Here is a 57,671-nt window from a genome sequence, read left to right as displayed (position 1 = left end):
AACTTCGATGAATCGACCAAGCTCTACGCTGTTGTTGTTACCAATGTTGTACACTCGATACGGAGCAGAACTGGATGCAGGGTCAGGATTATTGCTATCCCATTCAGGATTCGGTGCAGCTGTTCTGTCTGTTACGCGAACAACGCCTTCTACGATGTCATCAATGTAGGTGAAGTCACGTTTCATTTTTCCATGGTTGAACACGTTTATGGGCTTTCCTTCAAGGATAGCTTTAGTGAACAAGAAAAGCGCCATATCTGGACGACCCCATGGTCCATATACTGTAAAGAAACGAAGGCCGGTTGTTGGCAATCCGTAAAGATGACTGTAGGTGTGCGCCATAAGCTCGTTTGCTTTTTTACTTGCAGCATAGAGGCTAACCGGATGGTTAACTGCCTTATGGGTATCAAAAGGCATGTTTGTATTCAAACCATATACTGAGCTGGATGATGCATACACAAGATGCTTAACGCCGTTGTGACGACAACCTTCGAGGATGTTCCCGAAGCCAACAAGGTTAGCATCAACGTAAGAATCTGGATTTTCGATTGAGTAACGAACGCCAGCCTGTCCCGCCAAGTTAACAACATGGGTGAACTGTTCAGCAGCGAACATCTCGCGCATTGCTACACGATCTGCAAGATCGAAATTTGCGTGGCGGAAATTCGGATTAGCAATAAGAGGGGCGATACGATCTTTCTTTAACTGAACGCTGTAATAATCGTTCAAGTTATCAAGACCAACAACAGTATGACCTGCAGAAAGAAAACGCTGGGATAATGCAGAGCCGATAAAACCGGCAGCTCCAGTTACAAGAATGTGCATTCAAAGCTCCAAACGGTGCTGTAATGTTTATGTAATCCGAGCTGCCGGTTTGGTAGTCCTTGCGCTCGGAATTATTTATCGTCAGTAGATTCAACGCCTTTTTGTGGCATGAGTTTGGTAATGATGTCTAGTGGTATTGGAATCAGAGTTGCCCCAGCATTGCTAGACATTTCCTGCATGGTTTGCAGATAGCGCAACTGCAACGCCTGAGGATGGCGAGCAATAATTTCTGCGGCTTCGGAAAGCTTTGTTGCTGCCTGGAATTCACCTTCAGCATTAATAACTTTCGCTCTACGCTCACGCTCTGCCTCAGCCTGTTTCGCCATAGCTCGCTGCATTTCCTGCGGCAAATCGATATGTTTCAATTCAACAGAGTTAACTTTAATTCCCCAAGGCGCGGTCTGTTTATCGAGTAAATCCTGAATCTGCATATTCATCTTTTCGCGATGCGCCAAAAGCCCATCAAGCTCAGCACCACCACAAACACTACGCAATGTGGTCTGGGCAAGCTGTGATGTAGCAAAGAGAAAATCTTCAACTTCAATGATGGATTTTGTCGGTTCAACAACTTTAAAATATACTACCGCACTTACCTGAACAGATACGTTATCACGCGTAATAACGTCCTGAGATGGAACATCCAGAGTTAATACACGTAAAGAAACACGAATCATTCGATCAATCACAGGGATGAGAATAATAAGCCCCGGCCCCTTGGAATGAAGAACACGACCAAGACGAAAAACAACTGCCCGTTCGTATTCGTTCAAAACTCGAATCGACAGGACTAAGAAGACCACAATAACACCAATTACCGCTGAAATCGTATACATAATTTCTCCTGTTTTCGTTTAATTTTTCAAATTTATTCGATATCAATGGTCACTGTTAATCCGTCAATGGACTTAACGATCACATGCGAGCCGTTTTCCAATTCAATTCCATCAGGATATTTTTCTTTCTCTATTTGTGCAGACCAGAGAGTTCCGTATATAAAAACTTTCCCTTTTGTACCTTTCCACGAAACTACTTCGGCTTTTTCACCAATCATGGTTGTAACCCCGCTCGCGGGCTTTTTCCTCAAAGCCTTTGCTGCTAAATATGCAGTTCCTCCCATAATTACAGCAAGAGATCCTGTTGTTCCGAGGATAAGTGAGATTGGCAACGCCATATGGCCGCCTTCTTCCGGGAACAGAATCAATGACCCAATCAGGAGCGCTGCTACCCCTCCCATAGATAGCAACCCGTAGCTCGTAACTGTAATTTCTAGAGCAAAGAGAACAATACTGAAGAGGATAAGAAGAAGCCCTGCTATATTTGTTGGAAGAATAGACATGGCGTACAATCCAAGAAGTAAGCAAAATGCGCCGATAATTCCCGGAATCATAGCTCCGGCGTGTGTAAATTCGATAAAGAGACAGGCAACCCCTGCAAGAAGCAGCAGGTACGCAATCTGAGGATCAATGAGCCAAGAGAGCACATTGTATCGAAATGTTGGTTCGTATTCGACTATCTCTAATTGGGCTGGAGAAAAATGCACGGTGCCATCAAGTGATACAATTCCATGCTTGCCAGCTTGTATAAGAAAATCCTGTATGGATGGTGCAACCACTTCCACAACCCTGGCAGTAGCTGCCCGTTCGCTTGTGATTGTCGTACTGCTCCGCACGGCATCTTCGTACCAATTTAAATTTCTGTTTTGTCTTGCAGCTACGGTACGAATAAGACTGACCAGATCATTCACAACTTTTTTACTCATGGTCGAGTCAATATTTTTACCTCCCACATCAACAGGTGACGCAGCCCCCATAGTTGTCTGTGGAGCCATCCCTGCAAACGAAGAAGCGGCAACGATAAAGACACCGGCACTAGCAGCACGGGAACCACGAGGCCCAACCCAAACCAAAACTGGAATGGATGAGTTCAGCATTTCTTTTACAATGTCCCGCATGGAAGACACAAGACCACCCGGAGTATCCAACTGAAGCACGACAAACTGAGCACCTACCGCTTCAGCTTGACGTAAAACGCTTTCAGTTAACTCTACCTGTGCTGGCCCAATTCCACCCTCAATTGAATAATGCAAAACTTTCACAGTAGAATTTTGCTCATTTTGAGAGGTCGCTATGGGCGATTTTTCTTCAGCAGATAGAGTGTTTGTTTGCGAAAAGGCTAAAAAACGCCGCAAACAGGCTAATAATGGCAATAAAACGCAAATGGCTCATTTTGACCTCCTATATAGGAGCTAAAGAGGAATAATTCCTAAGAACTATTTCAATAGTAATTCTATTACGAGATAATACCAGTATGAGAGAAAAATAAATTGTTTTTTATAAATAACAAAAAAGCTTCACGTGAAACACGCCAAAAAAAACTCCCCCTTCTTAAAAAAGAAGAGGGAGTTCATAATACATGACTAAATAATGAATAAGCCGCGATCAGTATTTTCAGTTGAACACTTCACGACATAATCGCAAATAAGAGGAAATTTCCTTCCGAGGAAAAATCCTCACAACTATTTTGTCAATCGGATCGTAGTTCGCAGATATGCAATCACCGGTGCGAGCATGTTTGGGGATCGTACGAGATAATCAACATCCGGCAACGCGATAACTCTGTGTCCGAGAAACTGAGTAAACAGATACGGACGCAGTGTGGAATCCGGCATAAAACTTTTTAGAGCTTTTGATCCGAAGACAACACTATATCGCGGTCGCAAACGTCTAAGCCCTGCAAGAAAAATTTCCGGTGCAGGTGTTAACTCGTCTGCCGCTTCACCACTTGCTGCAACTGGCCAGAACGAACTGGTTCCGCGCGGGAGGTTGAGACTGCTAATAAGCTTTTTCAACACTTCACGGCGTTTCGGATCAGCATGTCCTGAAAGATCATCACCAAGAGCCCAGTATGTCCAAACAACCGGACTTGGAATTTGAACTTTGCTCCAATAATTCTGCCACTGCTGCGGCCATTCTTCCGGCGGTTTATTGGTCGGATGAATAACAAGAGACGGCATAGCGCGCGGTGGCACCGCTGGCGTACGTTGTGCCTGCTGGGCAGGGCGTTGCGGACGCTGCTGTGATGCTTGGGCAGAAGGTGCCGCCTGTGGCTTTTGCTGAGGCTGCTGCACAGTCGGTTGCTGGGGCTGCTGCTGAGGTTGCCTTGGTGCTGGCTGCTGTTGAGTAGTCTGTTGGTATTGCTGTGGTGCCTGCTGCGCAGGCGCAACTGGAGACGAGACAGGTTGTGCAACTGGCGCTGGCTGTGCAGAAGCTGCTACTTGTGCGTCAGTCATTGCCTGCGCAATGGAACCATCCTCATCGAAAAGAAAGCGAAGTCCGGCATTATGCCATGGACGTATTTGTTCGCTAAGAACTACAGTTGAAGCAGCCAATCAAAAACTCTCCATGCAACTTCCGGTTTTGGGGCTACTGGCCAATCTTCCTGCCTGCCGTTTCGATCAACAATGCAGACTTCATTGGTCGCAGATCCGAATCCGGAACCACTTTTAGCAACGTTATTTCCAACAACAATATCAGCGTTTTTTGCAGCAAGTTTCTTCTTCACATTCTCATGAATGTTGTCAGTCTCTGCTGCAAATCCGATAACCCGCTGGTCATCGCGCTTTGCGTTGCCGAGGGTTTTAAGAATATCTACTGTCCGTGTAAAGGAAACAGTGAGATCATCTCCACCCTTTTTAAATTTAGAATCACCAAAAGGTACTGGAGCATAATCTGCAACAGCTGCTGTGAACACGCCAATGCTCATATCTTTCCATAAGGAATCAGCAGCTTGGTACATTTCAGCAGCACTGGTTACGTCATGGCGTGTAATGGCAGACGGCAACTCCGGAGTACCAGCTCCGCATATTGCATGAACATCTGCACCACGCAACCACGCGGCAACAGCGAAAGAAGCACCCATTGTTCCGGATGAAGGATTAGACCAAAAACGCACACCATCCCATTTTTCACGGGTTGGCCCAAGCGTAATCATAACTGTCTGTCCAGCCATATCCTGTGGTGACATGGCGCGAAGTCCATGCAAATAGATATCTTCAACAGGTGCTAAACGTCCCTGTCCTTCTTCCATACACGCGGTACGTCCGCATCCCGGCTCAACAATAACATGTCCGCGGCGGCGCAGTTTTTCTACATTTTCCTGAGCAGCTGCATTGTGCCACATTCGTGGATTCATTGCCGGTGCAATCACCAACTTCTCTGGAAACGCTAATGCCTGACACGAAAGCATATCGTCTGCCAAACCGTTAGCAAGACGCGAAAGGGTTGTGGCAGAGGCAGGAGCGATTACAAAGGCATGACATGCTTCACCCGGCATGAGATGTCCGAAAACATCATCACCCACGGGATACATTTTAGAAAAAACAGGCGAAGCCCCAAGAGCTTCATAGCTAAGGGGCGTAATAAACTGCTGTGCAGAATCTGTAAGAGTAACTCCGACATCTGCACCGCTATCTTTAAACATTCTAAGTAAGTCTAACCCCTTGTATGCAGCGATTGAGCCGCTGATACCAAGATGCATACGCTTACCAAGAAAGCCTGTAAAAGCTGTATGTGGTTTCACTAGCTATCCAATCCTTCTTCTGTCGGCATATTTGATACCGGCGCTACGGAAGTTTGTGGTCTTGGAGTATTCATTGAAGATGATTTAGGCATATCAATAAATGGAAGTGGCTTTTCAGTCATCATAGAATCCTGCTCTGGACGCGGGGAAACCCAAATCTCCAAATCAGTACTAAATGAGCTTGTGTCGGTAATATTCACAATAGCAAAACGGGTTGGTTTGATAAAAAGCAGTAAGGTGCGCGGGGAGGCGAACTGGAAACGCAGTTCCCATCCATCTTGCTGCATAGTCGTGATCATCGCATTTGTAAGCGACATAAAATCGACATTACCGGAAAAAACTAGCACACCAGTTTGTTTGTTACCCATACCATGAACAAACATCTCGGATTCATCAGCTTTCATCTCGGTAGGAACACGAACATCTGGGAAGTTGTAGTACATGAATTTAGATTCAACTGGCGCTGGGGCTCCACCTGTAGGCTGCGCTGATCCGGATTTATTCGCAAGAGAACAACCGGATAGCATCACGCAAAGAGCTACTATGGAAAAAACTAGTCGGGCTCGCATTGGCCGCTCCTTTATGATTGAGTCTTATAGAGTTCAGGTGTAGGCACATGGAGTGCACATCATGTATATAATGTTACGTGGGATATGAATAGCGCAATGCAAGATAAACCGCAATTTTCCACCATCCCTAAATAACAGAGAATGGATTATTAATAATGGAACGCGATAGCCACTGTACCAAAAAAGATTTACAGACAATTCCTGATGATTTCAGGCTTTCAGCATATACGTATGAGCTCCCTGAAGATCAGGTAGCTCAGCATCCGTCCGACAAGCGCGGCAGCTCTCGTTTATTTGTTATCGACAAAGAAAGCGGCGAGAACCATGCAGCAATGTTTTCAGACCTTGGTAAGTATCTACCAAAAAATGCATTACTTGTAGTTAATAACTCAAAAGTACTGCCTGCTCGTCTGTTCGGAAACCGTCCATCCGGCGGTAAAGTAGAATTTCTCATGCTTACCCCGCTCCCGCTGGTTAAACCAGTAGAGCAAGGCGAGTGGAAAAGCGCCACTGTTGAAGGTCTTATGCGTATGTCTAAACGCGTAAAAGTAGGCACCAAAGCAGAATTTGGCGACGATTTGTGGGTTGAAGTCACAGAAACCGCTGAGTTTGGACGTTGCGAAGCAACCATCAACTGGCGTGGTGACCTGAAAGACCATTTCTTACAGCAAGGGCATCTGCCGCTGCCTCCGTACATTAAACGCGAGGACACCACAGCGGATAAAGATCGCTACCAGACAGTTTACGCAGACGATAGCCAGCTTGGTTCCGTTGCTGCGCCAACTGCCGGTCTACACTTTACTGAAGAAATGCGTGACCAGCTTTCACAAAACGGAATTGAATGGGCAGAAGTAACTCTGTACGTAGGGTACGGAACCTTTTCACCAGTGCGTTGTGATGATATTCGTGAACACGAAATGCACAAAGAATTTCTTGAATTGTCAGAAGAAACTGCACAGAAGATTGCCAGGGCAAAAGCAGAAGGTCGTCCAGTTATCGCTGTTGGAACAACCTCTTCCCGTGTATTGGAAGGCGCTTTTAGAGAAGTAGGCAGCATTGCACCGTTCAAAGGGTGGACAAATATCTTTATCTACCCCGGATACAAATTTAATGTTGTGGATCACATGATCACAAACTTCCATTTGCCGGAATCTACGTTGCTTATGATGATTAGCGCATTCGCTTCAAAGCAGCGCGTGCTGGATGGTTACGCCGATGCCATATCACAAGGCTTCCGCGTATTCAGTTACGGGGATTCAATGCTGATTCTCTAAACATTTGAAGATGTTTATAATGGGTATTGTAATACACTCCCACTTTTGACATAATTATCCGCGTTACTCTATAAACAAGCCGTTCGTTGCTAACTAACATACGGCAAAATATTGATCTTACTTATAAAGTCGAGGTGAACACATGGCGCGCGTTGAATTCCGCGAAGAACGGTGTAAGGGCTGCATGCTCTGTTCTACCGTTTGCCCAAAGAAAATTATCTGCCAGTCCTCCCGCTTTAACCAGCAAGGGTATAAAGTGGCTGAGGTAAAAGCAGAAGACATGGAAAACTGTACAGGTTGTACTTCCTGTGCGCTTATTTGCCCTGACCTTGTTATCAAGGTCTATCGCGAAGAGAAAAAGGAGAAGTAGCCATGTCCGATACAAAACGTATTTTCATTAAAGGTAACGAAGCGATGTCCCGCGGCGCACTTGCCGCTGGTTGTACCTGTTACTTCGGCTACCCTATTACTCCACAGAACGATATTCCTGAATTTCTTTCTACCGAAATGGCAACTGTCGACGGTGAATTTGTTCAGGCTGAATCTGAAGTAGCAGCAGCAAACATGCTTCTCGGTGCTGCTGCTGGCGGCGCGCGTGCAATGACCACCTCTTCTTCTCCGGGCGTATCTCTCATGCAGGAAGCTATTTCCTACATGGCAGGCTCTGAGCTTCCAGGTGTTATTGTTAACGTTAACCGTGGTGGTCCGGGTCTTGGAGACATTGGTTCTTCTCAGGGTGACTACTTCCAGTCTACCCGAGGCGGCGGACACGGTGATTACCGTACCCTCGTTCTCGCTCCAGGTACCTGTCAGGAAGGCTACGACATGATGATCGAGGCATTCGACCTTGCATTTAAATACCGTAACCCTGTTCTCGTTCTTGCTGATGCTATTGTTGGCCAGATGAAAGAACCGGTAACCCCTTGGGAACCGAAAGCTGCTGACAACCACGGCGCAGAAGACTGGCGCATTGATGGTGCAAAAGGTCGTAAAAAACGTCTGCTCAAGTCCCTCTTCCTCGAAGATGGTGCACTTGCAGGGCAGAACCGCAACCTTCAGTCTAAGTATGAAGCAATGCAGGTAGAAGCACGCGCAGACGTTTTCGAATGCGACGATGCAGATCTCGTAATTGTAGCATTCGGCTCCATTGGCCGTATTGTTAAATCTACCGTTCGCCGCCTGCGTTCCGAAGGAAAAAAAGTTGGTCTGGTACGTCCTCTGACTCTGTACCCGTTCCCATCTGAAGTACTTCGCGATCTTGCTAAAAAAGGCAAACGCTTCCTTACAATTGAACAGAACTGCGGCCAGATGGTAGACGACGTACGCCTTTCCGTACGTGGTATTGCAGATTCCGAATTCCACGGTCACATGCCAGGCGACCTCCCTGGTTCCGATGACTTCCTCGCACCTATCATCAAGCATTTGGAGGACTAGGGAATGTCTGAAAAACTCGTTTTCGACGCACCTGAAATCATGGTTGACCGCCCTACGCATTACTGCCCGGGTTGTCATCACGGCGTTGCACACCGCCTTGTTGGTGAAGTGCTTACAGAAATGGGCCTTGTAGACGACACCCTTTGTGTTGGCTCCATTGGTTGTTCCGTATTTATCTACAACTACCTTGATGTAGACGCAGTTGAAGCACCACATGGTCGTGCTCCTGCAGTAGCAACCGGCCTTAAACGTGCACATAAAGACAAATTCGTTTTCACCTATCAGGGTGACGGCGACTTGGCTTCTATCGGCCTTGCTGAGATTGTTCATGCTGCTAACCGTGGCGAAAAAATCTCCGTAGTGTTCGTTAACAACACCGTATACGGCATGACTGGTGGCCAGATGGCTCCTACAACTCTTGTAGGCCAGAAAACCACTACTTCTCCTAACGGTCGTTCTGCTGAAGAACACGGCCTTGCTATCCGCATGAGTGAAATCATCGGTGGTCTCGGCGGCACAGCTTACTGCGAACGCGTATCTCTTGACTCTGTTAAGAACATTCGCCGCGCTAAAAAAGCTCTGCGTAAAGCGTTTGAAATGCAGATTAATGGTACAGGTTTCGGTTTTGTAGAAATGCTCTCCGCATGTCCTACTAACTGGAAAATGGACCCAATCGCTGCAAACACTCGCATCACTGAAGAAATGATTCCTTACTTCCCTCTGGGAGTATTCAAGGATGTGACCAAGGACGGGGAGGAATAGCATGTATCAGGACGTTATTATCGCCGGCTTCGGTGGTCAGGGTGTTATGCTCATTGGTAACCTGCTCGCATACGCAGGTATGGAAGCAGGCCAAGAAGTTACTTACATCCCAGTTTACGGTCCGGAAATGCGCGGCGGTACTGCAAACTGCACCGTTGTAATTTCTTCAGAAGACATTGGTTCACCGATTATCCAGAGCCCTAAAGCTCTGATCATCATGAACCAGCCTTCTCTCGACAAATTTCAGCCTAAACTCATCGACGGTGGCATTCAGATTCTGAACTCCTCACTCGTTGATGCAGCTAAAGCTGAAGACCGTGTAACAACCTACACAGTGCCAGCTAACGAAATCGCCGATGGCCTCGGTAACACTCGTATGGCAAACATGGTTGCACTCGGCGCTTACGTGCAGGCAACTGGCTGTGTGCCATTAGAACAGGTTAAAGAATCTCTTAAATCTGTTATTAGCTCCCGCTACGGTCACTTGATCCCTAAAAACGCTGAAGCTCTTCAAGCTGGCGCGGATCACGTAGCAGAGCAGATGAAGTAAGCTACCCTTACTTCTTAGTTTGAAATAATGAAGCCCTCACGCCATTGGTGTGAGGGCTTTTTTGATGGGTAAAGAAGTGACAACTTGCCTCCGGCGGTTGGGCTGAAACTTTTGCAAAAGTTTCCCCCAGACCCCCTTCAAAACTTTTTAGTTGCGAGGTCTTTCTTTGTTTAAGATTCACTCGCGGCTTTTGCATCACTACCTTTCACAAACAGAAAAAGGGTGGAGTTAAAAACTCCACCCTTTTTTTATTCGCTAGAAAAGAGATATACCTAATCGGGGTCAAGGGGACGCGTCCCCTTGTGGGGTGCAGGGGCAACGCCCTGCCCGCCGGAGGCAACAAAGTCTTTATTTAAGGCTTTCTCAACAACGCCACGTAGAAATATTCGCCGTACTCGCTATCGTCTGGAGTGTTCCATTCTTTTTCGAGTGTAGCTTCTGGATGACGTTCAAGGAATGCCTGAACCTGTTTTTCGTTCTCGTCTGGGTTAATTGTACAAGTCATGTACACGAGCAGTCCGCCCTCTTTGAGAACAGAGAATGTGTTCTCCATGATTGCTTTCTGAACATCAACGAGATCTGAAATACCTTCGGTTGTGCGATGGTAACGCACATCTGGACGACGAGAGAGAGTACCGAAGCCGGAACATGGTACGTCTGCAATAATGGTCGCTGGTGGTTCTTCTTCAAACGGAGAACCTTTCTTTGGAGACTCAGCAGCAGACATAAGAAGGGATTCTGGTGGATACATTGCAAGTCGTTCTGCTTCTTCGCGAAAGCCCAAAAGACGTTTACGTGAAGTATCAGAAGCAAAAGTAACGTCCACATCCTGTTCGAGCAACGCGTAGGTTTTACCACCACGTCCGCAACAACAGTCCCAAACTGGTCCATCCCAAGTTTCCGGATGAGCTTCACGCAGAACTTCCTGCGATGCCATGGACTGACGGGAAACAAGGCCGTCGTTGATCATGGTTTTAAGCTCTGCTGGCTGAGCACCTGCTGGATACATTACACCGTAACCGATAGTCTTGGTGCTTTTGCCGTCGTCTGAAAGCTCGTTAACGAGATCCATACCGGCTTCAAATGTCTGGTTAACGCGAATACCGAGCGGTGCATGCTTCTGAGCGTTTGCGAGAAGAATCTGGGTACGTTCTGCCCCGTATGCATCCATCCATGAAGTAACAATCCACTCAGGCATGGAATGCCATGCTGCTAAGAGTGCGTTGTCTGACATGCCTTCTTTACGAAGCGATTCCATGTCGTGGACTTTATCACCCATACGGTCGAGGTTACGCAGTACAGCGTTTGCCAGTTTACCAAGACCTAATGAGAAACGTTTTTTTACGTACCCTACACACCAATCAACGGATGCGTAGACAGGAATACGGTCAAGGTAGAGCATTTCGTACGCTGCAAGCCCCATTACGTTCGCGGCTTTTTTAGGCAGTTTCGAACCATCCTTCAGGAACAATCCCAAAAGAGCTTCAATACGCCCTTTGTAGCGCAAAAATCCATACACCAGCTCTGTACACAGAGCAGAGTCCTGTGCAGTAATCTTCTGGTTGTTGAGCTGGTAATCCAGCGCTGCCTGAACGTCGCGGCCTTTATCTAAAACCTGTGAGATAACTTCAAGCGCAACCGAACGAGCTGGCGGTAATGCTGAATCTTTAAGTCTTACCATATATATTCCTTGAAAATTTCTTTCGTTGTGTCTTTTAACACTTTGTATCAGCGTGACCGAATGCAGCTTCGAAAAGCAACGGCGGCGCTGGATTATTGATGAACATACGCAAAGCGCGTTCCATTGAAAGCTCCGGCACGGTTGTATCAAGACACGGGCCGCACGGACGTTCATTCAATACGCCATACACAGGGAGCGGATATGTATCTTGGATACCGGAAGTAAGATCGCGCTCACATGCCACGGCAATAATAAATTTTGGTCGTTCTTTCACCACAATACGACGGGCGATTGTGCCACCTGTCGCAATGGCAAACTTTACGCCGTAATGATCACGTAATTTGAGCAGCATAGCCACGGGGCAACGCCCGCAGCGCTTACAGTTATCAACATTGTAGGAAAGGCGCAGCGAACAGTCGCTTGCCTGCAAACAATGCGGCGTAAGAATTAAAATATCGTTTGCTTCGAACTTACCGTTCTCGGATCGCACTAATTCATTATTCACACGAATAAACGACTGCCGAACTTTGGACTTTTGTATACCCAGCAAACGGGCAAACATCGTCATTAACGGCAGGAATATTCGAATCGTTAAACCACGCATTTTAGCACTTCCAAGCACGGCTCTGCCTTTAAGAATCTGCAAAACAAGCCCGAGGGTTGCCCAGCTGATGCAAAAAATAGCCGAACCGAAAAGAAGACCAAAAATATACGGTAATGATGGATGAATATTGGAAAAACCAATGAACGGGATAATCCACCCTGCAAGCAAAATTGCACACAGCAAAGCAGAAGTGCCCGTAATCAAGCCAATAAATAGCCTTTTACGAGCTCCGTAATACCGTTCTGGATTATCGAGATCTTTTTTATGAAACAGCATTTTATTCTTTATGTTAACAAAGCCCTTCGCCTGAACAGGTAGCATCATCACACTGAGCAAGATACCCGCAGGCAAATGCTTTGGCGTCCATCACTTTTTTATTCGCAGGGCGCAGTTTACGTACTAAGTACGCACGGTCAGCGGTTGCGATAGCAATAGCGTCATCCTGCAATCCAAGTACTGTTCCCGGCTTAATAACTTCTTCAAGGTCAGGGCCGATTGTACCCGGTTCAATAGCAACACGGACAGACTTCTTACCGGCACGTTCAAGGATAAAATATCCACCCGGCCAAGGAGAAATACCACGTAAATGCGCGTGTAATTCCAAAGCAGATTTACTCCAGTCCAACAGCCCGTCTGCTTTAACTAATTTTGCAGCATGGGTAGAGCGATTATGATCCTGCACTTTCGGGTGCAAATCGCCAACAACGAGCTTTTGCAGTGATTCAACCAATAATTCGCCGCCGAGCACTGCAAGTTCATCATGCAGGGTGCCCGCAGTATCGTCAATGCCAATAGCAAGCGCACGCTGTAACAGAATAGGCCCTGAGTCCAAGCCCTTTTCCATCTGCATAATAGTGATGCCGGTAACAGGGTCACCATTCATAATTGCGCGCTGGATAGGCGCTGCGCCACGATATTTAGGCAACAAAGATGCATGAACATTAATTGCGCCATGCGTTGCAATATCAAGCACACGCTGTGGAAGAATAAGTCCATACGCAGCAACAAGAAGAACATCAGGCTTGAGTGCTTTAAGCTGCTCAACATCCGCATCTTCTTTAAAATTCAACGGCTGATAAATATCGAAGCCTTTTTCAAGGGCGAGCGATTTTACAGCAGAAGGCTTGCACACCTGACCACGTCCACAAGGACGATCCGGCTGTGAATACACGCCTACAACTTCAGCTCCATCCCACTGAGAAACACGGTCAAGAATTGTTGCCGCAAACTCAGGAGTGCCCATGTATACAACGCGAAGTTTACTTACCGCTTCTGCCATTTCTTCACTCTTTTGTCGTACATGGAACGTTTAAGACGGCTGATTTTATCGATAAAGAGCACACCATCAAGATGATCAAGTTCATGCTGCAAACAAATAGCAAGAAGACCATCCGCTTCAATAGTAACGTCATTACCTTCCAAATCCTGCGCTTTAACAACGACAGTCTCGGAACGCTTAAGCTTGGTGCGGTAACCTGGAACTGACAGACAGCCTTCTTCAGAATCACAAGAGCCATCTGCAGAAAGAATAACTGGATTAATAAGTGTCATCAGTTCGTTACGTACTTCAGGGCCGGATACGTCGATAACAACAAGACGATGCAACGCACCAACCTGCGGTGCGGCAAGGCCAACGCCCTCTTCTTCGTACATGGTCTCAACCATGTTCGCAGCAAGCTCTCTAATTTCTTTGGTAACTTCTTCGACAGGCTTGCTTTTTTCTGCAAGGCGGCTGTCCGGGTAATGTAATACTTCGCAAATCATATATATCTCCTCCCAGTCTCTCTTCGACCGGAACGGTTGTATGCTCTGTCTTCAAAAAAGACAATTTTTGATCACACCATTTATTAATATAAGTACGATTGTACTTACTGTGAAGATGTGTGTGTTATGCCTCTGGCGGCTCTCCGAGGGGCAAGGGCTCCGCCCTGCACCCGCAAGGGGGGCGCCCCCTTGACCGCGATAAGGTCTTTTTTCTTCAACATAGATTAATTGTTAGCCAATTAATAAAAACCTCGTCCCCCTTACTATTTTTCAGGAGGGGGAGTGCAGAGGGGGAACCTCGTTTTTTTAAAAAACGGGGTTCCCCCTCTGCCCGCCGGAGGCAAAAAATAAATCTACCTAAATCAATAAATTTATTTCTGTAAATTCTTCAACCTGAACTCCACGACTCGCGGATTCGGGTAGGTATCGCGAATTTCCTGCAACAGAGTTATAGCTTTACGCGGCTTTTCCTGCTGTTCATAGATATCTGCAAGCAACAGCTTAGCGCGCGCCATGAGTGTTACTTCGACGCCCTCATATTGCAACAAATTATTCAAATTCTGTTCTGCTTCAATATAATTACCGAGATAGGCATACGCCTGTGACAGGTCATAAATACAGTATTGTTTGTGCTCAGGGTTATCGTACTCAAGCTCGCGACAATCTTTAAATGCATCCACTGCCAACCCGTAATCACCACGCATAAGATACGCTTTGCCGAGATTCGCATAGGCTGTGGCTTCTTCATCGATTGTAACTTCAGGAGCACTTAATAACTGTGACCAAGCTATTGTTGCTTCAGACCAGAGCCCGCTCTCTATGAACATATTCCCTTTGCTTATGAGAATCTGTCTGTAGCGTGCGGAGTCACCTGAATATTCCAGCAACATTGCATCGAGCAACTCGATGGCTCTGTTTTTATTTCCCCGAACTGTGCCGGTAATTTCTACAAGACGGTTCCAGACCTTCCAGCGTTCTGCACCATCATCGTTATCTCGCAGATAGCGTTGATAAAACCGCTCTGCTTCCGTGTACTCTTTATTAATAAATGCTTTGCGAGCTTTGGAAAGTTCATCCTCAGTCTCCGACTGCATGCAGCCGGAGATGAGGATGATTACCATCACAAGAAGCAAGAGAACGCTTCGGTTCATTCGCTATTCCTGATCGTCCTGCTGTTGTTCAAGAACACGGTCAAACCCTACAACGTGTCCGCCTTTGGCCATGTTAACCAGACGTACACCCTGTGTTGCGCGACCTACAGAACGAATTTCTTTAACTCCCATGCGGATAACTTTGTTATCGGAAGTCAGAAGAATAAGTTCATCTTCAAGGAGTACTGGGATTGCGCCGAGCACTTTACCGGTTTTCGGTGTGACCTTGAAGTTGATAATACCTTTACCGCCACGAGTCTGGATACGGTAAAGATCAATACGGGTACGTTTACCGTAGCCGTTTTCTGCAACAGTCATAATTTCGCAATCAGTATCTTCACGCAGGGTTACACAAGCTACAACCTTGTCTTCGCCTTTGAGAGCAATACCTTTTACGCCGGTTGCGGAACGACCCATTGCACGAACATCGGTGCATGAGAAGCGGATAGCAATACCGGATGCTGTTGTCAGAACAGTCTGACAGCCGTCGTCAACTTCACGAACCATGATCAGTTCGTCATTTTCTTTAAGACCAACAGCAATGATGCCGGTTCGACGGCTTTTCTTGTACAGTTCAGCGCTTGAACGCTTAACCATGCCGTTCTTGGTAGCAAAGAGGAAGAAACGATCCGGCTCAAAGTCACGTACGCACAGAACTGTTGTGATCCACTCACTGTTTTCGAGCGGCAACAGGTTCGCGATATGTACGCCTTTCGCAGTACGGGAACCTTCTGCAACCTGATGCACCTTCATCTGGAACATACGTCCCTTGTTACTGAAGAGAAGCAGATGCTGATGGTTGGAGGTAGTCAGGAAGTCCTGAACAAAGTCTCCGTCACCTGTATGCAGTCCGGCAATACCTTTACCACCACGACGCTGAGCACGGTACACTTCAAGTGTAGTACGCTTAATGTAGCCACGGCGGGAAAGGGTAATTACTACGTCATCGTCAGGAATGAGATCTTCGATTTCAATGCCGTCGAGTTCATCGAACTCAATAGCGGTACGACGAGGTGTAGTATATCTTTCATTAATATATTCAAGTTCTTCACGAATAACGCCACGAAGTACTTCTCTGTTTTCGAGAATAGATGTGAGATATTCGATCACTTTCAAAAGCTCGGTGTATTCTTCAAGAAGTTTTTCGTGCTCAAGGTTGGTCAGACGCTGGAGGCGCATATCGAGAATGGCCTGTGCCTGAACATCTGAAAGTTCAAAACGTTCTTTAAGAGCAAGTTTTGCATCCTGTGCATTGGAAGATGCACGAATAATTTTAACCACTTCATCAATGTTATCGAGAGCAATACGCAAACCTTCGAGAATGTGTGCGCGTGCTTCTGCTTTACGCAGATCGTAACGAGTACGACGAATAATAACTTCGCGGCGGTGATCAAGGAAATGAAGCAGCGCGGTGCGTAAGTTAAGAAGCTGTGGCTTGTTGTTATAAACAGCCAACATGTTGATACCGAAGGAGGTTTCCAACGGAGTAAACTTGTACAGGGAGTTAATAACAATCTCAGGAATAGTGCCGCGCTTCAGGTCGATAACAACGCGAATACCTCTACGGTCAGATTCGTCACGAAGATCTGTAATACCTTCGATTTTGCGATCGTTAACGAGAGAAGCAATTTTTTCTACCAGTGAAGACTTGTTGAGTGCGTAAGGAATCTCTCTGATTACGAGAGACTGAAGTCCTTTTTTGCGATCTTCAATTTCAAGCTTACCGCGAACTTTAACAGTACCGCGACCGGTATTATATGCATCCACAAGACCTTTACCCGCGTAGCAGAAACCGCCGGTCGGGAAGTCAGGACCTTTTACGTGCTCCATAAGCTGGGACACGGTGGTGTCTCGGTCTTCAAGCAAAAGAAAGAGTGCGCCAATCAATTCGCCAAGGTTATGCGGCGGAATGTTGGTAGCCATACCAACCGCAATACCGGAAGTACCGTTAAGCAGTAAGTTAGGCACCTTGGTAGGCAGCACACTTGGTTCGAGAAGAGTGTTATCGTAGTTAGCACGGAACTCGACAGTTTCTTTTTCGATATCGCTAAGGAACTCACCAGCAAGACGGGACATGCGTGATTCAGTGTAACGCATTGCCGCTGCGGCATCGCCGTCGATGGAACCAAAGTTACCCTGGCCGTCAACAAGCGGATCGCGCATTGCGAACGGCTGCGCCATACGTACCAACGCATCGTAAACAGCAGAGTCACCATGCGGGTGATACTTACCAATTACGTCACCGACGATACGGGCTGATTTTTTATGGCCACGGCCGTAAGAGTTGCCCAGCTCATGCTGTGCATACATAATACGTCTGTGTACCGGCTTAAGACCATCTCGGGCATCCGGAATAGCACGGCCGACAATAACACTGAGGGAATACTCAAGATATGCTTTCTTGAGTTCCTCTTCGATAGTAATTTGCGGTTCTAGTGACACGTACCTCTCCTAAATATCCAGTTCCTGCACGTTAAGCGCATTTCGTTCAATGAATTCACGGCGCGGCTCTACTTTGTCACCCATGAGTTTCTCAAAGGTTTCACTTGCTTCTTCCGCATCATCAATTTTGACCTGCAAGAACACGCGGTTTTCCGGGTTCATTGTAGTTTCCCACAACTGATCAGGGTTCATCTCACCAAGACCTTTGTAACGCTGTACGTTCAACCCTTTGCGAGCTTCCAGCATAACGGTATCTACCAGATCGAGTACGTCATCCACTTCGGACACATTGTCTTTACGACGTAAGGTGAAGTTTAGACCACCGCACATACTGCGCAGATCATCAAAGGCAATGTACGGAACCTTGTACATTTTGGAGTTGAAGAACTCTGTACCGATACGGGTACGGTGTCCGTTTAAATCTTCAAAAACGAGGAAGGTGCGAGAATCAATCTCATCTTCTTCTTTCTCGATAGCTACGGAATAACCACGCTCTTCGAGCAGCGCGCCAAGTCCGTTAAGTTTCTCTTCTTCGAAGTTTTCAGGGAAAAGACGTTTATCGTGATCAAGGAAGGCGCGGAAAAGATCATCTTTAACGCCCACATTCTCTACCTCACGCATTTTTCCTTTAATGGAACGCACGGTAGCTAAAAGTCCTTTTAGGTCCTCTCCGGCGAATTCTACGCCATTAGCGCCTACAATAACGAGGTCTTTCACTACGCGTTCAAGAAGGAACGTTGTGAGCTCTTCATCATCTTTAATGAAACGCTCAAAACGCGACGAATGTGCACGGTACAATGGAGGCTGTGCAATATAGAGGTGACCACGGAGAATAAGTTCGCGGTACTGACGGAAGAAGAAAGTGAGCAGCAGCGTACGAATGTGCGCGCCGTCCACGTCCGCATCTGTCATAATAACGATCTTATGATAGCGGAGTTTATCGTAATCAGTATCTTCTTCACCGATACCGGCACCCATTGCGGTAATCATCGCCTTAATCTCTTTGTTCGCGAGCATCTTGTCGAAACGTGTTTTTTCAACGTTCAAGATTTTACCACGAAGAGGCAGAATAGCCTGCGAGTTAGGGTCACGACCCTGTTTCGCAGAACCACCCGCAGAGTCACCTTCCACGATGTAGAGTTCAGACTCTTCCGGCTTTTTAGACTGGCAGTCAGCAAGTTTACCCGGCAGTGAGTTGTCACCGAGAGCACCTTTACGGCGCACAAGATCTTTTGCTTTACGCGCAGCATCACGAGCACGAGCCGCATCAACAGCTTTTTCAATTACTGTACGTGCGTCTTTCGGATTTTCTTCAAAATAGGTCATCAGCTGTTCGTACACGAGGGTAGACACAATACCGGCAACTTCACTGTTACCAAGTTTTGTTTTTGTCTGGCCTTCAAACTGCGGCTGAGGAATTTTTGCGCTGATAACGCCGGTAAGACCTTCACGAACATCATCACCGGAAAGCTTTACTTTGTACTTACGCGGCAAATCTGCTGCCTGAATGTAGGCATTGATTGCGCGGGTAAGTGCTGTTTTAAAGCCCTGAAGGTGAGTACCACCCTCTTTGGTGCGAATGTTGTTACAAAAAGTCAGTAAGTTTTCTTTGTAGCTGGCATTGTACTGCAATGCATATTCAACAAAGATATTCTTATGTGCTCCGGTACCGTTACCGCTACCGTAGATAATAGAATGCATGCCACCTTCGCCGGTGTTCATGTCTTTTACAAACTGTTTAATACCACCCTCTGCTTTAAAAACAGAAGATTCACCGGAACGTTCATCGCTAAATGAAATCTCAAGACCGGAGTTAAGGTATGCGAGTTCTTCAAAACGTTTTTTAAGCGTTTCAAAAATAAACTGGTTCGTTTCAAAAATTTCTTCATCAGGACGGAAGCGGATGGTTGTACCACGGCGTCTTGAAGTACCTATCTCATCAACGCCGGTAACAGGAACACCACGCTCGTAGCGCTGTTTGTAGCGGGAACCATCTCTGTCGATGATGACTTCAAGAGATTCTGACAACGCGTTTACACAAGAAACACCAACGCCGTGCAGGCCGCCGGATACTTTGTAAGCATCGTTATCAAATTTACCGCCTGCGTGCAGAACAGTCATAACAACTTCTACCGCTGGGCGTTTTTCTTTCGGGTGCATATCAACAGGAATACCACGGCCGTTATCTTGAACAGTTACGCTGTTATCAAGATGGATCTTTACTGTGACCTTGTCACAAAATCCTGCCATGGCTTCATCAATGGAGTTATCAACAACTTCATATACGAGATGATGTAAACCGCGAACGTCCGTACTGCCGATATACATCGCAGGACGTTTACGAACCGCGGAAAGTCCCTCAAGAATTTGGATACTGTCCGCAGTATACTGACTCTTATTAGTCATTAAACTTCTTCCTCGCTGTAGTAAGTCTCTTCTACAATCTTCATTGGCATAATAATCACTGTGTATTCAGGATCGTCACTACCGCGTAAACCACATGGGCCTTCTGTACCGGTAAGGATAAAGGTCAACTTTTCGGATTGGTAGTGATTGAGGATTTCGATCAGATTACGTGTCGGGAACGCGATTTTTTCTATGTCACCAGAAACTTCTGCGTCCACGTATTCTTTTGCTATGCCTACTTCCTGTCCCTGAGATGCAAGCTCCACTTCACTGCCGTTAAAGGTGAAGTAGGTGCAGCGATTGTTGTCTGTGTTGAAAATGAGGAGACGATCAAGTGCGTCGATCATAAGCTTACGATCAACAGAAAGCTTGGTCACATCATCACAACCCAGGCGGGATAAGAATGAATTGTAATCAGGATACTGGTAGTAAGACAGAGGAATAGTGAAAACCTCACGCTTATCGCCAGTACGGAAGAAGAGACGTTTATTATCAATATTCAACTCGATTTCGTCGCCACCGAGCCATTTTTTAAGTTCGTTCAGATATTTCTTCTGTAAAAGAATACCGTCTTCTGGAAGCAGTGCGTGTAGTTCATCATTAAGGAAACGCTGCATTGAGAACTGGTGTCCGTTAAGACCGCAGGCTTCAATGTATTGGTCTTCCTTTGGTTTGATGGCAAGACAAGCGATCGCTTCCATGGTGTCTTCATCAGAAATACAAAAAGAAATTTTATCGATTACTTCCTGAAGGAAGTCTCCTGACCAGTAAACTGAATTTGCTTCAGGGAAATCTGAGAAGTTCTGAAACCAAGTCGCTTCGTTTACAGGAAGCTTGTAACGCTTTCTTCCTTGTTCAATAAGAAGGTTCTTGCTGTCTTCTTCAAGACGAAGAGTGATTTCGCCTGTAGGCATTTTCTTAACCAGATCAACAAATGCTCTGCCTTGAACTCCAGCCAGTCCTTCCTCTGTTACCTCTGCTGTATAGTTACCGCTGAATTCAATATTTGAGTCAGTGGAAAAAATCTGCAGTGTACCGCCTTCGGCTCTAAGCCAGATGGAACGTAAGTAGGCTGCTCCCGTCTTGGCAGGAATGATATTCGCAGCTTTCAGGAGACCGTCAATGACGTCTTCTTTAAATACTTTTAAATACATATGATCTCCTTGTAGTTGTTGTAGGGGGTGTCACTATGTTATTAACTGAGATAAATGATTGATTTTGCATAGAGTTTTTATGTCACTTTAATTCACCCGTTAGTAACCGGGTGCGCGTAACTGAAGGAGTGTTTTTTATTTCGTGGCAGTTAAGCACTTTTCCTTCAGCTCGTTTATTAAAAGTTTCGTATCTTTGTTCGTAACTATAAATTTCTTAATTTTATTAACTGCATAGATAACTGTAGAATGGTCTTTTCCGCCGAACATTCTGCCAAGTGCAGGATACGAAGAACCAAGCAGTGTACGGGTCAGGTACATGGCAACTTGTCTTGCGAGTACGATTTTCTGATGTCGTTTTTCACTCAACAAATCTTTCGTCTGTAGCATGTAGTGTTCTGCTACCACCCCTATAATAATGTCAGAGGTAAGCGGATTGGATTTTGTATTATCCGTGTGCTCGATAATCTGATTAAATTCATATTCAGATACTTCAGTGTGCATAAGGTCTTTAAATGCCGCCAATTTAAGCAGCACACCCTGTAACAATCTAAAGTTATCAAAGCGCTGACAGAGTAAAATGATCTGATCATTTGTCAGCTTTATTTGATTATCTTTCAGATGGTTGGTGGCATATTTTATTCTGATGTCCATATCCTGCGGCTTCAGTTGAGCCAGCAGTCCCCACTCCAGACGGGAGCGTAAGGTGGGCAGCAAAAAGTCATGTGCAGTCAATCCATCCGTACAACAGAATACCATCTGCTTATTATTGTCATGGAATGCATCAAAGAGCGCTATCAACTCTTCTTGTAGAATTGGAAACTCTTCCAACCGTTGCAAATCATCCAGCAAGAAAAAATCTTTCTGAACAATATTTTTGCGCATCTCAAATCGGGCGCCGGGGCTGCCGTCCTGATACAACGCAGCAAGATCTTCAACGTTCCCTAAGAACATTGAATTTTCTCCGCGATGTTCGATGATTGAGTGTGCAATAGCACGCAATAGATGGGTTTTTCCGCTTCCGGAAGGGCCTGCAATAACTAACGGATTATATTTTGGGGAAATATCCGCTTTGGCAACTTCCTTAGCACTCGCAACAGGAAACACATTTTTAGCGTTGTGCAAAAACGTATCGAATGTGAACTGATTGTTGAGCATTGTACGGCTAATTACCGGTGCAGTTTGCTCCTGCACAGTTGTACCTGATGGAGGCGCTACTTGTGTCGTTGTAACAGGTGTCGGGTCCGCAAGGGGAGTGTCATACAACACAACCACTTCAGGACTAATGTAATCCCGTACAGCCTGTTCCAGAGCAGCTTTTCCGTGTGTAGTGAACCATGAGCCGAAAAAAGCGTGAGGAAAGGCCACGGATACACTTTTTTCTACATCACCATAGTGTATCGTGAGGGGGTCGAACCAGTTACGCAGATCCTTTTCAGGATACTGTTGTTCGAGGAAATTTCTCAGCCCGTTTTTCAGCAAAATAAATATACTACTTCTGGTTGGTTATTAGCAAAAGTTGCCGTTAAATTTCTTGTATATAAAATCAGGCAACGTAACCTTAGTTATATATCAAAAAACAAAGGGTAAGCCAAGCAATCGCCGTTCTGAGCCTGTTTTTTTCGACAACATGAGCCACGGGCTATCTTCCCTCATTTCAAGGCATTCTGCGGGTGTTATGTTCGAAATAGGTCAGCAGGCTAAAAAAAATCATAAAAAATAATTCTTACGATTATTGTTTGTAGCCTGCTTTGTCGGGGGCTTTTGAGTATTTTATTGCCTCCGGCGGACAGGCGGGCTCACCCCAAGGGCACTTGTTCCCGTACCGCTCGCAGACTCGCGAACGGTTGACTGGCGCCGCCCCCCCTGTACCCCCGCAAGGGGACACTGTCCCCTTTACCCCTTTTACGGGGCTTTTTTTATGGGAGTGATCTCCCTTTTTATTATCGTAGGGGGAATACTTAATTGTTTGGATTTCGTGATGAACCTTCTCTTTAGTTGTTAGGAACAAGTTATGTACAAAGATAAATGTTCGTAAAATGTTGTTTGATTTCTCTTTGAAAAAAGTGAGATACAAAAGTTACGAACATTTTCCACTGATAGGAGTTATGAACACCTTGTAGATAACTTCTCCGTAGTAGCCAATTGAAATATGTTGCAGTACAACTGCGGGATACAAAATTTGAATATTCGAACGTTTTGCGTGAGCACGAATTTTTGTCAGCCCTAAAAGGCTCAAGCGGACAGTGCCCTTGAGGTGAACCCGCCTTACGTCGGAGAGAAGCACGCGTAGCAGACCCTTCAGAGATAATCTATCGTGGCTAATAAAGGATCTACATGGGACAGGTTGAATTTGTTACGGTAACGCCGGAGGAAGCCGGTCAGAAGTTGTTGCAGTTTTTGCAACGCAGAGTTGATAAAAATGTTCCTAAAAGCGCAATGATGCGCTGGATCAGAACCGGACAGGTGCGTGTAAATAAAGGGCGTACGAAGCCTTTTATTCGGTTGGAGCTGGACGATATGGTGCGGATTCCGCCTTATACTATTGATGAGTCAGGGCTCTCTTCTGAACAGAGAAAAGAGGAACAAGGTTCCGCAAAAGAAAATATTGAGCTGACGATTGTCGGTGAAGCTGATGGGTTGCTTGTTTTGCACAAGCCTGCTGGCTTACCGGTTCAACCGGGAACAGGTCATACTGACGCTGTTACGACACGCTTGAAATTAAAATATGCAGATGCACCTTTTTGCCCGACGCCTGCTCATCGATTAGATAAAAACACATCCGGCCTGTTGCTGGTTGCGACTAGCTATACCCGTTTGCAGGAATTGCATGAACTTTTACGCAACGAACATGCGCTGGGTAAGCATTACCTTGCATGGGTTGAAGGTAGATGGGAACATTCCGAAGCTGTGCAACTTCATGATCAACTGAGCAAACAGACGCAGGAAGATGGCAAAGAACGTATCGAGACCGGTGAGGGCAAAGATTCACTTTGTACTGTTACTCCGCTGCTCGTAACGGATAAAAAATCTTTGCTGCAGATATCATTACAAACAGGACGAACGCATCAGATCCGCGTGCAGCTTTCTAGTAGAAATCACCCTATTATCGGGGATGTAAAATATAACGGCTCCCCGAATCCGCAGGGAATGTTTCTTCATGCATGGCGAATTGTTTTGCCTACAGAAAAATTTATCTGTTTGCCAACATGGGAACATCCCTTCGATGTAGGGAACGAACTTATCGATAAAATTTAAATTTACTGACTTGAAAAAATAGCTAAAAAATATTTTTTTTTAGCCATATCTTTTTACAATCCAATTTTTACAAGTAAATTTTTTATATTTAATAAATCTTTTGCACCTCCACTCCTCAAAAGTCCCAAGGTAGTGGTTAATAGCCGCGAAAGAATAATAAAAACGTGCTGAACTCGCGAATAAAAGTTTTAGGAGATTCTTAAGAAGCCCTTTTTCAAAAGGGTTCTTAAGCCGCCGGAGGCAAAAAAACTCCCTAAAAAAACAACGCATCGCATGTTCATAACAGACCAAAAAGGTCGCTATCCATGAAACCGACATTTTCTTTTATCCACGCAGCAGATTTGCATCTGGATGCAGCCTTTAAGGGCGTTGCTCACGTTTCACCACAGGTGGCGAGTGTTCTGCGCTCTGCTACTTTTGAGGCGTTGGAGCGTTTGACGCAGCTTGCGTGCAATGAACGTCCATTCTTTGTTGTACTTGCTGGTGATATTTATAATCAGGAAGACCAGAGTTTGAAGGCACGTTTTGCGTTGCTTGATGCGTGTAAACGTATGCGCGATGCAGGGGTTCGAGTTTTTATTGTTCACGGCAACCATGACCCGCTGCTTGAAACAGAAAAATCTTTCAGCTTTCCGGATAATGTTCATATCTTCGGCACAGAAGCTGTCGAGCAAGTGCGTGTTGAAAATGAACACGGGGAGCTTGTTACGGTCGTGCATGGCATGAGCCATGGAAAACATAACGAACGTAGAAAACTTGCAAGGCTGTATGCGCGTACCGAGGACAATGTTTTTCAGGTAGCAGTGCTGCATTGCACTGTGGATTCTGTCGCAGCTTCTGAACAATATGCTCCGGCGAGTGTGGCAGACTTTGCAAAGTCAGGCATTGAATACTGGGCGCTTGGACATATCCACGAACAACAGATTGTGAGTCGGGAACCGTTTGTTGCCTATTCTGGAAATATTCAGGGGCTGCATATTAATGAGCAAGGTGAGCGTGGCTGTCTGCTAATTGATGTTGCGGATGGTCAAGTTTCTAGCCGACACCATACTCTTGGCAGAATCCAGTGGAAAATTGAATCGGTGGATATTTCTACTGTTGAACAACTTGATGCACTTGAAGAAGTTGTTGAATCTCGTCTTGATGAAATTTCTCAACAATTGTCTGAAGGGTGTAAAGGCGTGATTGTACGCCTGGTACTGGAAGGTCGTAGCGTCCTTGATGGGGAATTACGAAAGAATGGCGCAGTGAAAGAACTTGCAGAGCGCATTCGTGAAGGGCAAATGGAAAATAGCCCGTTTGTCTGGCTGAAAGATATTGAACTGGCGTGTAAGCCGGATGTGGATATTGAAGCTATGCGCAGCCGGCCAGATTTACTTGGTGAGGCGCTGACTGTTGCAGACCAGCTGACGAGTGAAGATGGTGTGGCAGAACTTCGTGATTCAGTAAGTGAATTGTTTGGTTCTCCCACGAGCAAACGCCATTTAACCATTCTTTCTGATGAAGAGCTGATCCAGCTTGCCACAGAAGCACAATATGTATGCCTTGATTTGTTGGAGGCAGAATAATGCGGATTACTGACCTTCATATAAACGGCTTTGGTGTTTTTTCTGAACAGGATCTTTCTGGATTTTCTTCCGGTGTGAACGTTTTTCTTGGAAATAACGAAGCGGGGAAATCCACCTGTTTGTCTTTTTTACGGTACATGCTTTTCGGGCTCCCGCGAAAAGGAAAAAATATTTCGCACCATGAGCCGCTTCGCGGTGGTAATCATGCCGGTGTACTGGGGCTTGATACACAAAAGTTTGGTGCACTCCGCCTTGAACGCTCCTTTAAGCCAAAGCGTGTTGGCATCACTGGTGCTGATGGTAGCCAGATGGATGAGTCTGCCTTGCAGGCATTACTCGGCAATGTTTCGCGTGACTTGTACACAAACGTGTATGGTTTTTCTCTTACAGAACTACAGAGCAAAGATGCGTTAACAGGTGATGCTGTGCGTAATGCTTTGTACGGAACTGTTCATGGTGGTGGCGCTTCGTACACAGATGTTATGAAGCATCTTTCAGCAAAACGAGAGGCATTATTTAAAAAAGGTGGCAAAGTTCTGCCATTGAATAAAAATCTCAAAGAGCTTGAACAGCTTCGCAAAGACATGAATGCCAGTGATGACAGCGTATCAGCGTACTTGGCAGTTTCACAAAAAATTTCTGAACTTGAAGAAGAGCTTGCAGAGCGAACCGTTCTCTTGCGCGAGTTAGGCATTGAAGCCGGAACCGTAAATGTGGATATTCGTCTGTGGAGTATTTTAACCGAATACAAAGAAAAGAAGGCAGCGCTTGAGGCTGTTCAACCGCTTATTGAATTTCCGTCTGAAGGATTATCTCGGTTCGATAGTCGTAATGAAAGTGTGCAAGAAAAGCGGGAGCAATTATCCAAGCTCAAAAGCAGTATTGAAGCGACAAAGCGAGATATTGAAGCACAGCAGGCACAGGTTAATACTGAGCTTGTGGAGCAGCAGGACGTTGTACGTGCATTAAGCGACGAAAAAGCTGTGGTGGCGGGAAAAAAGAGTGAATTGGAACAGCTTGAGCTGGAACAAAAAACTCTCGAACGCGATCTTACAGAAACTTTTGGGCAGCTTGGCAGTGACTGGAATGCTGAACGAGTGGTTGCATTTGATTTGTCAGACAACACACGACGGGAAGTCGCGCAGTTAGAAGAGCAAATAGATTCAGCAAAGCAGGCAGCAAATCTTGCTCAGAACGAAGCATCACGTCTTGCCGGAGTTCTTGACGATGCGCGGCGCAATATTGAGCAGCGCACATATGAATTTGAACAGAATGCCGATGTTATGCGTTTTTCCGCTCTAAAAGATGAGCAAAATTCCGCACCAGTTGATCTACAAAAAAATAAAGAAATGTTACGGACTGTTCGCACCAGATTACCAATGGTTCTTGCTACGGAAACTGGTTCAAACAACTCAGCACTTATGATGGCGACATCCGTAGGTGTTGTAGGTGCGGGTATAGCCGCTCTTCCAAAATTTGTTCCAGCTCCGCCATACACTTTGTATTGTGGGCTTTCAGTTATTGTGTTGGCAATAGCGGGCTTTGTGCTGGTAACTGTGCAGCGGAAAAAGAAACAAGCAGCCAAACAGCAAGATATTTTAGCTGTTATGAATGAAGCTCCATTACTATTTCCACAACCGACTGCAACCGAAGAATGTCTGCTTCAGGCAGAAGATTTATTTGAAGATATGCAGCGTGGCTTAATGGCATGTGATGCGTTGCAGGAAAAGCTGACTCTTGCTCAAAAGCAGCATGATGAAGCGTTGGAACAGTTCGAAAAAGGAAGCCGCATTGATCAAGAGGCTGACGAGGTTCTAACAACAGTCAATGTAAAGGTGGAACAATGGCTTTTACAGCGTGACTTATCGTCAACGTTACGAGTTCAACACATTCCCGAAACCTTACAGCTTATTAAAGACGCCAAATCTAATATTAGTCACCTTTCCGACCTAAAGGCTCGCAAAGCCTCTGTACATGGTGTTCTTGAAGCTTTTTCAAAGCAGCAAGACGCTCTTTGTGCGGCAGCCGGAATTGAGCCGGAATATGCTTTTGATCGCACCATTAAGCGCAGTGCGACGCAAGATAAGTTACTTCGTATTTTAACAGAGTCTCAAGCTGCCCAAACCGCCGGTAAAAGTCTCTCTGAAGCATTGCACAAAGATGTTGAATCCGCAAAAATTCTTCGCGATTCTTTAGTGAAGTTTGAAGAAGAGATTCATGCATTATTTACAGCCGCAAGTGCCACAGACGAAGAATCTTTCAGAACAAAACATGCGCTCTACGTACAACAGCAAGAAATAGTATCTGCATTTAACGCTCTGAAGGCTTCTCTCACAGCTGCCAGTGAAGATGGTGATATCGAACAGCTCACAGCTCGAATAGGTCAGCAGAGCGAACAGGAGCTTGCAGTAAAAGCATCCGAGTTATCCGCAACCATCCTAGAAAAAGAGCAAGAGCAAGAAGAACTGCGGCAGAAGCTTATTCAGTCTAAAGTTGAGCAGGAAAAACTGACTTCAACTGAAGAACAAGCGCGTCAAAGAATTCAAAGTGAAGAGCTTAAAGAAGAAGCAAACGGGTTAGCAAAAGAATGGGCACGATTCCGTATTGCCGAACATCTTTTATCCCGTGCCCGTGAGCGGTTTGAACGTGAACAACAGCCAGAAGTGGTTAAACAGGCCGGAACTTTCTTCAAGACAATTACAAAAGGTGCATACAGTGGTGTATTCAAGCCGCTTGGTGAAGAAAACATTTTTGCACTGGCAGAAGATGGAACACGTCGTGAGCCGGAAGAATTAAGTCGCGGAACCGTGGAGCAGCTTTATTTATCGTTGCGACTTGGGCATATTTTAAGTCATTCAGGGCAAAATGAGCCATTACCCGTCATCATGGATGACATCATGGTAAATTTTGATCCAACAAGAGCCGCAAGCACAGCAGAAACAATTGCTGAATTAGCAGCGCACAATCAGGTATTCCTCTTTACCTGTCATCCGCAAACCGTTGACCTAATGCAAAAGCATTCCGAAAATGTTGGCGTATACACCGTCACAAATGGTTTATTAAATATGATGAATGGGTAAAAATTGTATTGTAATTTAATAGGTTCTATTGGATTTGCATGAATTGAATTGAATTGAATTGAATTGAATTGAGATTGAGATTGAGATTGATCGCGAGCACGGGTCAACTCTTTGTGCTGATTTTCAGGGCTACTTGTGCCAAGCAAGTAGCCCTTTTTTATTCTTCATCCGTGGGAGAAACCGCGCTGAAAATAACCACAAAGAGTTGACCCGAACTTGCTAAAATGGTCGCCAAGCTCGTGGCGAAGGATAAGGCAAGAACTTGCCTGCAATTCGAACGTTGCCTCTTTAAAATAAAAAAATCCTGCCACCAAGATGACAGGATTTATAAAACTCAATAAAGTTCGACCGACAGAACACAAAAATAACAATCAAGCACTCAGCAGCAGTTTAGCAAATCCCAGCAGAACGCAGAATTTCAACGCCATCTTTACCCATAGCTCTGCAAATATGAAAAAACTCAATGATATCAAGTCTTCGCTCTCTGCTCTCGATCTTTGAAACAAAAGACTGAGGCTTGCCTAATTTATTGGCCAGTTGAGATTGAGTTATCCCAGCATGTTTACGCTCTGCCACAAGCGCATCAATAACAGCTTTATATTCCACAGAATATATTGATTTCACCACATTATCCTCCACGTAGATAGAGGCAAGGGTATGTTGTGTTTATAGATATCCCAAATTAGGATATTGTATTCACAACAAATCAAAAAAATGCTTGCTCAAGCTTCGGCAAGCAATGTGCTTAACGTATATCAATACTCATAAATTGCCGAGAATGATATCACACCAGATGGCTACAATTTATACTCACTGAAGTGCTCAGATCATTTTCTTATTAATTGCCAAAGTGATTGCACCTCAACTCTCTACGCCGCATTCTCCCTACTCCTAGCTGTAGACCCTACACAGCTGGACACATTAAAGACCCTGCTTATTAAGCAGGGTCTTTTGGATGTTCGGTTCTGTATTTTTTTCGAAATAAAGGGAGGGATTCAAATCGCAGCATAATTAGCTGAATTTAAAATAGTTGTAAAAAATAATCAGATTATAAGGTACCACCCTGCGTACCACATTTCGGATGAGCAAAGGGCCCGAATTCTGAATTTAGTTGATCAGTTCGAAACTTTTACAAATAAAGGGTTCGCATAATCGCCGGTCAAGGGGGGCTCCCCCTTGCGGGTGGAGGGCAGCGCCCCCTCGCCGAAGGCAACAAAAAAAAAAAAATAAGAAGAAAATAAAAAAAAGAAAAGCCCTTGATCGTGTGATCAAGGGCTTCATTTATTATCATTTGGTGCTGAGCGTTAGTGCCCGCCCCCTCCAACGATACCGGAGGCTGCGAAGAGAAGCACTAAGATTTCAGCTATGACGATAGCAAGATAGATGTGATCGCCACAGCGGAAATAAGGTATAATAAGTGTTGCGTAGCAGATGATAGTCATCACTGCGAGCAGCACGATTCCGATGTAGTTCAGGTAATCGCCAGTACCGATAAGGGCTAGCCAGTCCCAGCCACTTGGGCTGTTGGTAACTTCTAGGTAATCATGAACACCGAGGTGCCAGTTGTTGATTACAGTTTCAATCGGCACATGTGGTGTAGTAATACCAAATGCATAGAGTAAATAGGTAATCACCATGATTAGGATACCAAGATAGGCACCGCGTTCCAGAATAACTGCATAGCGCATTTGTTCTGGTGGAGTTACGCACACGTTCATTTGTTTTGTCATGACTTACCTCCATTAACCCATAATACCGAGTCCAAGGCCTTTGTCGAGCGCCTTGAAACCAGCAAAAAAGAGAACGCCGATAACCATGTAACGGATGAAAGATGCTTTTGCTACTGCAAGCAGGCGTACACCTACGAGAGAGCCGAGCATCAGGCCGATAATGGAAGGAATAGCGATCAGTGGAATAACAGCACCCTGGTTCATGTACACCCATGCAGCAGAGGTATCTGTGATGGAGAGTAAGAATTTGGATGTTGCTACAGAAACTTTCAGTGGAGCGCCCATGAGAAGGTTGAGAACAGGGATGTTAGCCCAACCAGCACCAAGGCCGAACATACCTGCCATAACGCCGATAACGACGAACAGCAGTAGACCGGTGAAGGTGCGGTGAGTTTTCCATTCAAATTCTTTACCTGTTGCCTGGTCCTGATAGAGACCTTCAATCCCGAGAGCGTGGCTGATCGCATCCTGTTTAGTAACGATAGGGTATTCTGAGTTCTTGGAGCAGAGCAGCAGAATGGAGATACCCATAATGGTCGCACCGAGTGCAGTCTGTACGTATCGTGGGTCGAGCTGTGAAAGGTATAAACCAAGCACAGCACCACCAATCGCACAGGCGGAGGCAATAAGCGCCATAGGCAGTGCAAGACGAAGGCTTGCTAAGTTACGCTTTAAAAGACCAGGTCCCGCAGCAAGGGCACCTGCAAGCGCAACCATAAGGCCTGCACCACGTACAAAGTCAATGTGAAACGGGAAGAAGCCAGATATTAGTGGTACGTACAGTACGCCGCCACCAACGCCAGCCAAAACCGCGATTACACCAAGTACAAAACAGAAAACTAACAATATGAGTGGCCAGAACCACCATACATGGTTACCACCCGCCGGAGCGCTGGCAGTAGCCGCTTCAGTAGCAAATGCACCCATAGGGGATGCAAACACTGCTGCGCCAACCCAAAGGGTTAGCATCGTGAAAAGTCTAGTAACGTTTTTCAGCATTTTTTCCTCGCATAACTTACGTTGACCTCTAATCAAATGTTGTTCCGTACTTTTTGGGTAAAAGAATGTGAAAAATATGTCAATCACCCAGAGCAAAGAAATGAATCGAAATAACCCACTGAATTTCAAGTTTATCGACCTTGTTGAATGCTTTTCCGTGGAAGCATAAAGTTGAAAAAAACTGAATAAAACAGTGAGGTAGCGATTTTTTTCACGTGCTTTTTGAAAGCATAATGGTTTGAATTTATGATGAAATATTATTTTTATTGCAACATTGTGTTTTTTTGCACAAAGTCAAATATCTCGAAAATCAAACATTGTCTTGTAGATGCTGTTTTTTCTAATTTTTATGAAAAGTCAATAAAAGAAAGGGGGTTTGTGAGTGGAGATAAAAATAATGAAGAAAAAAAAGAGCAGGTAGTTTTCACTACCTGCTCTTGGTCTGCTGATAAAGCGGGGTGCGTTGAATATGAAATAAGAGGCAAATTATGCAGTTTCAGTAAATAGTTAACTGCACAACACGTAGGCGCACTTAGGCCATTATTCAAAGCGTAATGCCCAAGGGGTTATGCCAGACGCTTTTTAGCGAATGCGAGCATTTTTTCTGCTTCTTTAAATTCGGGATCAAGTTTCAGCGCCATGAGCGCTGACTTTGCACATTTATCCCATTTTTCCCAGTCAACGTAGACTCGGCCAAGGTTAAAGAAGAGATGCGGGTCTTGTCCGGCTACCTTTACGGCTTTAGCAAAGTATTTCTCTGCTACGTCGAACTTACCCATTTTCCGCAGTGCCATGCCGATACTGTTGTAGTAACGGATGTTCTCCGGAGATAATTCAATTGCTTCAGCAAGCTGAGTGAACGCTTCGCTGTACATACCGGCACGAAGATAGCGTTCTGCAATATCACTTTTAAGGTCTGCGTCTTCTGAGAATTTAGAGAGCAACGAGTTAAAGATTGCGGTAGCTTTCTCGTTTTGCTCTGTGTCAAGGCACAATTGGCCTTTTTCCAGCTCTACTTGTTTTTGCTTTTCCAGCGCATCAAGCATTAATTGAGCTTCGTCAGTTACGGTTTTTTGAAGCTCAGTAAGCAATTCCTTCAGCGTTTCAACAAGCTGGCGCTCCTCACCTTCTTTGAAGATAAGTGCGATAGGAAAAACTTCTTTCAGCTTAGGAGCTGCCGCTAAGTACATTGTACTGTCTTCAAGCAGTTGCAAAAATTCCTGCTTCTCAGCCTTCATTAACGGATGCTTTAAGTAAGCGATTATTCCGTCATGGAGTGCCTTAGCAGCCATTTGAATTTTTTCTTGCTTTAAGTACGTGCGAACGTTGCTCAGCTGGGTACGAGCTCTAGTCAGTTCAGCAGACATCCAAATCCCCTTTTGGAAGCATGAGAAAACTACTTATCGAGATTGTCCTTGATCATGTCACTGAATCTTTTGAAGAAGTAGTGACTGTCATTAGGTCCCGGACAAGCTTCTGGATGGTGCTGCACAGAAATAACTTTCTTAATTTTATGTGCAATGCCCTCAACAGTATTATCGTTGAGGTTAAGATGAGTAATTTCTACATCATCACTATCCAGTTCAACACAGAAGCCGTGGTTCTGCGAAGAAATTTCAATGCGCCCAGTTGTCAAATCTTTAACAGGATGGTTACAGCCGTGATGTCCAAATTTAAGCTTGGAAGTTGTGCCACCTAATGCGTGTCCAAGTAGCTGATGACCGAGGCAAATACCGCCAACAGGCATCATGTCGCAAAGCTTAGTGATTTCGACAATTTCATTTTTAAGAGTAGCAGGGTCGCCAGGACCGTTGGATAAAAATACTGCATCGGCACCAGTTAATGCAACCTGCTCTGCTGTAAATGACGGAGGAACAACTAGTAAGTCAAGTCCCTGTTCATGTAATAGTCGTAAAATATTCCATTTAATGCCAAAATCGTACACTACAAGCTTAGGACCTTTGCCGGTCCAGTTGTAAACACCGTCTACAAGGCGAACATTCTGAGGTCGAACGCCGTCCCATCGGTATACATCAGTTGGTGCAACGTCTTTTACAAGATTGAGTCCTTCCATAGAAGGAAGCGCTTTTGCTTTTTCTACAAGCTTTTCTACATTAAGTTCCTGTGTAGAAATGATTCCACGCATTGCGCCGTTCTTACGAATGTGGCTTGTAAGTGCTCTTGTATCGATTCCCTCAATACCAAGAACGCCACAACGTTTAAGATAGTCCGGCAGAGATGCTACCGAACGCCAGCTGGAAGGAACTTTACAGCATTCTTTGACAATAAGTGCTGCAGCGTGAACTCCGCCTGACTCAATATCTTCTTCGGTTACGCCGTAGTTACCAATAAGCGGGTATGTCATACATACCATCTGTCCGGCGTAGGAAGGGTCAGTCAAAATTTCCTGATACCCGGTCATACCAGTGTTGAAGATAACCTCTCCGCCAGTTTCACCAGGTCCGGTGAATGAGCGACCCTCAAGTACAAAGCCGTCTTCAAGTGCCAAAATGGCTTTCATCAGGAATTCTCCCGTAAAAGTTTTAAAATTACGTCTATATCTTCAGGACGATCCACACCGTGTGTCTTATGTTCCGTGCATACCACTCTGATAGGAACATTATTCTCTAAAAGGCGCAGTTGCTCAAGTCGTTCTATACGCTCTAAGCTGGACTGCTCCCACTTTGTGAACTGCTTTAAAACTCCAAAACGGAATGCGTACAATCCGATATGCCCAAGATACCCGTCGGTTTCCTCACCGTCTCTTGCAAATGGTACAAGCGCACGGGAAAAATACAGCGCGTCACCATTGGCAGCCTGAACAATTTTAACCTTGTCCGGACTTGCTGCTTCTTCAGCGGTGATGTGGTGCGCAAGCGTTGATACCTGTACTTTTCCGTCTGTTAAGAACGGAGTAACTAATTCGGTGAGCATGACCGGATTCAGTGCAGGTTCATCACCCTGTATATTTACTATAACAGAATCTTCACCAGCACCAAGCAGACATGCAGCTTCGTAAACCCTGTCCGTACCACTCGGGTGGTCGCTGCGGGTCATTACGTATTCGACATCCAGCTCGCGCGCGATGCTAGCAATACGTTCGTCGTCAGTCGCCAGTACTACCTTGTCGAATTCCGGACATGAACAAGCACGTTGATACACATGCCAGAACATAGGTTTGCCTTCAATGAGGGCAAGCGGTTTGCCGGGGAAACGCGAGGAGTCGTACCGGGCGGGTATGATACCAAAGCAGGAAGCTGTTAGAGCCATATGCACACCTAATTCCCTATAGTTAGGGAGGGTCATAGATTGGACACAGAAAAGCCCCACGCTATGGGGCATTGTTTAAACCGTCAGAGAATATGCTAACTTTTTTAAAAAGAAAAGAGAAAAAGTACATTTGTGCTATGTTCCTGTATTGCATTGATTCTTATGAATAAGGTGTACGAATAAGCGTTGCGGCATGATGGGGCTTCTGTCTCCAGTCTCATTCTGTTATATGATAGAGATGAAACGCTGCATTATGCACCTTGATATGGACGCTTTTTTTGCTTCTGTAGAGCAACTGGATCATCCGGAATGGAAAGGGAAACCTGTCATTGTGGGTGGTTCAGGTGATCGTGGTGTTGTGTGCGCAGCCTCGTACGAAGCTCGAAAATTTGGTGTGCATTCTGCAATGCCTATTGTTCAGGCACGTAAGCTATGTCCGCATGGAATATACACAGGCAACTCTCGGGAACGGTATTTAGAGCTTTCCCGTAAAGTAATGTCAGTGCTCCATGCATATTCACCAGTCATTGAAAAAGCTTCAATTGATGAAGCTTATATTGATGCCACAGGCTTGGAGCATATTTTCGGACCTCCTCTTGAAATGGCGCATGGAATAAAGCAAAAAATTTTTGATACAGTAGGATTAACCTGCTCTATCGGTATTGCACCTGTGAAATTTCTTGCCAAAATTGCTTCTGATTACAACAAGCCCAACGGGTTGTACGCTATTTTTGAAAAGGATGTTCCTGCTTTTTTGAACGAATTACCTGTGCGTAAAATTCCGGGTGTAGGCAAAAAATTTGTTGGAAAGCTGGACGAACTGGGTGTGAGTTCTTGCGGGCAAGTATTGGAATATTCCGTTGAATTCTGGGAGCGTCGATTCGGGAAAAGTGGCATATCGCTTTGGGAGCGTTCCAATGGTATCGATGAAAGAGCCGTTGAAACTTATGTAGAAGCGAAGTCAGAAAGTGCAGAAAACACGTTGCACAAAGACACGTTTGATAAAGCGCTGTTGAAAAAATGGCTTATGCGTCATGCAGATCGTGTGGGGCAAAATCAGCGTAAACACGGCCTTAAAGGACGTACGATTACGTTGAAAGTTAAATACAGTGATTTTCAGTCCCTTACCCGCAGCAAAACGCTACCTGATCCTACCAATACGACAGACGTTATTTATCAGGTGGCGGCAGACCTCCTAGATAGCATCGAGTTGGCTAGACCTGTTCGATTAATCGGGCTTGGTCTTTCCAATTACAACAATACCGGCGTTGAACAGTTGAATATGCTCGATCATATGCAGCATAACTGTGCGGGCGTTGTTCGTGCTACAAAAAAACAACAGCAGCTTGATGAAACGCTGGATGCAGTGCGAAATAAATTTGGTAACAAAGTTATTTGTCGCGGCAGCTTGTTTGGCTTTAACGAAGAATAATTTGTAACGATATTGTGTGGCTCTATTTCTGTGAGCCATCAGCCCCCCTCCAATCCCCACAGAGTTTTCTCTGAACTCTCATTTCATAGATACAACACGCTGCTATTTCGCACTTTGCTTGTGCGGCTCTGACTTTCTTGTTTACTCTTTCGCATTCACACATGTCTTTTTTGCCGGAACGTTTAGTTACGGCAGTCTGTAGCTTTCCTTTTTTTTTTAAATCAAATTTCTATGATCACGATGCAGCAAGATAGTTTTGATTGCAGCCCTAGTAATTCCCCTCAGTTGTTCGCATTTGTTTTTCGAGTCTGTGGAGTTTTTCTGGCGCAATTTCTTTTGGTAAGAATTGGATTCCTTTTGGAAGATTTCCTTCACAGCAAGGGCACAGCACAATTTTTCCGCCGAGGTAGGCGTGTTCCAAAAGAAGTTTGTTCAAGAGAGGCAGATAGATTTGCTTTGCGTTGGCAATCATTATTTCAGGAATAATCGGTGGAATATTGTCCGTAACCCGCTTGGGATACTTAGGCATTGTGTGCAGTGGTGCACATGGGGTTTCTCCGCAAAATTCCGTCATGACTCCAAACGGGATGCCTCGAACAGCAGGAAGCGTCACCGCGTCCCCTTCAAATAGGATAACCGTGTCGATTCCGGCTCGCTGGCGTTTATTGGCGAGTGTTATTGTTCGTATTGCCTGTCTCAGTTTGTTTGCTGCGGGAATGACAAAGGTCATGTGAGGATAAGGCGCACGGGCTGATGGCGAATAATACTTCGTGGGAAGCGGTGTTGCTGAGTAAGCGGGAGAAGCTTTAGCGCAGAGCAAGGCTGTGAATAGTATCCACACACTGAATGCTATGGTCATTGGGGTGAATATTCGCATAGCTTGCTCTTTATTCAAAGCTTGGACGCATGGCATCGCCCGCATGAATGGTGAATACTTTGTCATCGGGAGCTAGGTAGGCACCTTCAGGAAGTTCATCTTTGCGAATACCAAAAGTAGCCATACACCGTGGGCAGACCGCAATTTCACCATCATATCCAAATTGCTTGGCGTATGGAATACGTACAAGTGTTACGCCGGAGCCTTCCAGAATAACCGTAGTCCGAACGCCTTTATTGTATAAATCACGGGCGAGTTTGAATGTGGTTTCTGCTTTTTTGGGATCTGCGGTGTTGAGAATAAACGTGACTTCTCTTTGCTCCGCTTGCTCCTGAAAGATAGTACCGGAGTTTCTGCGTGCATCGTACTGCATGGCAAGTGCGGAGAGTATTGGTAGCAGTGTAATAACCGCTATCCAGATAATAGTAGTCTGGCGCATAAGTCCCCCAAGTGTGTCCAAAAGTGCATAGCTACCTAGTATTGTACTATTGAACAGGTTCGTCTCAATGATTAGGGGCAAGGCCATGTGATAGAGAACAGCGGGCTTGAAAACAGAAAAAGCCCTGTACTTGAGGAGTTGTACAGGGCTCTTCCATCTGGGGGGAGAAAGGGTACCAATTACCCTTTATATTCATATTACCCGTTACGGTAAAAGAAAGCTGAGTTGCAATGCGTCATGCGAGGTGAAGGACTCGCTCGCTGCCACGAGTTATGACGTTATTGCGGAGTGTGTATAAGGAATGTTTGGTTTTATTACTGCTGTGCAGGTGCCTGCATTGGGGTTTGCATCTGCATCGGCATGTTGCCGCAATTGTTCATACCCTGTCCGCCGCCGTGGCCGCGATTCATACCGTGTCCACCACCGTGATTACCTTTGTTTCCATTAAATCCAGGGCAGTTGTAGCCCATGTTGTTCCCACGGTGCGGGTTTCTTAACGGTTCAATTCCAACTTCTTTTTTTACAGTTGCTGCAAATTCAGCACGCTGTGCGCGCATATCTGCACGCATTTTATTCATTTCAGTTACAATGCTGGTTACTTTGTTCGTATCAACGTTCTGGTTATTCATAAGTGCATTAAGCACTACTTTTTTGGCCCACATTGCATCGCGGAGCGGAGTAGTGTTCTTAATGAAGTCGTCATGCAGGGTCATGTACTTCTGCTGCTGTGCTTCAGTAAGGTCTGTCCAGGTTGGACCTGCTGCCAATGCTACGGTTGCCACTGCCATGACACACGCTGTTGCAACTAATAATCTGAATGCTTTAAACCGCATAATAAACTCCTATGTTCAAGAATCAAGTAATGGTTCGTGTTTTGCTAGTTCTACTAGAGCAACCCGTGTGCCAAGTTTTCAAGTATGCTACAAGGTTGTTTTAAATTAGATAGTTATGCTAAAATAAATTTTTGGCGAAACATGAACTGAACTATAAGTGTAAAAAAAACATACAGAATACTTTGTGCTGATTGTCCATTTTTTTTACACTGAAAAAAAAGAATACACAGGGCTGATATGAAAGAGACCACTCTTCGGAAGAAAAAAATAGTACGATCTCAATTTGCTACCTCACTATGGTTGCTTATCGGGGGGATAATTATCCTCGGCACGGTAATTACTTTTTTGACCATTCGAGGCATTGAGCAGGAAAATAGGCAACTGGAAACATTCTATGAAGAAAAGGGTGCTTCCATCATCACTGCTCTTGAAGCCGGAACTCGTACAGATTTCCGTCATAATATGGGTGCGCTCAGGCTTCAGACATTGCTTGAAGAAATGTCCACCCAGCCTGACATCCTGTTTCTTATGGCAACAGATGCTAACGGCAATATTATTGCTCATAGTAATCCTAATGCTGTAGGTTCTCGCGCATTCAGCCCGCAGCAACTCGCAGAATTACAGCCCAGCAGACATGTTTCCTGGCGTATTATGGAACAGGGCAAAGAAAAGGCATTTGTTGTCTACAGAGATTTTAGACCGTTTGCCCCGATAGACGGGAGAGCAGACATGATGCCCGGTTCTATGGGGCGGATGGCAAAAAGAATGCACAGGCAAGAACTTGGTTGTTCAAAAGAAGAACACACGTTCAGGCGTAAGCTTTTCCCTCCAAAAGGCCCTGCTCCGGTTATTTATATTGGATTAGATGAAAAGACTTTTGCGACTGCGCAAAAGATTAACAGAGAACACGCCATGGTAAATGCTGTGTTCATACTTCTTATTGGTCTTGCCGGATTCCTTGCGTTGTCATGGGCGCAGAAGGCACGCCAGTCTCGCAGACGTATGCAGACTTCCGAAGCCTTGGCTAATGAAGTTATGTTCAACTTGCCGGACGGCTTGCTTGTTACTGATGGTGAAGGCCGCATCGCCATGCTCAATGATGTTGCCTTGGAGCAGTTGAACCTTGTGGATAGTAACGTGGTGGGCAAATCCCCTTCAGAAGCGTTACCGGAATGCGTGGCGCGTCTTGTAGAGCTTACCGGCGGCGAAGAGCTTTCTGAAATTGAAGTTGAATGCCTTGGCGAGCGCGGGGAAGTTATTCCGATCGGCGTAAGTGGCTCTGCGGTTACGCTGGATGACGGTACTTCCATCGGATACGTTTATTTGCTGCGTGATCTTCGTGAAGTACGCAGGCTTGAAGCAGAAGTGCGCCGTAAGGAAAAACTGGCAGCGGTCGGTTCCCTTGCAGCCGGTGTTGCTCATGAAATCCGTAATCCGTTAAGTTCTATTAAAGGCTATGCAACCTACTTCGGCAGTCGTTTTGATGAAGGCTCTGAAGACAGGGAAGCAGCTAATATTATGGTGCATGAGGTAGAGCGCCTTAACCGCGTTATTACTGATCTCATAAGTCTTTCACGACCATCCGATTTGCGTCGTAGCGAGACTGATCTGAATGCGCTGATCAAGCATTGTTTCGGGTTAATCAAACAGGATGCTGCATCACACAATGTGGTTCTGGATATGAAAAACGACGAAACGTTGCCGCATTTATCTGTTGATCCGGACAGGCTTTCTCAGGCCGTACTGAATATATGTCTCAACAGTCTTGAAGCGATGCCGGAAGGCGGAACTCTTGCCATGAATCTTTCCCACACGGAAGATCTGGTAACATTGATTGTTTCCGACACAGGTCAAGGTATCAGCAAAGAAGATGCTGTCCGCATTTTTGAACCATACTATACAACTAAGAGTCAGGGGACAGGACTTGGTCTGTCTATTGTTCTCAAAATTATAGAAGCACATGGCGGCACGATTCGTGTTGAATCACAGGAAGGTGTCGGTGCTAAGTTTATTATTGAAATCCCAGTGTCACCGGTAGGAGAAAACGCCTAATGAGCGCGCAAGTATTGATAGTAGATGATGATTTAGCGCATCGTTCTATGCTTAAAATTATCATAAAAGGCTGGGGCTACGATGTGGCAGAAGCCGACGATGGTGAAGTCGCTGTCGAAATGGTTCGTAATCAATCGTACGATTCTATTCTGATGGATATTCGAATGGTGAAAATGGATGGCATTACTGCCCTTGAGCTTATCAAGGAGTACAATCCTTCTATTCCGATTCTAATTATGACGGCATTTTCATCTGTAGATACTGCGGTTAAAGCATTGAAAATTGGTGCGTACGATTATCTGACAAAGCCGTTGGATTTTGATGTGCTTAAGCTTACGCTGGAGCGCATGCTCGATCACACTCGTCTTGCTTCTGAAAACAAAGAGCTGAGAAGTATTCTTGAGCCGAATAATATGGGGATGATCGGCAATAGCGATGTCATTAAAGAACTTCGTAAGATAATTGCTACCATTGCCCCTTCAGATGCCTCTGTGCTTATTGCGGGAGAATCGGGAACAGGTAAGGAACTTGTTGCAAACGCTATCCACAGTGCCAGCAGCCGCGCAGAAAAGAGCTTTGTGGCAATTAACTGTGCTGCATTGAGCGAGAACTTGCTTGAATCTGAATTGTTCGGGCATGAGCGCGGTGCATTTACCGGTGCAGACAGAAGACGTGAAGGGCGCTTTGTTCAGGCTGACGGCGGTACGCTTTTCCTTGATGAAGTGGGTGAAATTCCTGTTTCTCTGCAACCGAAGCTGCTTCGAGCGCTGCAACAGGGCGAAGTGCAGCGTGTGGGCAGTGACACGGTGGAAAAGGTGGATGTGCGAGTCATCACCGCCACAAACCGTAATCTTCCAGAAGAAGTAGAAAACGGTAATTTTAGAGAAGATCTCTATTATCGTCTCAATGTTATTGCGCTTCGGGTGCCAACATTATGTGAGCGTCCGAGTGACATTCCGCTTCTCGCAGAATTTTTCATGAAAAAATATTCAAACAAGAATCGCAAAAGCATCAAGGGTCTTGCTCCACAGGCAATGGATACCCTTATCCGGTACGCATGGCCGGGAAATGTTCGTGAATTAGAAAATGTTATTGAACGCGCTGTCATCATGACTATGGGGGAGTATATCTCTACCCGTGAATTACCGCTGTCGTTATCTGCAAAAGAGAACGAAGCCCCTGTGCAGCCAGCGCAAGCTACTGTATTGACAGGAATGTCTCTTGACGAATTGGAGCGCAAAGCGATTCTCGCGACTCTGGAAGAGTGCGAGTATAACAAAAGCAAGACCGCCAGAAGATTAGGTATTACGCGGGCTACTCTGCATAATAAGCTAAAACGTTATGGTTTTGAGTAGCATTTTATTTAGTATACTAGTATATACGACAAATCGTTATCTCATTTATACTATGTAATCCTTCTTATCGGCCTAGTTACATGTACATATAATACCCCACCTGCCACATAATGGGGGATTAGCTACATACGCTGTGAAGGAGAGCACAAAAAGTGGAGGCAGAATGGAACCGTTAAGCTTAACGACGTTACTAGTCTGTTTTGGTGGAGGAATACTGGGCGGCGCTCTTGGCGGGCTGCTGTCCTTCGTGCTTTGTGGTATGTTCGTTTTTACAGGCTGTCTGATCGCCCTTGCTGGCGGCGGAGACTTTATGTTTTCCGTAATCGGATTCGGTCCTGTATTCGGCCCACACGTTGGTGGCTTCGCAGCTGGTGTTGCTGCTGCTAACTATGCACAAGGCGTTCGCAAGAATCATCCTACAGGTGGAGCTAAGGATATTCTCGCATCATTAATGCCTACTTCTTGGGACGTATTATTCGTTGGTGGCGTATTCGCCGTATTCGGTTACCTTTGTAACTTCTGGCTTGCTTCTTTCATGAAAGGACAAGACACCATCGCAATTACAGTTCTTATCAGCGCATTCGTATCTCGCGCTATGTTCCTTCGTCAGAGCCCGTTTGGTAGTTCTGAATCAATCAAAAAATTCGGCCTGTTCGGCACCGATGACACTAACTTGTCATGGGTTCCTTGGATGTTGCCGTTCTCTCGCATGATCATGTTTGCTATTGGTATCGGACTCGTATCCGGTGGTACTGCAATGGCAATCGGTAACTATGCAGAAGCTGCTGGTATTACATCCGGCGCTACCGTAACCGCACAGGTTGTAATCGGTTGGGCTATTGCTGCAATTACCCTCATCTCATTACAGCTTGGTACTGATACAGTTCAGCGCGTGCCAGTATGGCATTGCCAGGCTATTCTTGCCGGTATCGCATGGGTTAACTTTGGAAACCTTGGAGTTTGTGTAGCAGCAGCAGTAGCTGGTGCTCTTCTTCAGGAATTGGGCGCTCGTCTCTTCTGGAACCACGGCGACTCTCACGTTGACCCACCAGCATTCGGTATTGCTGTAGGTACTTGCATTCTCAATCTTCTTGCGTAAATAATGATGAACTGTATTCGTAGTATTACAGTTCATTTTTCGTATAGTCGAACAGAGAACATGTATTAACGAGTGGCAGAGTTAATTTTAAAGGCGGCTTATCCTTCAATGGATAAGCCGCTTTTTTGTTTGTGAGGGCATGAAGCCCAGTGAAATTATGGAGTGTATTGTTTTGTATCCGAAGTGGGTGATAGAAATGCAGGCGCAGCGTTCTCATCTTATTGATTCCGGAGCATATATGCCAAGATATGAACACAGCCTCAAAGTTTCCTCCGCGGGCGAAACAGCGCCGTCATCAATATGATGAAAACACCACTCCTGCGTAGATTGTTTAGGCTATGGGAGTGGGGGAATGTGAAGAAAAGGCAAGAGAGTATGGGAGTGAAAACTGTGATGAGATGGAATTGTTTTTCGGTTCTAGGGAAAAATAGGAAAGGTACCTTGTGGAAGTGACTATGGAATAGACGGTAAAAATGCAGGCGTAGAGTTCTCATATTATCGATTCCGGAGCATATTTGCCAAGATATGAACACAGCCTCAAAGTTTCCTCCGTGGGCGAAACAGCGCCGTCATCAATATGATGAAAACACCACTCCTGCGTAGATTGTTCAGGCTATGGAAGTGGGGATGAATGCGAAGAAAAGGCAAGAGAGTATGGGATTGAAAATTTTGATGAGATGGAATTGTTTTTCGGTTCTAGGGAAAAAGAGTGCGGGAGTGAAAACTTTGGCGGGCTAGATATGTTGTGAAGGGAGAAGTTTCTAGAAAAGAATAGAGAAATGTACTTGATGGAAAGCGGGATGAAATAAAAAGGAGAAGAATAGGCATGCGAAAAATTCAAATGGATAACGTATGAGAAAAACAGCATCCGAAGTTTTTTTGAAAAAATAAAAACGTCAGTTCATAAAAGAACTGACGTTTTGTTGTTTTGGAAAGAGATCGTAAAGCCGAAGCAGGTAGCTAGAAAACAAGCTTTCTCGCAAACTCGCAGTCAAGAGGACGTCCTCTTGCGGGTCGAGGGCGGAGCCCCGTCGCCGAAGGCATCAAGATAATGAATAAGAAAGAATAAATATTAGGTACGGGCGTTGCGCTTCTCGTCTGACCGTGAAGATTTGTTGTTTCGTGGCGTTGAAGCAAGCTTAACGATATTTCGTCCAGCGCCTTTGGCCTTGTAGAGGGCCTTGTCTGCGAGTTTTATTACTTCCATAGGGCATTGTGACCCGTCTGTGCGTTCGGCGATCCCAATGGATATTGTGACGTTTACAGAGCCCTTGCGAGTGTTTCGTTTTTTAGGTGCACGTTTGCCGCTGCGGATATGAAAATCTGTTGTGGCAATACGTTGGCGCAATTCATCAAGATGCGACTGGACTTCTGCTGCGATACCTTTTGGAAAGATAATGGTGAACTCTTCGCCACCGTAGCGGTATGCCCTGCCGCCACCGGAAACTCTGGAAAGATGTCCGGCGACCATGCGCAGCACATCATCACCGATGTCGTGCCCGTATGTATCATTAAATTTTTTGAAGTGGTCGATGTCTACCATCGCCAACGCGTATTTTCTGCCGAGTTTTTTGAAATCTGCATTCAAAGCTCTGCGTGACGGCAGATCTGTCAGTTCGTCCACGTACGCCATGAAATACGAATCTTGAAATAAGGAAAGCGTAATAATGAGCGCTGCTGCCATGAAGAACAGAGAACTTGCGTTGGGAATCGCCACATAGTGATACGCCGCTATAACAGCAAGGCAGCTTGTAATAAGCGTTACGTATGTGCTGTCGCGCTTACCTTTATTAAGACTCATAAATATGAGCAGGAGAAACAATACGGTGCCAGTAACAATCAGCACTATTTGTGGAATAAACGTCCAGCTGGTTGCCCATACTGGTAGAACGTCAATGCGATCTAAAGACAGTACGTTGCCCTGAAGCCATGCGATAAGTCCATTTTGCTGTGAAGGTGCAAGCATGGCGGCAACCATTGCAGCCTGAAGAATGATGAATGCTCCCGAAATGGAGCCCCACAACGTAAGAACGCCTCGATCTTCACAATAGGCGAAGATAACCAGGTTGATAGGTAACAGCAGCGCAGAAAGGCCGTAGGCCAGACGCAAGCGCATGCCGGTACTGCTCATACCGGGAAGATATAGGGTAATAAACCAGCAGCAAAGTGCTATCAGCAGCAAAAGAAAAACGGCTCTGCTTCGTTTAAACTGCCAAGCCATAGCAGCGCCGCTAATGGCCAAAACAAATGGTAAAGCAGGCATAATTGGAAGAACTGATTGCGGAATGAAGTGCTGATTCATTACGATAAAGAACGTTCCCACAAGGCTTGTAATAGGCAGGAACAGAGAGAGGACCAAACTGGTGAGTGCTCTCATATTAACCTCGTAACTTTGATATCATCTTTAATTCCAACCCTCTCTAACCCACCTCATAGCCTGAAGTGCCCTACTGAGCAACCCCGCGTGCCGCCTTGCCCAGATACGACCAACAGGGTATCTGTTGAGGCACAATTTTTACTCACAGAAGACGTTTCTCAATGCTTTCTGCTCGAAAAAATAGAATTTTTCAGTGTAGAGAAGTTTTTAGCAGGTATGGTAAACCGGAAGATTCTCGGTTTATCAGTATCCTGCCCCCCAATTCTTTTATCGGCGTGTTGAGACGTTTTCTAAACCCCATAGAGAGTATTTAATGGAACGTCATATTCGTTTTTCTGATGAAGACTCAGCTCTTGTGTTGCTCGACCAACGGTATCTGCCAGCGTGTGAAGAAGATTACTACTGCCATACTGTAGGAAATATTATCTATGCATTGCAGACAATGGTCGTACGCGGAGCGCCTGCAATCGGTGTTACAGCAGCATACGGTTGTTGGATTGCGGCAAAAGAAGTTGCTGGTAACGAGGATTGGAAAAAGGAGCTCGAAGTTAAGCTCGAAGAGATTGCAGAAGCACGACCAACAGCTGTTAATTTACGCTGGGGTGTGGAACGCATGAAAGCTTTGTGGGTGTCTTCTCAAGCAGAAACTCTTGAGGCGCTTATGGAGCTTTGGCTTGAAGAAGCAAAAGTTATCCACAAAGAAGATATTGAAATTTGTAAGCTCATCGGTGTGCATGGCGCAACCGTCATTGATGACGGTGACACCATTATGACCCATTGCAACGCAGGGGCTCTTGCAACTGCTGGGTACGGTACCGCGCTTGGTGTTGTTCGCGGCGCTGTAGACGCTGGTAAGAAAGATATTTCAGTCATCGCGAACGAAACTCGTCCGTTCCTTCAAGGTGCTCGCTTAACAGCCTACGAGTTGAAAGAAGATGGTATTCCAGTTTCTGTTGCATGTGACAATGCTTGCGGCCTTCTCATGCGTCGCGGCATGGTAAACAAGGTAGTTGTAGGTGCAGACCGTGTTGCCGCAAACGGTGATGCTGTGAACAAGATTGGCACCTATTCAGTTGCCCTCCTTGCAAAAGCGCACAATATTCCTTTTTATGTGGCTGCGCCGCTGTCCACCATTGATAGAAACATGCCGGACGGTGATTCAACACCTATTGAAGATCGTACGCCGCGTGAGGTTACTCACGTTGGTGAAACTCAGATTACACCAAACGATGTGCCTGTGTTCAACTTTGCGTTCGATCCGACTCCAAACGAGCTGATCGCCGGTATCGTAACCGAAGTAGGCGTGCTGCGCCCTCCGTTTGCAGAGTCTATTAAGAAAGCTTTTGCAGAACAGGGTAAGTAGTTTTTCGATGAGGCTGTGGGGTGTTATGTCTCCGGCAGGTCTACGACGCTTTTTTATTTGTCTCCGACGGCTGGGGAAAACCTTTCTGTAGAAAGGTTCTTCCCCAGACCCCTTTCCAAAGACTTTTATTATGCGAAAAACGCTCGTAGGTAATGTTCTCACGCGGCTTGATTCGACTGACTTGAGTAAGCAATAAAGGCTGTTCTTCATATGAAGGACAGCCTTTTTATATTTCAATGAAAGGTAATGGGGCATAAGCCGTGAGGTTGCAAAAAGAACTGATTCAACCCGCCGTTAAGAATGGTAAAAGTGTTAGCAGCTTTTTGAGAAGCTCTTTTTCAAAGCGACAGTTGGTTCTCGAAGAATGAGAGACTAGAGATAGCGTGTAATAGGGGGCTTAAGCTGCCGGAGGCAAGGCAGAATCTGAGAAGTGTTGCAGACAAAGCTTTTGATAAGTATCAGAGATATTGATGCTCTTGGCTTGTGAGTCTTAAACAGTAGACGCAAAAAAAGCCGTATTCGCTTTAGCAAATACGGCTTATATATGCATGGTGGGTCGTACTGGGCTCGAACCAGTGACTCTCTGCTTAAAAGGCAGATACTCTACCAACTGAGTTAACGACCCGTTCGGAGATGTGAATTATAGACTCCGTGTAATCTTGTCAAACACTTTTTTAAGAAAAGATACATTTTCTTAACGAGCTATAGGTCTCACCTCTTGCACTGAAAAAAGCCGTATTCGCTTTAGCAAATACGGCTTATGTATTCATGGTGGGTCGTACTGGGCTCGAACCAGTGACTCTCTGCTTAAAAGGCAGATACTCTACCAACTGAGTTAACGACCCTCTTGAGGAAAAAGTTTTTATAGGCTTCGCGTCCTCATGTCAAATGTTTTTCTAAGAAAAAATTTAACTACGATGTGCCTGACTCAAACGGGGGCGAATAAATTAGACCGGAACCGAAATTCCGGTCTTTAAATTCTATGGTGGGTCGTACTGGGCTCGAACCAGTGACTCTCTGCTTAAAAGGCAGATACTCTACCAACTGAGTTAACGACCCGTTTGAGGAGTGCAGTTCTATAGTTGAGCACTCAGATTGTCAAATACTTTTTCGAAAAAAAGTGATTTTTTTATTTAGTCGCCATATCAGGGGTGATTATTTCGATACCACCCATGTAAGGACGTAATGCTTCAGGGACTACAATAGAACCATCTTCTTGCTGATAGTTCTCGATAATCGCGATCATGGTACGGCCGGTAGGCAATCCAGAACCGTTCAGTGTGTGCACAAACTCAGGTTTTTTAGCGCCTTTGCGTTTGAATTTGAGGTTTGCACGACGAGCCTGAAAATCTTCGCAGTTGGAGCAGGAAGAAACCTCACGGTATTTATCCTGACCCGGTAACCATACTTCGATGTCGTAGGTTTTTGCAGCAGAAAAGCCAGTGTCGCCAGTACACAAGGTGATTACACGGTAATGCAGACCAAGTCGCTGAAGGATGTTTTCTGCATGCTGACGCATTTTTTCCAGATCTTCGTAAGAAGTGTCCGGATTTGCGTAGCGAACCATTTCAACTTTTGTGAACTGGTGCATACGGAAAAGGCCTTTAGTGTCCTTACCATAACTACCGGCTTCAGAGCGAAAACACTGTGTCTGTGCAGTATATGCACGTGGCAGGTCGCTTTCTTCCAGCATTTCACCCGCGTGCATGTTAGTCAAAGGCACTTCAGCAGTCGGGATGAGGTAGTAGTCTTTATGACTTAAACGGAAAAGATCTTCTTCAAATTTTGGTAACTGACCAGTGCCAGTCATTGTAGCGCTGTTTACGATAGCAGGCGGGAACACTTCTGTGTAGCCGTGTTCAAGTGTCTGCACGTCGAGAAACAGGTTGATAAGAGCGCGTTCTAAGCGAGCAGCCCAGCCCCATAATACTGCAAAGCGGGAGCCGGTAAGTTTAGCAGCGCGTTCAAAATCAAGACCGCCCATAGTCTCTGCAATCTCCCAGTGTTCTTTAGGAGAGAAGGACATGGTTGGCTTTGTGCCCCATTTGTGCAGCTCAACGTTTTCGTCTTCGCTTACGCCAACAGGAACACTTTCGTGTGGTATATTAGGAATAGCAATAAGCCATTCGTTCATTTCGGTTATGATAGTATCCGTTTCAGCATCAAGCTCTTTGATTTTATCGGACAGTGAACCGAGGCGGGAAATAAACTCAGATGCATCTTCGCCTGCGCGTTTCATCTTAGCTACTTCACCGGATGCTTTGTTGCGTTCGCTTTTAAGAGACTCAAGTTCTACGAGCAATTCTCTACGACGCTTATCAATAGTAGTGAATTCTTCAACGTTAATAGAAGAGTTTCGCTTAGCCAAAGCGTCAGCTACAACTTGCGGATTTTTCTGTAAAAGTTTGAGATCGAGCATTGAAATGCGGCTCCTTGAAATTTTGTACGATTTGTTAGCATAGCCGCAGGAAAATATGGCGTCAACTTAGATAAATTGACGCCATCATTTTGTAACCTGAAGTTGTCCCATTCTACAGTGGTAGAATGCAGCTTTTTATTAATCGAATATTTCTGGATGAATTTCTTGCAGATAGTCCATAAGGCGAGGGTATTCGAAATCTTCCACCATTTCACGCTGGTCACCGTGGGTATAATAACCAACCCAGACAGTTTCCAGAAGTGAACTTGGGCATCCGTTTTGATGTTCATTCATAACCCAAACGCGAACATCAAGCCCTTTGTACTGTGTTTGAAGCGTAAAAGCAGTGCTGCCTGTCGGGGTAAGCGCAATCGCGTATCCAAGCGCCAGCATAACTCTTTGAATATCGTTCTGCACTTCTTCCTGAATAGGAACGTGCTGAATTTTTTTCTTAAACGATTCTGAAAGAAGAGACTGCATTTCCGTTTTTTTACGAGTAGTACGAGATGGTTCTGCCATGACTGTGTCCTTTGTTATTCCTGCACAGCAGGGACGAAGTAAGCATAAACAAAGTAGCTGAATCATTACAAATATGCGTAAACAGCCTGTTTGTGTCAATGGACATTGCGTAAGTTTGTACATACGGAAAAACAGAATTTGTTGGGAATGCACGGGGGCTGTGCACTGCTGGAGTTTCTTTATGGAGTTATTTTTTTGAAAATAACAAGAAATTGATGTCATTTTGCATCATTCATTAGAAAATTCATACGTTACAAAAGATAAAGGCCATACAGTTTTGTATGGCCTTTATTTGATATCAATTTGTGTAAGCAGCGTGTTATTAGTAGTGTGACTGCTTTCCTCGCATACTGTATAAACAGGTGAGAGGCTGTTTATGTGCGCTTGTCTTTTAAATATCGACCAAGAGCCTGCTCTGCACTTTTATTCATGTTTAAAAACTCAATACCAATGATTGAGATGTCATTTTTGACAGTTGTCCAGATTACTCGCGAGACAACGCGAATTTGATACGGCATATTGCACGTAAGAAGATTGTTCTTCAGGAGTTTTTTCTCGAATCCGGGGAGCTCAATGCTTACTTGCTGTACGCTTCCTTTTGGAATTATCGAGCCCACCTCTAGCATCGCGCCCTTGGAGGTTATGTCTATACATTCTGCCTTAAAAGACGGCTGGCAGGACATAGGGAAGACAAACTCAGCTATGGATGCAGTAAACGGGTGGGTGTAACGTGGCATTGCCCGGCGTTCTTGGTAACGAGCCTCTTCTGGCATGATGCAATCGTCCCATAATGATTAAAGGGGTTGGGTGCGCCGTATAGTTTGGCCTTTATACTTTGGATATAAAAGCTCTAAAGAGTACTTGCGTGAAAATATCACAGTAATCAAGTATAGATGCTATTATAAGATGTTAATTATTCTAGTTAAGTATAGTTACCTTGCCAGACTATTTTGAATGTTGTACCCACTCAGCAGCATGCTGTAACTATCTTGAAAACTGTAGCTGACGACTCTGCACATGCGTTATCTTACTTCAGAATACATGGTTACTTGTTGCAGACGTGTTTTTTTAAATATTACAAATGCAAATATACTAAAAATTTTAAATAGATATATAGGAAGAAGTCATGTCAAAATGTTCTTGCGGTTCCGACCTTGAGTTTTCTGCGTGTTGTGAGCCTATCATTACCGGTAAAGCACACGCTCCTACTGCGGAAGCACTTATGCGCTCACGTTACACCGCACACGCAATTGGTAGCTACGAATACCTCGGTACTTCTATTCACCCAGATATGCGTGGCGATCTTTCTGTAGAAGAAATTAAAGAATGGTCTGAAAAGATTTCTTGGACAGGTCTTGATATCCTCGGCACCAAAGATGGTGGCGAAAACGATATTACTGGCGAAGTTGAGTTTGTTGCTAACTACAAACTCGGCGGCGTACCACAGGAAATGCACGAGCACAGCTTCTTCCGTAAAGAAGGCGACGACTGGTACTACGTTGAAGGTATGGTTCAGAACCACGACACCTTCCGTCGCGAAGCTCCAAAAGTGGGCCGTAACGACGCTTGCCCTTGTGGTTCTGGCAAAAAATACAAAAAATGTTGTGGTAAGAACTAAGTTTCGTACCTTTCAATGAGATGTCTCCGACGGGTCTTCGACGAGCCTCCGGCGGCTTAAGAACCCTTTTGAAAAAGGGTTTCTTAAGAATCTCCTAAAACTTTTATTATGCGAAGAAAGCCCGTTGAAAAATTTTTCACGCGGCTTAATTCCACTGACTTGAATAGTGAAAAAAGGGCTGTCCTACATAAATAGGACAGCCCTTTTTTAATTACCTACTGCTATCTGGTTAACCCAATTACGCGTAAGTTTATTCTAGGACGAGACATTACGAAAGATAAGGAACCATAAGCCGTGAGGTAACCTTAAAAAAAGAAAGACATCGTAAATAAAAAGTTTGAAAGGCCTTTGTCCGTTAACGAGTCTTCGAGTTCTACGGACGAAGAGAGTGTAACGGGTCTGGGGGAAAACTTTACAAAGTTTTCAGCCCAGCCGCCGGAGGCAAAAACACCCACCCAATCCCCAAAAGCACCAACTAAAAAAAGGCTGCTCTTCATACGAAGAGCAGCCTTTTTAAATGCGTTTTACTCAGTGCTAGTAGGATTCGTCAGAATCAAGCACTTCGTCATCTACAACGTGCATGAGCAGTTTTACAGCCCAGAGTTGGTAGAGAAGAACAAGCGGGATAATCACAGCCACAACGCCGAGCATGATTTGCAGGGTGAGGGTACTGGATGCACCGTTGAATATTGTTACAGATGCTGCCGGATCAAGACTGGAAGGCAGCAGTTTCGGGAACATGCCGATAATACCGAACATGATCACAAAGAAGATGGAGATAGCGTTGCTGATCCATGCGAGGTGATTACGACCACCGGCAAGGAAGATGCGAACCATAAGCAGCGCAGTTACGCCGATTGCAGGAACAACAAGCAACATACCGTTTTTCTGGTAGTTTACGAACAAATCAGTGTAGAAGCCGGTAGCTGCGAGGAATGCAACAGCCAGAGCTACAGTGAACGGCCATAATCTTTTTGCATAAACGATTGCGCGGTCATGAATTTCGCCATCTGATTTCATGGACAGCCACAGTGAGCCGTGCATTGAAAAGTTGATGACAAAGAAGAGACCACCGATGATGCCGTAAACGTTGAGCAGTTTAAGAATGCTGCCGTAGTATACGCCGTCTGCATCGAAAGGAATGCCCTGGAAGATGTTGGCAAAAGCTACACCGAAAAGCAGAGCCGGTACAAAGTTACCGAGGAACTGGAATACGTCCCACATCTTACGCCAACCGTCGGAATCAACTTTACTACGGAACTCAAAACTTGCAGCACGCATGATGAGTGCAAACAGGATAATGAAAAGCGGTGCATAAAGTGCGCTGAACATGATGGCGTATGCTCTTGGGAATGCTGCGAAGGTGATACCACCAGCGGCAATCAGCCATACTTCGTTACCATCCCAGAAAGGTGCCACTGCATTATACAGAACACGCTTTTCACGTTCGCTTTTAGCAAAGAACGGGAAGATGGTTCCGAGTCCAAGATCATAACCGTCTAATACGAAATAGACGGCCCAGAGGACTCCCCATAATAAAAACCAAATAAGTTCAAGAGTCATATAAAAACCTCTCTATTGATTGCGTAGGATTTGTCCTGCCAGTCTATTTAGGGCCTTTAATTGCGTACTTCCTCAGCAGGTAGATATCCAGCACACCAAGGAATGAATAAATGATGGTAAAGGCAATAATAGACCAGACAACCATGGAGGCTTCAATAGGCGAAGCCGCATCTGAGGTTCGAAGCATGCTATATACAATCCAAGGCTGACGACCCATTTCAGTTACAGCCCAACCGAGCATGATACCGATGTATGGAAGCGGAATAAGCCAAGGAAGCACTTTAAGAACAAACGTTTTTTCTTCAATTTTCTTGCGCCAGAAGAACAAGGCAAAACCAAGAATCGGGAAGAAGGAGCCTAAAGCGACCATCAAACGGAAGCTGATGAAGACAGGCAGAACCGGTGGACGATCTTCTTTTGGAATATCGTTCAGGCCGATAACTTCTGCATCCGGATTGTTGTATGCAAGAATAGAAAGTGCATCTGGAATTGGCAGAGCCTGAACAACGTTACCAGTGTTGGTAGAGTTAGGCCAAGTCAGCAGGTACATAGGAACGTTGGTGCCGGTTTCCCAGTGGGATTCCATAGCTGCCAGTTTTGCAGGCTGGTATTCAGCTGCGATTTGTCCCTGATGGTGACCTGCTGCTGCTGTTCCCAAAGAGAAGATGAAGAAGAATACAGAAGCCATTTTGAAAGAGCTTTTGAATAATTCAACTTCGTTTTTACGCGCAAGGTGCCATGCGGAAATACCCATTACGAAGAGACCACCAACCATCCATGAAGAGGTTAAGGTGTGGGCATATATGCCGATTCCGTATTGGTTTGTGATAACAGCAATAAAATCATCAAGCTGCGGTTTGCCGTTAACCAGTTTGTAGCCGATTGGATTCTGCATGAACGCGTTCGCCATGATGATCCAGAAGGCAGACATGTTGGCAGCGAGCGCAACAATCCAAATACACATAAGGTGAACTTTTTTGGATACTTTTTTCCAACCAAAGAACCATACAGCAATAAAAGTAGATTCCAGGAAGAAAGAGGTACTTGCTTCAATCGCGAGCAAAGAGCCAAAAATATCACCCACGTATTCAGAGTAACGTGACCAGTTTGTACCGAACTGGAATTCAAGAGTAATACCTGTAACAACACCAAGGGTGAAGTTGATGATAAACAGTTTACCCCAGAACTTGACCATGCGCTTGTACATCTCATTACCGGTGCGCACATACATGGTTTCCATGATGGCAAGCAGTATAGACAATCCAAGCGTTAACGGTACGAAAATAAAATGAAAGAAAATAGTTACTGCAAACTGAATTCTGGACAGCATTACTACGTCCATACATTAACCCCCTTCGGCTACGTCCTGTCAGAGCAGGTAACGGACGCAAGGTTTCTCAAAAATGTTTAATATTTTTAACAAGACACACACGATTGTCTTGTTAGTCACTCAGTAATGGTAATCAATACTAAAAATGTTGTTTTGGCAACCACAAAAACGCATTTCCGCTAATAAAGAGAACTGATTGTTGCTCCTTTTTAACATCTTCTCATAAAATTGGGTAACGAAAAAAATACGATACGCTTATTTTTGTGTTGAGGTGTAAAATTTAATTATTGTGTGATGACAAAGCTCCGTAAGAGTCCCATTTTGTAAGGGGTTACATCATAGGGGCTGGTATTCTCTAACGAGCGTTATGTGCTGCGCTTATGCTTTTTTTCTGGGGACGTGTGCATAGTTGCCAATTTATGCGTATTGAGTTCCGTATTCGCACGTAAGCTGATTGTGCAAATCTGAGTACAGTATACGTATCGGATAATACTTTTTTCCTCATAATATTAATAGGTAAAAAGGTACATTTGAGCAAAAAGCAATAGAAAAGCCCCTACCTGAATGAGCGGTCAGGAAGGGGCTTTTCATTTTTCGTCTACGAAGCTGCAGAATGAGTCTATTACCCGTCTGTTCGGGTAATATGTCTGTTCTGCTGGCTGAGTTCTAGTGGCAGAAGGGGTAAGCCACTAACCTTTGCATTCAGCCGGATGGATAGTTAGGACAGGAGTATTGGAGTGTTTCACCACCCGGTTTGCAACAGAGCCGAAAAGTACGCGTTCAACACCCTTGCGGCAGTGTGTTCCCATAATGACCATGTCGTAGTCATCAGTATCGGTCATCTCCAGAATCAAATCCTGAGGCTGACCACGGCGTAGTTTGATGGATACATCCATGCTTGCCAACTGGTCTTCGGCAAGTTTTTCAAGTTCATCTAGGGCGCGTTGTTTAGAGTCTGCTTTAAGTTTTTCTACGACGTCATCAGTAAGATAGACATCATAGAAACGATCCAGAGGTGGACGGGCATATAACAGAGTAATTTTTGCATCAAGTTTCTCTGCCATAAGTTTTGCATATTCAACAAAAAAGTCGTTGTCTTCCATTACATCAACAGGAACGAGGATATTTTTGATAGTACGCATAATGACCTCCAAAGGATGTTTAAAAATCGGGGATGAGTTACATATCGATTCGGAAAATACGTCTTGTGTGCATTGTATAGATTATGCCCCGATAGTGTGCATTGTCGGGAGATAACAAGCCGTGTGACGTGATTTCTTTGTCGTTAATAGTAATCAATACCAAAAATGATTCTAATGCAACCAGAAATCTACAAAAAACAAAAATTTCTTATAGTCCTTTGATAGTACAACAATTCCCCTATTGGCAAAGTTTTTTGCCGATAGGGGAATTAATTATTTTAAACAGCTGGTTACAAATCTGGTCTAACCGTAAGAACTGGGATGTCTGACTGTTTTACTACGTGGTTGGCGACAGAGCCGAACATTATTCTATCCATACCTTTGCGGCTATGGGTACCCATTATAATGAGGTCGTAGCCGCCTTCTTTGGCAACACCAAGGACAACGTCCTGTGGATGACCATTGGCAAGGCGTTGTTCTACGTCCATACCTGAAAAATGCTTCTTAACAAATTGTTTCAGTTCACGTATTGCACCCTGTTCTGATTCTTCATGAAATTTTGCGATGGTATCTTGCGGGAGGTATAGTCCAAAATATTGGGTCAATGGCGGTGTGGCATAGACCACAGTTATTTTGGAATTAAGTTTTTCCGCAAAAAGTTTTGCATATGCTGCAATAAATGAACTGTCTTCCATAAGGTCAACAGCAACAAGGATGTGCTTGATTGTCCGCATACCTTCCTCCGGCGCGTAAAATGTATTTAATGACGTGAAAAGGTGTTTGGCTCATTCTAACATAGGGAGCACAGGTGTATAGTCTTTTCATGATCACCTGAGAACATTTTCACGTGTCAGGATGAAAGAATAATGAAGTGAAGAGGGACGATGCGGATTTGTAACTAGATTGCCTGCAGAGTCAGCCATGCGAGCACGGCATAGCGGGAAAATTTTCCCATGAGGGCAAGCAGCAGAAAGAAGGAAAAGCGAACGCGGGCGATGCCGCCGACAAGGCAAAGGGGATCTCCAATGACAGGCAGCCATGATAGAAGCAACGACCACTGTCCCCACTTGGAGTAGTAGCGATGCGCTTTTGCTTGTGAAGCCTCATCCATGCGTAATATTCGATGGATAAGATATGCTCCGCCCCAGATACCTATTGCATAGGTGGTACATGCGCCGAGCGTGTTTCCAGCAGTTGCAACAAGTACAGCTGATGTTGGATCAAAAGCACCGGCTATCATGGCGACAAGCAACCACTCGGAACCGAGAGGAAGTACTGTTGCTGCAAGGAAGCTGAGAAGGAATAGAGCAGGGTATCCCAGCTCTGGAGTGAAAAAATCTATCATGGGTGTGGCACTGTTTCAAAAAGAACGTTGATCGTCAAATTGAACAAGGGTGGATGATATGACCTATAAAACCAAGAGAGGCTCTGTAATCATGACGATTACAGAGCCTCTGCAAGGAAATATTCGTGGAACATTCAGGCTATCTGACATTATTCCCGCCGTTCAAGCGCAATCGCAGCGGGCAGCCAAATAGAAAAAGGAAGTTTAGGTAAACTGGCATCGGATGTGAAATGAGCGTTGGCAGTTACTCACAATTTCACAGTGTTAGAGGATACCACATGTGCTTTTTGATAAGCTACTTTTTATATAGCAACTGTGATGCCAACTTTATCAAAAAGAGCTTATTTTTTATAAAAGGCACAATACCAAGGCCTTGCCGAGGATGAGTTATAATAGTGCACACTCACATAGGTTGCAAAAAAGCATCATTAACAAGTGCTTAGTTTTCATCTATGTTGCAAAAATAAAACACTGAAAGGAAGTCCTTTAATATCAAGGGCTAAAGAGGGTCGCAAGAAATGGTTAAAAGTCGACAGTGTTTCTTTTCTGCAACATTGGGACAAAAAAGTAACAAATACAGTTAGAAAGAAGAGCGCTGCTATATGATCGGAACATCGGGAGCCTGTGATGCTGGTCTCAGCATTGCGCATTCTGCAGTTCTGCCGTCCACTTTAATAGTGATTGGAGACTCAAACCGTATGTGCGTTATAAACTGCCCTTTGTGGTGCACCGGCATGTTTGCCAGCCATTCCCAATGGATAAATTCCTCATTGGAGTTGGTTACCATAACGTAGTTAATGCCCAGTGTTGTG

Annotated in this window: 48 protein-coding genes, 3 tRNA genes and 1 pseudogene (2 of these 52 cut by a window edge); 15 read left to right on the top strand and 37 right to left on the bottom strand. The window is 45.1% G+C overall.

Features of this window, described 5'->3' with window-relative positions; all coding sequences use genetic code 11:
* The 6 genes and pseudogenes from MKHDV_RS13885 to MKHDV_RS13860 all read right to left on the bottom strand — a co-directional run.
* Window positions 1-825 (bottom strand): annotated as a pseudogene (locus MKHDV_RS13885) (NAD-dependent epimerase); it reaches 182 nt to the left of the window's first position.
* 71 nt (window positions 826-896) lie between these two features.
* Window positions 897-1,658 (bottom strand): slipin family protein, encoded by a 762-nt coding sequence (locus tag MKHDV_RS13880; RefSeq protein WP_160716296.1) that lies wholly within the window; start codon window positions 1,656-1,658, stop codon window positions 897-899.
* A 32-nt stretch (window positions 1,659-1,690) separates the two neighbouring features.
* Window positions 1,691-2,920 carry a nodulation protein NfeD gene (locus MKHDV_RS13875; RefSeq protein WP_160716294.1) on the bottom strand — a complete coding sequence of 410 codons (1,230 nt, stop codon included), beginning with the start codon at window positions 2,918-2,920 and terminating at the stop codon, window positions 1,691-1,693.
* Window positions 2,921-3,340: 420 nt separating this feature from the next.
* Window positions 3,341-4,213 (bottom strand): hypothetical protein, encoded by an 873-nt coding sequence (locus MKHDV_RS13870; RefSeq protein ID WP_160716292.1) that lies wholly within the window; start codon window positions 4,211-4,213, stop codon window positions 3,341-3,343.
* Window positions 4,195-5,403 carry a bifunctional phosphopantothenoylcysteine decarboxylase/phosphopantothenate--cysteine ligase CoaBC gene (gene coaBC / locus MKHDV_RS13865; protein ID WP_160716290.1) on the bottom strand — a complete coding sequence of 403 codons (1,209 nt, stop codon included), beginning with the start codon at window positions 5,401-5,403 and terminating at the stop codon, window positions 4,195-4,197. The genes MKHDV_RS13870 and coaBC overlap by 19 nt, the downstream gene beginning before the upstream one ends.
* Window positions 5,403-5,972 (bottom strand): hypothetical protein, encoded by a 570-nt coding sequence (locus tag MKHDV_RS13860; RefSeq protein WP_160716288.1) that lies wholly within the window; start codon window positions 5,970-5,972, stop codon window positions 5,403-5,405. The genes coaBC and MKHDV_RS13860 overlap by 1 nt, the downstream gene beginning before the upstream one ends.
* A 155-nt stretch (window positions 5,973-6,127) precedes the next feature.
* Here MKHDV_RS13860 and queA point away from each other — a divergent pair, with 155 nt between their 5' ends.
* From queA to MKHDV_RS13835, 5 genes are all read left to right on the top strand, one after another.
* Complete coding sequence (queA, locus tag MKHDV_RS13855; protein WP_160716286.1) at window positions 6,128-7,246, top strand: tRNA preQ1(34) S-adenosylmethionine ribosyltransferase-isomerase QueA; 1,119 nt, start codon at window positions 6,128-6,130, stop codon at window positions 7,244-7,246.
* A 142-nt stretch (window positions 7,247-7,388) separates the two neighbouring features.
* Window positions 7,389-7,616 carry a 4Fe-4S dicluster domain-containing protein gene (locus MKHDV_RS13850; RefSeq protein WP_020001130.1) on the top strand — a complete coding sequence of 76 codons (228 nt, stop codon included), beginning with the start codon at window positions 7,389-7,391 and terminating at the stop codon, window positions 7,614-7,616.
* A gap of 2 nt (window positions 7,617-7,618) precedes the next feature.
* Window positions 7,619-8,680, top strand: a complete 1,062-nt coding sequence (locus MKHDV_RS13845) for a 3-methyl-2-oxobutanoate dehydrogenase subunit VorB (RefSeq protein WP_160716284.1) — start codon at window positions 7,619-7,621, stop codon at window positions 8,678-8,680.
* Window positions 8,681-8,683: 3 nt separating this feature from the next.
* Window positions 8,684-9,442 carry a thiamine pyrophosphate-dependent enzyme gene (locus MKHDV_RS13840; protein WP_160716282.1) on the top strand — a complete coding sequence of 253 codons (759 nt, stop codon included), beginning with the start codon at window positions 8,684-8,686 and terminating at the stop codon, window positions 9,440-9,442.
* 1 nt (window position 9,443) lies between these two features.
* The gene (locus MKHDV_RS13835; RefSeq protein ID WP_160716280.1) at window positions 9,444-9,992 is read left to right on the top strand and encodes a 2-oxoacid:acceptor oxidoreductase family protein; all 549 of its coding nucleotides are present in this window, start codon (window positions 9,444-9,446) and stop codon (window positions 9,990-9,992) included.
* A gap of 352 nt (window positions 9,993-10,344) precedes the next feature.
* Here MKHDV_RS13835 and MKHDV_RS13830 read toward each other — a convergent pair whose 3' ends face one another.
* The 9 genes from MKHDV_RS13830 to MKHDV_RS13790 all read right to left on the bottom strand — a co-directional run bounded on the left by MKHDV_RS13830 (window position 10,345) and on the right by MKHDV_RS13790 (window position 22,559).
* Window positions 10,345-11,673, bottom strand: coding sequence for a transcription antitermination factor NusB (locus tag MKHDV_RS13830; protein ID WP_160716278.1), 1,329 nt, complete (start codon window positions 11,671-11,673; stop codon window positions 10,345-10,347).
* Between the two features lie 34 nt (window positions 11,674-11,707).
* Window positions 11,708-12,553, bottom strand: coding sequence for a DUF116 domain-containing protein (locus tag MKHDV_RS13825; protein ID WP_160716276.1), 846 nt, complete (start codon window positions 12,551-12,553; stop codon window positions 11,708-11,710).
* Window positions 12,554-12,566: 13 nt separating this feature from the next.
* Window positions 12,567-13,556 carry a methionyl-tRNA formyltransferase gene (gene fmt / locus MKHDV_RS13820; protein WP_160716274.1) on the bottom strand — a complete coding sequence of 330 codons (990 nt, stop codon included), beginning with the start codon at window positions 13,554-13,556 and terminating at the stop codon, window positions 12,567-12,569.
* Entirely contained in the window at window positions 13,541-14,041 is a 501-nt protein-coding gene (gene def / locus MKHDV_RS13815; RefSeq protein WP_160716272.1) for a peptide deformylase, read from the bottom strand. Before def ends, fmt begins: the two co-directional genes overlap by 16 nt.
* 371 nt (window positions 14,042-14,412) lie before the next feature.
* Window positions 14,413-15,192 carry a lipopolysaccharide assembly protein LapB gene (locus MKHDV_RS13810; protein ID WP_160716270.1) on the bottom strand — a complete coding sequence of 260 codons (780 nt, stop codon included), beginning with the start codon at window positions 15,190-15,192 and terminating at the stop codon, window positions 14,413-14,415.
* A gap of 3 nt (window positions 15,193-15,195) precedes the next feature.
* A complete protein-coding gene (gyrA, locus tag MKHDV_RS13805) occupies window positions 15,196-17,634 on the bottom strand; it encodes a DNA gyrase subunit A (protein WP_160716268.1) in 2,439 nt (812 codons plus the stop codon).
* Window positions 17,635-17,643: 9 nt separating this feature from the next.
* Window positions 17,644-20,040 (bottom strand): DNA topoisomerase (ATP-hydrolyzing) subunit B, encoded by a 2,397-nt coding sequence (gene gyrB, locus MKHDV_RS13800; RefSeq protein WP_160716266.1) that lies wholly within the window; start codon window positions 20,038-20,040, stop codon window positions 17,644-17,646.
* Window positions 20,040-21,194: a DNA polymerase III subunit beta gene (gene dnaN, locus MKHDV_RS13795; RefSeq protein WP_160716264.1), complete on the bottom strand. Its 1,155-nt coding sequence runs from the start codon at window positions 21,192-21,194 to the stop codon at window positions 20,040-20,042. The genes gyrB and dnaN overlap by 1 nt, the downstream gene beginning before the upstream one ends.
* Window positions 21,195-21,329: 135 nt before the next feature.
* A complete protein-coding gene (locus MKHDV_RS13790; RefSeq protein WP_216846931.1) occupies window positions 21,330-22,559 on the bottom strand; it encodes a DnaA ATPase domain-containing protein in 1,230 nt (409 codons plus the stop codon).
* Between the two features lie 969 nt (window positions 22,560-23,528).
* On the opposite strand from MKHDV_RS13790, the gene MKHDV_RS13785 reads away from it, so the two are divergent.
* From MKHDV_RS13785 to MKHDV_RS13775, 3 genes are all read left to right on the top strand, one after another.
* Complete coding sequence (locus tag MKHDV_RS13785) at window positions 23,529-24,449, top strand: RNA pseudouridine synthase (protein ID WP_160716260.1); 921 nt, start codon at window positions 23,529-23,531, stop codon at window positions 24,447-24,449.
* 305 nt (window positions 24,450-24,754) lie between these two features.
* A complete protein-coding gene (locus tag MKHDV_RS13780) occupies window positions 24,755-26,017 on the top strand; it encodes a DNA repair exonuclease (protein WP_160716258.1) in 1,263 nt (420 codons plus the stop codon).
* Entirely contained in the window at window positions 26,017-29,097 is a 3,081-nt protein-coding gene (locus MKHDV_RS13775) for an AAA family ATPase (protein WP_160716256.1), read from the top strand. The genes MKHDV_RS13780 and MKHDV_RS13775 overlap by 1 nt, the downstream gene beginning before the upstream one ends.
* Before the next feature lie 390 nt (window positions 29,098-29,487).
* Here MKHDV_RS13775 and MKHDV_RS13770 read toward each other — a convergent pair whose 3' ends face one another.
* The 6 genes from MKHDV_RS13770 to kdsB form a co-directional block, all read right to left on the bottom strand.
* Window positions 29,488-29,724, bottom strand: a complete 237-nt coding sequence (locus MKHDV_RS13770) for a helix-turn-helix domain-containing protein (RefSeq protein WP_216846930.1) — start codon at window positions 29,722-29,724, stop codon at window positions 29,488-29,490.
* 677 nt (window positions 29,725-30,401) lie between these two features.
* Window positions 30,402-30,827, bottom strand: a complete 426-nt coding sequence (locus MKHDV_RS13765) for a DUF1634 domain-containing protein (protein ID WP_160716254.1) — start codon at window positions 30,825-30,827, stop codon at window positions 30,402-30,404.
* Between the two features lie 12 nt (window positions 30,828-30,839).
* Entirely contained in the window at window positions 30,840-31,826 is a 987-nt protein-coding gene (locus MKHDV_RS13760) for a sulfite exporter TauE/SafE family protein (RefSeq protein WP_160716252.1), read from the bottom strand.
* Between the two features lie 566 nt (window positions 31,827-32,392).
* Window positions 32,393-33,193: a tetratricopeptide repeat protein gene (locus MKHDV_RS13755; protein ID WP_160716250.1), complete on the bottom strand. Its 801-nt coding sequence runs from the start codon at window positions 33,191-33,193 to the stop codon at window positions 32,393-32,395.
* Between the two features lie 29 nt (window positions 33,194-33,222).
* Window positions 33,223-34,347, bottom strand: coding sequence for a glutamine-hydrolyzing carbamoyl-phosphate synthase small subunit (gene carA / locus MKHDV_RS13750; RefSeq protein WP_160716248.1), 1,125 nt, complete (start codon window positions 34,345-34,347; stop codon window positions 33,223-33,225).
* Window positions 34,347-35,096, bottom strand: coding sequence for a 3-deoxy-manno-octulosonate cytidylyltransferase (gene kdsB, locus MKHDV_RS13745; protein WP_160716246.1), 750 nt, complete (start codon window positions 35,094-35,096; stop codon window positions 34,347-34,349). Before kdsB ends, carA begins: the two co-directional genes overlap by 1 nt.
* A gap of 238 nt (window positions 35,097-35,334) precedes the next feature.
* Between kdsB and MKHDV_RS13740 the strand changes: the two genes are divergently transcribed.
* The gene (locus MKHDV_RS13740) at window positions 35,335-36,528 is read left to right on the top strand and encodes a DNA polymerase IV (protein WP_254060487.1); all 1,194 of its coding nucleotides are present in this window, start codon (window positions 35,335-35,337) and stop codon (window positions 36,526-36,528) included.
* A 268-nt stretch (window positions 36,529-36,796) separates the two neighbouring features.
* Here the strand turns inward: MKHDV_RS13740 and MKHDV_RS13735 are convergent, their stop codons facing one another.
* The 3 genes from MKHDV_RS13735 to MKHDV_RS13725 all read right to left on the bottom strand — a co-directional run bounded on the left by MKHDV_RS13735 (window position 36,797) and on the right by MKHDV_RS13725 (window position 38,677).
* Window positions 36,797-37,405: a hypothetical protein gene (locus MKHDV_RS13735; RefSeq protein WP_160716244.1), complete on the bottom strand. Its 609-nt coding sequence runs from the start codon at window positions 37,403-37,405 to the stop codon at window positions 36,797-36,799.
* Between the two features lie 10 nt (window positions 37,406-37,415).
* The gene (locus tag MKHDV_RS13730) at window positions 37,416-37,844 is read right to left on the bottom strand and encodes a hypothetical protein (protein WP_160716242.1); all 429 of its coding nucleotides are present in this window, start codon (window positions 37,842-37,844) and stop codon (window positions 37,416-37,418) included.
* Window positions 37,845-38,158: 314 nt separating this feature from the next.
* On the bottom strand, window positions 38,159-38,677 hold the full coding sequence (locus tag MKHDV_RS13725) for a Spy/CpxP family protein refolding chaperone (RefSeq protein WP_160716240.1): 519 nt from the start codon (window positions 38,675-38,677) through the stop codon (window positions 38,159-38,161).
* A gap of 237 nt (window positions 38,678-38,914) precedes the next feature.
* Here MKHDV_RS13725 and MKHDV_RS13720 point away from each other — a divergent pair, with 237 nt between their 5' ends.
* The 3 genes from MKHDV_RS13720 (at window position 38,915) to MKHDV_RS13710 (ending at window position 43,183) form a co-directional block, all read left to right on the top strand.
* The gene (locus tag MKHDV_RS13720; protein WP_160716238.1) at window positions 38,915-40,729 is read left to right on the top strand and encodes an ATP-binding protein; all 1,815 of its coding nucleotides are present in this window, start codon (window positions 38,915-38,917) and stop codon (window positions 40,727-40,729) included.
* Window positions 40,729-42,084: a sigma-54 dependent transcriptional regulator gene (locus MKHDV_RS13715; RefSeq protein WP_160716236.1), complete on the top strand. Its 1,356-nt coding sequence runs from the start codon at window positions 40,729-40,731 to the stop codon at window positions 42,082-42,084. The genes MKHDV_RS13720 and MKHDV_RS13715 overlap by 1 nt, the downstream gene beginning before the upstream one ends.
* A 163-nt stretch (window positions 42,085-42,247) precedes the next feature.
* On the top strand, window positions 42,248-43,183 hold the full coding sequence (locus MKHDV_RS13710) for a hypothetical protein (protein ID WP_160716234.1): 936 nt from the start codon (window positions 42,248-42,250) through the stop codon (window positions 43,181-43,183).
* A 1,072-nt stretch (window positions 43,184-44,255) separates the two neighbouring features.
* Here MKHDV_RS13710 and MKHDV_RS13705 read toward each other — a convergent pair.
* Complete coding sequence (locus tag MKHDV_RS13705; RefSeq protein ID WP_160716232.1) at window positions 44,256-45,560, bottom strand: diguanylate cyclase; 1,305 nt, start codon at window positions 45,558-45,560, stop codon at window positions 44,256-44,258.
* A gap of 313 nt (window positions 45,561-45,873) precedes the next feature.
* Between MKHDV_RS13705 and mtnA the strand changes: the two genes are divergently transcribed.
* The gene (gene mtnA, locus MKHDV_RS13700; protein WP_160716230.1) at window positions 45,874-46,923 is read left to right on the top strand and encodes an S-methyl-5-thioribose-1-phosphate isomerase; all 1,050 of its coding nucleotides are present in this window, start codon (window positions 45,874-45,876) and stop codon (window positions 46,921-46,923) included.
* Window positions 46,924-47,472: 549 nt separating this feature from the next.
* Here the strand turns inward: mtnA and MKHDV_RS13695 are convergent.
* From MKHDV_RS13695 to MKHDV_RS13670, 6 genes are all read right to left on the bottom strand, one after another.
* Window positions 47,473-47,548 (bottom strand) — tRNA-Lys (locus tag MKHDV_RS13695).
* 144 nt (window positions 47,549-47,692) lie between these two features.
* A tRNA-Lys gene (locus MKHDV_RS13690) sits at window positions 47,693-47,768 on the bottom strand.
* A 138-nt stretch (window positions 47,769-47,906) separates the two neighbouring features.
* Window positions 47,907-47,982, bottom strand: a tRNA-Lys gene (locus tag MKHDV_RS13685).
* A gap of 70 nt (window positions 47,983-48,052) precedes the next feature.
* Window positions 48,053-49,342 (bottom strand): serine--tRNA ligase, encoded by a 1,290-nt coding sequence (gene serS / locus MKHDV_RS13680; protein ID WP_160716228.1) that lies wholly within the window; start codon window positions 49,340-49,342, stop codon window positions 48,053-48,055.
* Between the two features lie 138 nt (window positions 49,343-49,480).
* On the bottom strand, window positions 49,481-49,861 hold the full coding sequence (locus tag MKHDV_RS13675; protein WP_160716226.1) for a hypothetical protein: 381 nt from the start codon (window positions 49,859-49,861) through the stop codon (window positions 49,481-49,483).
* A gap of 374 nt (window positions 49,862-50,235) precedes the next feature.
* A complete protein-coding gene (locus tag MKHDV_RS13670) occupies window positions 50,236-50,634 on the bottom strand; it encodes a PilZ domain-containing protein (RefSeq protein WP_160716224.1) in 399 nt (132 codons plus the stop codon).
* 353 nt (window positions 50,635-50,987) lie between these two features.
* Between MKHDV_RS13670 and MKHDV_RS13665 the strand changes: the two genes are divergently transcribed.
* Entirely contained in the window at window positions 50,988-51,479 is a 492-nt protein-coding gene (locus MKHDV_RS13665; protein WP_160716222.1) for a YchJ family protein, read from the top strand.
* Window positions 51,480-52,013: 534 nt separating this feature from the next.
* Here MKHDV_RS13665 and cydB read toward each other — a convergent pair.
* From cydB to MKHDV_RS13640, 5 genes are all read right to left on the bottom strand, one after another.
* Window positions 52,014-53,042 carry a cytochrome d ubiquinol oxidase subunit II gene (gene cydB, locus MKHDV_RS13660; RefSeq protein WP_160716220.1) on the bottom strand — a complete coding sequence of 343 codons (1,029 nt, stop codon included), beginning with the start codon at window positions 53,040-53,042 and terminating at the stop codon, window positions 52,014-52,016.
* 43 nt (window positions 53,043-53,085) lie between these two features.
* Window positions 53,086-54,384 (bottom strand): cytochrome ubiquinol oxidase subunit I, encoded by a 1,299-nt coding sequence (locus MKHDV_RS13655; RefSeq protein WP_160716218.1) that lies wholly within the window; start codon window positions 54,382-54,384, stop codon window positions 53,086-53,088.
* 677 nt (window positions 54,385-55,061) lie between these two features.
* The gene (locus MKHDV_RS13650) at window positions 55,062-55,514 is read right to left on the bottom strand and encodes a universal stress protein (RefSeq protein ID WP_160716216.1); all 453 of its coding nucleotides are present in this window, start codon (window positions 55,512-55,514) and stop codon (window positions 55,062-55,064) included.
* Window positions 55,515-55,804: 290 nt separating this feature from the next.
* Window positions 55,805-56,248: a universal stress protein gene (locus tag MKHDV_RS13645; protein ID WP_160716214.1), complete on the bottom strand. Its 444-nt coding sequence runs from the start codon at window positions 56,246-56,248 to the stop codon at window positions 55,805-55,807.
* Between the two features lie 164 nt (window positions 56,249-56,412).
* Window positions 56,413-56,859 (bottom strand): YqaA family protein, encoded by a 447-nt coding sequence (locus MKHDV_RS13640; RefSeq protein WP_160716212.1) that lies wholly within the window; start codon window positions 56,857-56,859, stop codon window positions 56,413-56,415.
* Between the two features lie 58 nt (window positions 56,860-56,917).
* Between MKHDV_RS13640 and MKHDV_RS19100 the strand changes: the two genes are divergently transcribed.
* On the top strand, window positions 56,918-57,052 hold the full coding sequence (locus tag MKHDV_RS19100; RefSeq protein WP_256370012.1) for a hypothetical protein: 135 nt from the start codon (window positions 56,918-56,920) through the stop codon (window positions 57,050-57,052).
* Window positions 57,053-57,457: 405 nt separating this feature from the next.
* Here the strand turns inward: MKHDV_RS19100 and MKHDV_RS13635 are convergent, their stop codons facing one another.
* Window positions 57,458-57,671 carry the 3' portion of a PEP/pyruvate-binding domain-containing protein gene (locus MKHDV_RS13635; protein ID WP_160716210.1) on the bottom strand. It continues 2,777 nt past the right edge of the window, so 214 of the gene's 2,991 nt are visible here — the last part of the coding sequence; its start codon lies off the right edge, out of view; the stop codon is at window positions 57,458-57,460.

Source organism: Halodesulfovibrio sp. MK-HDV, from assembly GCF_009914765.1.
Classification (GTDB): domain Bacteria; phylum Desulfobacterota; class Desulfovibrionia; order Desulfovibrionales; family Desulfovibrionaceae; genus Halodesulfovibrio.
This window is presented reverse-complemented; position numbering and strand designations above follow the sequence as displayed.

What these genes read in the sequence shown, in the direction of transcription:
- MKHDV_RS13675 (WP_160716226.1), bottom strand. Translation starts at nt 49,861, where the DNA reads ATGGCAGAACCATCTCGTACTACTCGTAAAAAAACGGAAATGCAGTCT.
- MKHDV_RS13825 (WP_160716276.1), bottom strand. Translation starts at nt 12,553, where the DNA reads ATGCTGTTTCATAAAAAAGATCTCGATAATCCAGAACGGTATTACGGA.
- queA (WP_160716286.1), top strand. Translation starts at nt 6,128, where the DNA reads ATGGAACGCGATAGCCACTGTACCAAAAAAGATTTACAGACAATTCCT.
- MKHDV_RS13860 (WP_160716288.1), bottom strand. Translation starts at nt 5,972, where the DNA reads ATGCGAGCCCGACTAGTTTTTTCCATAGTAGCTCTTTGCGTGATGCTA.
- MKHDV_RS13765 (WP_160716254.1), bottom strand. Translation starts at nt 30,827, where the DNA reads ATGACAAAACAAATGAACGTGTGCGTAACTCCACCAGAACAAATGCGC.
- MKHDV_RS13705 (WP_160716232.1), bottom strand. Translation starts at nt 45,560, where the DNA reads ATGAGAGCACTCACCAGTTTGGTCCTCTCTCTGTTCCTGCCTATTACA.
- MKHDV_RS13755 (WP_160716250.1), bottom strand. Translation starts at nt 33,193, where the DNA reads ATGTCTGCTGAACTGACTAGAGCTCGTACCCAGCTGAGCAACGTTCGC.
- cydB (WP_160716220.1), bottom strand. Translation starts at nt 53,042, where the DNA reads ATGACTCTTGAACTTATTTGGTTTTTATTATGGGGAGTCCTCTGGGCC.
- MKHDV_RS13735 (WP_160716244.1), bottom strand. Translation starts at nt 37,405, where the DNA reads ATGCGAATATTCACCCCAATGACCATAGCATTCAGTGTGTGGATACTA.
- MKHDV_RS13850 (WP_020001130.1), top strand. Translation starts at nt 7,389, where the DNA reads ATGGCGCGCGTTGAATTCCGCGAAGAACGGTGTAAGGGCTGCATGCTC.
- carA (WP_160716248.1), bottom strand. Translation starts at nt 34,347, where the DNA reads ATGAAAGCCATTTTGGCACTTGAAGACGGCTTTGTACTTGAGGGTCGC.
- fmt (WP_160716274.1), bottom strand. Translation starts at nt 13,556, where the DNA reads ATGGCAGAAGCGGTAAGTAAACTTCGCGTTGTATACATGGGCACTCCT.
- MKHDV_RS13710 (WP_160716234.1), top strand. Translation starts at nt 42,248, where the DNA reads ATGGAACCGTTAAGCTTAACGACGTTACTAGTCTGTTTTGGTGGAGGA.
- MKHDV_RS13775 (WP_160716256.1), top strand. Translation starts at nt 26,017, where the DNA reads ATGCGGATTACTGACCTTCATATAAACGGCTTTGGTGTTTTTTCTGAA.
- MKHDV_RS13665 (WP_160716222.1), top strand. Translation starts at nt 50,988, where the DNA reads ATGTCAAAATGTTCTTGCGGTTCCGACCTTGAGTTTTCTGCGTGTTGT.
- MKHDV_RS13810 (WP_160716270.1), bottom strand. Translation starts at nt 15,192, where the DNA reads ATGAACCGAAGCGTTCTCTTGCTTCTTGTGATGGTAATCATCCTCATC.
- MKHDV_RS13640 (WP_160716212.1), bottom strand. Translation starts at nt 56,859, where the DNA reads ATGATAGATTTTTTCACTCCAGAGCTGGGATACCCTGCTCTATTCCTT.
- MKHDV_RS13780 (WP_160716258.1), top strand. Translation starts at nt 24,755, where the DNA reads ATGAAACCGACATTTTCTTTTATCCACGCAGCAGATTTGCATCTGGAT.
- MKHDV_RS13670 (WP_160716224.1), bottom strand. Translation starts at nt 50,634, where the DNA reads ATGCCAGAAGAGGCTCGTTACCAAGAACGCCGGGCAATGCCACGTTAC.
- MKHDV_RS13655 (WP_160716218.1), bottom strand. Translation starts at nt 54,384, where the DNA reads ATGGACGTAGTAATGCTGTCCAGAATTCAGTTTGCAGTAACTATTTTC.
- MKHDV_RS13645 (WP_160716214.1), bottom strand. Translation starts at nt 56,248, where the DNA reads ATGCGGACAATCAAGCACATCCTTGTTGCTGTTGACCTTATGGAAGAC.
- kdsB (WP_160716246.1), bottom strand. Translation starts at nt 35,096, where the DNA reads ATGGCTCTAACAGCTTCCTGCTTTGGTATCATACCCGCCCGGTACGAC.
- MKHDV_RS13785 (WP_160716260.1), top strand. Translation starts at nt 23,529, where the DNA reads ATGGGACAGGTTGAATTTGTTACGGTAACGCCGGAGGAAGCCGGTCAG.
- def (WP_160716272.1), bottom strand. Translation starts at nt 14,041, where the DNA reads ATGATTTGCGAAGTATTACATTACCCGGACAGCCGCCTTGCAGAAAAA.
- dnaN (WP_160716264.1), bottom strand. Translation starts at nt 21,194, where the DNA reads ATGTATTTAAAAGTATTTAAAGAAGACGTCATTGACGGTCTCCTGAAA.
- MKHDV_RS13835 (WP_160716280.1), top strand. Translation starts at nt 9,444, where the DNA reads ATGTATCAGGACGTTATTATCGCCGGCTTCGGTGGTCAGGGTGTTATG.
- MKHDV_RS19100 (WP_256370012.1), top strand. Translation starts at nt 56,918, where the DNA reads ATGACCTATAAAACCAAGAGAGGCTCTGTAATCATGACGATTACAGAG.
- MKHDV_RS13880 (WP_160716296.1), bottom strand. Translation starts at nt 1,658, where the DNA reads ATGTATACGATTTCAGCGGTAATTGGTGTTATTGTGGTCTTCTTAGTC.
- gyrB (WP_160716266.1), bottom strand. Translation starts at nt 20,040, where the DNA reads ATGACTAATAAGAGTCAGTATACTGCGGACAGTATCCAAATTCTTGAG.
- MKHDV_RS13715 (WP_160716236.1), top strand. Translation starts at nt 40,729, where the DNA reads ATGAGCGCGCAAGTATTGATAGTAGATGATGATTTAGCGCATCGTTCT.
- MKHDV_RS13725 (WP_160716240.1), bottom strand. Translation starts at nt 38,677, where the DNA reads ATGCGGTTTAAAGCATTCAGATTATTAGTTGCAACAGCGTGTGTCATG.
- mtnA (WP_160716230.1), top strand. Translation starts at nt 45,874, where the DNA reads ATGGAACGTCATATTCGTTTTTCTGATGAAGACTCAGCTCTTGTGTTG.
- MKHDV_RS13740 (WP_254060487.1), top strand. Translation starts at nt 35,335, where the DNA reads ATGAAACGCTGCATTATGCACCTTGATATGGACGCTTTTTTTGCTTCT.
- MKHDV_RS13760 (WP_160716252.1), bottom strand. Translation starts at nt 31,826, where the DNA reads ATGCTGAAAAACGTTACTAGACTTTTCACGATGCTAACCCTTTGGGTT.
- MKHDV_RS13830 (WP_160716278.1), bottom strand. Translation starts at nt 11,673, where the DNA reads ATGGTAAGACTTAAAGATTCAGCATTACCGCCAGCTCGTTCGGTTGCG.
- MKHDV_RS13730 (WP_160716242.1), bottom strand. Translation starts at nt 37,844, where the DNA reads ATGCGCCAGACTACTATTATCTGGATAGCGGTTATTACACTGCTACCA.
- MKHDV_RS13840 (WP_160716282.1), top strand. Translation starts at nt 8,684, where the DNA reads ATGTCTGAAAAACTCGTTTTCGACGCACCTGAAATCATGGTTGACCGC.
- MKHDV_RS13720 (WP_160716238.1), top strand. Translation starts at nt 38,915, where the DNA reads ATGAAAGAGACCACTCTTCGGAAGAAAAAAATAGTACGATCTCAATTT.
- MKHDV_RS13845 (WP_160716284.1), top strand. Translation starts at nt 7,619, where the DNA reads ATGTCCGATACAAAACGTATTTTCATTAAAGGTAACGAAGCGATGTCC.
- serS (WP_160716228.1), bottom strand. Translation starts at nt 49,342, where the DNA reads ATGCTCGATCTCAAACTTTTACAGAAAAATCCGCAAGTTGTAGCTGAC.
- MKHDV_RS13650 (WP_160716216.1), bottom strand. Translation starts at nt 55,514, where the DNA reads ATGCGTACTATCAAAAATATCCTCGTTCCTGTTGATGTAATGGAAGAC.